Source organism: Nitrosomonas sp. Is37, assembly GCF_033063275.1.
In the GTDB taxonomy this organism is placed as follows: Bacteria; Pseudomonadota; Gammaproteobacteria; order Burkholderiales; family Nitrosomonadaceae; genus Nitrosomonas.
In genome coordinates, this window is sequence record NZ_JAWJYP010000028.1 from 1 (window position 1) to 44,521 (window position 44,521).

Sequence of the window (44,521 nt, forward strand, 5' to 3'; positions counted from 1 at the left end):
CTCTAGCTTCGGCCAGAACTCATCAGTGAGCATCAGTCGGGGCATCGCAAACTCATTTTATTAGTGGTGTGAGAACCTCAATATTACGAGTTTGCTTTCTATTTATGAAATACTTATTTCAAAACGTCAACAGACCCTAAGGATTATGAGATCCCATGCCATAGCCCTGAGAATATGGTGCGAATCGCAATGCTAGGATTGACTATGGATAAATGTGTATGATTTCTCAGGACAACTTCTTATTTTCCTGCAACATTTCCGCAGCATGCTTGCGGGTCGTGGCAGTAATATTCATCCCCCCTAGCATACGCGCTATTTCCTCTACCCGCTCCTGCTCATCCAGTGCGCGGATAGAGCTAAACACTGTTTTGTCAGCAGTTGACTCAGGTGCTTTGAAGACCTGCCAGTGCTGATCTCCCATCGAGGCCACCTGAGCTAAATGGGTAATACAGAGTACCTGACGCGTTTTGCCTAACTGCTTAAGAAGTCTGCCAACAATTTCACCAACCCGCCCTCCAATCCCTGCATCCACTTCATCAAAGACCAGGGTTGGCGCTGTACCTACCTGACTCGTTATCACTTGTAGCGCTAGACTGATACGTGATAATTCACCCCCTGAAGCAACTTTTGCCAGCGGGCGTGGGGGTACCCCCCGATGTGTCGAAACTTGGAATTCAATCTGCTCAAGCCCATGCGCATTGCCTTGGTTATAAGGGGTCAGCATGATATCAAAACAACCTCCTGCCATTGCCAGCGTCTGCATCGCTTCAGTTACCTGATGTGCCAATGCTTCAGCCGCTTTGCGCCGTGCTATGGTGAGTGTCTGAGCAAGCTCATCATAGGCTTTCTTTGCCGATGAAGCAGCTTCAGCAAAGCTGTCACCATCTGCATTAACTCCAAGTTCCTGCAAGCGTTGTGTTGTTCTATACAATAAATCAGGTATCTCCTCTGGAGAAATACGATATTTTCGAGCTAAGGCATGAATGACTGCAATTCTCTCCTCGGTAATATGCAAACTTTGCGGATCAAGATCGAGTCGCTGTCGGTAGTGTTTCAATTCGTATACTGCTTCCTGCAGCTGAACCTGGGCAGTTTCCAATAAATTATAAGGAGACTTAAGATCACTATCATAATCCAGGAAATAACGCAGACGAGTGAGCACAACATGAAGCTGCCCCAATGCAGCGGATTCACTCTCGGATAATATTTCCAAACTGGATTCGGCTGCTTCCAACAAATTTGCCATATGAGACAAGCGATTATGATCAGCCTGTAATGCTTGCCACCCTTCTATTGAAAAATTCAGTGCAGAAAGCTCCTGAAGTTGCCATTCCAGCTGCTCACGCTCCTGTAAAAATAGAGCTGCATTCTGTTCCCATTTAAGACGTTGCTGATGTAATTGCTGCCAATGCTGAAAAGCAGCTGCAACCACCTTGGCTAACTCACTGTTACCAGCATAGCCATCCAGTAAGTCCCGCTGCATATCACTCCGTAACAAAGATTGATGTGCATGCTGCCCATGAATATCAACTAGCTGATCCCCAACAATACGAAGCTGCTGCAAGGTTACAGAACAGCCATTGATATAGCTGCGTGAACGCCCATGAGTGTCGAAGATACGACGAAGTAAACAAGTGCCAGGATCAGCCTGAAGATCATTTTCTTGCAGCCAATCCTGGACACTTGGAACATGGCTAATATCAAACTCGGCAATGATTTCTGCGCGTTCACAACCATGTCGAATCTGACCCACATCGCCACGTTCTCCCAATGCAAGCATCAAGGCATCAATCAGGATTGATTTCCCTGCCCCTGTTTCACCGGTCAAAACTGTAAAGCCTGGTCTAAACGTTAGTTCAGTCAAATCAACAATCACAAAATCACGAATCGTCAAATGAATCAACATACCTGCCCATCATCATTGATCTTTTTGGGGAATTTCACTCCAGCCAAGCTTCTCTCGCAGCATACGATAGTAACTATGATTGACCGCATGTAACAATTTGACTCTCTCAGAGAAACGCCGCACGATAATCCTGTCATGCTCCCCCAAATCAAACCAGGAATGACTATCCGCGTATATTTTAGTTTCAGTAGTATAAAGTACCTTGATTTCGATCATTGCATCCGGTTCGACCACGATAGGACGATTACTCAAAGTATGGGGGCATACCGGGACTAACTCAATCAAATCAAGGCTGGGATGTAAAATAGGTCCCCCTGAAGAAAGCGCATAAGCCGTTGAGCCAGTGGGGGTTGCTACAATCAGGCCATCAGAGCGTAATGAATAGACATATTCACCATTGATGCGTACTTCAAACTCAATCATGCCGCTGCTGATACCTCGATGAACCACCACATCATTAAATGCTAACGCTCTGAATACACTTACCTCATTTCGTAATACTTCTGCAGATAGCAGCATGCGTTCTTCCATAATAAACTGCCCATCCAGCATAGCGCCAAGCGTTTCTATCATGGTATTAACTGTCAAATCGGTCAGGAAACCGAGCCGTCCTTGATTGACCCCAACCAATGGCACATTAAACGGCGCAAGAATCCTCGCAATGTTAAGCATGGTGCCGTCTCCCCCCAATACGACGGCGAGGTCAGCCTGTGCGCCAATCTCTTCCAATGTCAGCACTGGGTAGTCAATTTTGCCAAGATGTGAGGCAGTCAACTGATCAAGTACCACTTCAAAATTACGACTAACCAAATACTCTGCCAGACTCAATAACGGCGCCAGGATTTCTGGATTCTTATGCTTACCGATCAATGCAACTTTGTTGAAAAATACGCTCATGGAAACAAATCTATATTTAAGATATCAAATGTTTTTAGAAAACATTCTAAATATTAACGCAGCGTATCTGAAAGGTAAAAAAATTATTGTTAAAATAACCGTCCACTAAAGAAAGTAGAGCTTTTCTTCCAGAATATACTCTTCACAAAGCTGAATCGTGTAGAATAAACAGATGCTTAACGAACGTACCAAAATCTTACTGAAGACACTGGTCGAACGCTATATTCATGAAGGCGAGCCGGTGGGTTCGCGGTTGCTTTCTAAATTCTCTGGATTAGATCTTAGCCCTGCCACTATTCGCAATGTCATGGTTGATCTTGAAGAAATGGGTTATGTCACCAGCCCTCATACCTCAGCTGGCCGGATACCTACCGCTAAGGGTTACCGCTTTTTTGTCGATAGCTTATTGATCGTCAAATCTTTGGATAGTAAAGAGGTATCTCACTTGGAAAACCAGATGCATCCAGATAATCCGTCAAGGCTCATCAATGTGGCTTCGCAACTGCTCTCCGAATTGACTCAGTTTGCAGGAATAGTTGTTACACCTAAACGGTCAGGTGGCATAGTATTTCGTTATATAGAGTTTATGGCATTATCTGAAAAGCGCATTCTGCTCATTATGGTGACGCCAGAAGGCGATGTGCAGAATCGGATCATTTTTACTGAAACTTCTTACAGTCAATCAGACTTGATCGAAGCAAGTAATTTTCTCAATCAGCACTATGCAGGTTGCACCCTGGAAGAAATCCGCAGCCGTCTACAAGTAGAGTTAAGGCAATTGCGTCATGATATGACAATCCTCATGAGCACAGCAATTGAAATCAGCAGTGATGTCATTCGTGAAAGCAGTGAAGCAGTTGTATTAACAGGCGAACATAAACTGCTCGATGTTAAAGATCTCTCTGACAATTTGACTAATTTAAAAAAACTTTTTGAATTATTTGAGCGTAAAACCAAGTTGTTACGGCTCATGGAATTGAGCCGCCAAGCCCATGGTGTAAAAATTTTCATTGGTGGAGAATCGGATGTTGACGCATTGGATGAAGTAAGTGTGGTGACTGCCCCTTACGAAATAGAAGGAGAAGTAGTGGGAACTGTTGGCGTTATTGGCCCGAGGCGCATGGCTTACGAGCGTGTTATTCCAATCGTGGATATTACTGCCAGACTGCTCACAAGTGGCTTGTCACAAAATTGACAGATATTACCTCTATACCTGTTTAAACAAAGATAAAAATAAATAAACCCATGTTACCTGAACCGGCCTACCAACACGGAACCTTAAATAAAATTGGAGTGTTGCTGATCAATCTAGGAACACCTGACGCACCTACTGCAAAAGCGCTAAAACCTTATTTGAAACAGTTTCTCAGTGATCCAAGGGTTATCGAATTTCCTCGCTGGATCTGGCAGTTCATATTGCATGGCATTATCCTTAATACGCGCCCAAGAAAATCGGCTGAAAAATATGCGCAAATCTGGATGCCGGAAGGCTCTCCGTTAAAAATCCATACTGAGCAGCAAGCCAGACTATTAGCGCATGCTCTGGAAGAGCGCATTAAACCAGCCCCTATCGTTGAATTTGCTATGAATATCGGTAATCCCTCTATCGCGAATGTACTGCAACGAATGAAAGAGCGCGGTTGTGACCGAATCCTGGCACTCCCACTTTTTCCGCAATATGCATCTAGCAGCAGTGGATCGGCAATGGATAATCTTTTTTCGGAACTGAAAAAAATGCGCAATATCCCGGCTATCCGTATAGTTAAGCATTTTCATGATAATCCGAGCTATATTGCTGCACTAGCGCAAAATATTCGCGATTATTGGGCTGAACATGGTAAATCTGAAAAACTCATCTTCAGCTTTCACGGCGTACCGCGAAAAACGCTAGATAAGGGGGATCCTTATCACTGTGAATGCCAGAAAACTGGCAGGCTTCTGGCAGAAGCGCTGGAACTGGATGCAGAACAATATCAAGTATGTTTTCAATCGCGTTTTGGTAATGCGAAATGGTTAACACCATATACTGCTGTGACCCTCAAGGAATTAGGCAAGTTAAAAACGCAGCGAGTGGATGTGGTTTGTCCTGGTTTTGTTTCAGATTGCCTTGAGACACTGGAAGAAATCGCCCTTGAAGGAAAAAAAACTTTCATTGAAGCGGGTGGACAGGAATTTCATTTCATTCCCTGTCTCAATGAGCATCAAGACTGGATTAAAGCATTGAGTGATATAACTTACACTCACTTGCAGGGCTGGCTGGGCTCAGAGCCAACCGAAGATGAAACTGAACAATCACGCAGTCTTGCACTAGAGATGGGCGCGATAGAATAAGCTGCTAAAAAAACCCCTGAATAAGCAACTCGTTCTATCATCTATCAAAGTTCCAAACAGTACAATTACCTCAATAACCGCTCCAAAGTTAGCCGGTAAATCTCTGATAATCGCTCTATATCCTCTATCTCCACGTACTCGTTGAGTTTGTGAATAGTGGCATTACACGGCCCAAATTCAACCACTTGAGAGCAAATGTCCGCGATAAACCGACCATCGGAAGTGCCACCACTGGTGGAAAGCTGGGGCTCAATTGCTGTTACATTTTTAATCGCTGCGCTGAGCGCGTCAGCTAATTCTCCTTTGGGAGTAAGATAAGGTTTACCGGAAAGCTCCCATGTCAAATCGTAATTCAAACCATGTCGATCAAGAATTTCATGCACTCGCTGCTTAAGTGACTCAACCGTGCTTGCGGTTGAAAAGCGAAAATTAAATAACAGATTCACTTCACCTGGAATAACGTTGGTAGCCCCGGTACCACCATGGATATTGGAAATATGCCATGTCGTAGCTGGAAAATACTCGTTACCTTGATCCCATGTAGTTTGGGCCAGTTCAGCGATGGCGGGCGCAGCCAAATGAATAGGATTCTTGGCGAGGTGCGGATAGGCAATATGTCCCTGTACTCCTTTGATAACTAAATTTCCTGATAAGGAGCCACGCCGTCCATTCTTAATAGTATCTCCCAGTTTATCAGTGCAAGTCGGTTCGCCGACAATACAATAATCAAGCAATTCTCTACGTGCTTTCAGCACTTCTACCACTTTAACAGTGCCCTCCACAGCAACACCCTCTTCATCTGATGTGATCAGTAATGTGATTGAACCTTTATGATCTGGATAAGTAGAGACAAAACGTTCTATGGCAGTCACACATGCAGCCAGGGAAGTTTTCATATCAGCTGCCCCACGTCCATAAAGCTTATTGTCTCGAACTGTCGGTGTGAACGGATCGCTTTCCCATTGAGCAAGGGGACCGGTTGGCACCACATCAGTATGACCTGCAAAACAGACTACTGGCTGACCCATACCTCGACGCGCCCATAAATTATCTACTTCACCATAGCGCATGCGCTCAATGTTAAATCCTATATTTTGGAGTCGATTGATTAATATTTCCTGGCAACCATCATCAGTTGGTGTAAGAGAGCGACGGCTAATGAGCATTTGGGCAAGCGTTAATGTGTCAGCTGACATGAGAAATTTCCTTGAATTGATGATTTATAGAGTTTAAAAAATCACACGATCAATCTACCTGGTACCTATTTATTTTGCTGAAATCCTGCTTAAGGGAGAGCCAGCGCATTTCGTAATGCATTTCGACCACGTTCCCCAAGGAAAAAATCTTTGATAAAAGGGTGATCAATTTTGATAATGTCGGCTAGTTTACCTAATGCAACAAGACGCTGATCAGCCAAGACCGCAACACGCGTGGATATCGCCGCCAGCGTATCCAAGTCATGTGTGACCATAACGATCGTCAGGGTGAGCTCCTGGCGTAACGTTTGAATGAGTTTAACAAAACTCTCACTCAATGCTGGATCCAGGCCAGCTGTAGGCTCATCCAAAAACAGTAGTTCAGGATCCAACGCAAGCGCTCGCGCTAACGCAACACGTTTGACCATGCCACCGGAGAGTTCCGCAGGCATTTTATTGGCATGCTCCGCTGCTACCTCAACCATACCAAGCTTTAACATGACCAGGTCGCGAATCATCTCTTCAGGCAAGCAATGTAATTCGCGCAGAGGCAGCGCAATATTGTCATATACATTCAGCGCACTAAAAAGCGCGCCTAGCTGAAACAAAACTCCGGAACGATTGCGCAGGCTTCTCGATAATTCGAGACCGCAGTCATATCTGGAGTGACCAAGAATCTTAACACTCCCTTGCGCAGGTGTCTCCAAGCCTAACATCTGACGCAGCAAGGTTGTTTTACCACTGCCCGAACCTCCAACCAATGCCAGTATTTCTCCCCTATATACACTTAAGCTAATGTTTTCATGGATGACATGACTACCAAAGCGTGTATACAAGCCTTCTATCTCTATAATAGGATCGTTGTTACTCATTAACCTGCTATCTTGAGACCTACATTCGAGAAAATTATGGCGAATATCGCATCAATGAGGATAACCGCCGTGATGGAAGTTACGACAGAATTGGTTGTGCCCTCGCCAAGGCTTTCGGTATTAGGTTTAATGCGCAAGCCAAAATGGCAAGCAATCAGGGCGATGACCATACCACAGACTACCCCCTTGCCCATCCCTATCCATAAATTAGCAACTGGAACAGCATCGGGTAGACTGCTTAATGAATATTGATAATTCAATCCTATTTGTAAATCAGCCGCTAGAATTCCTCCGAGCATGGCAATCGCGCTGGTCCAAAGTACGACAAGTGGCATAGCAATGCCTAATCCGATGATTTTAGGTAAAACCAAACGCAAGCTGTGCGGGATACCCATGACGGTCAGTGCATCCAGCTCCTCAGTAACACGCATCACACCAAGCTGGGCTGTCATCGATGAACCAGAACGGCCGGCAACTAATATTGCAGCTAGCATTGGTCCCAGCTCACGAATGATACTCATCCCTAGAATATTAACAATAAACACATCAGCACCATAGGTATGCAGCTGTTCAGAAGAAAGATAGCTGAGGACGATACCGATAAGAAAACCCACCAGTGCGGTAATACTCAGTGCTTGCGCCCCTGTTCTGAACAAATTTGCAGAAATCTCTCGCAGAGGAATCTGATTAGGATGTTTAATAAGATAAAATACATTCAGTAACACCTGGCCAGATAACGTGATAATGCCAATCAGATGGTCCCAAAATAAAAAATAACGCCTGCCTAGCGTCAGGATGGGCCAAAGAATGTCACGGCGTACGGGTTTAGGTGCTGGGTGTACTTTTTCCAAGTGAGCAAACAATCTTTCCTGCTCGGGTCGTATCGATAAATAAGCTGGACGATGCATTCCCCAGGCTCGCCAGATTAATACGGCACCTGCATGATCCATTTGCTGGATACCAGTCAAATCCCAGTGAAGATCTGATTGCGCCGCAAAACGAGTGAGCTTAGTACTAACTTTCCGTAGCTCTTGATCTAATGCTGCCAGCGTATAACTGCCAGTGAGTTTGATGCAAGGCACATTTTCCTCGACAATCATTTGATACCAAGGTGAAGTATCATCACTACGATTACTGGATAGCATAATTTTCTTTTTTACAATAGTTGTGAAGCATCGCTATGAAGCAAAAGCAAACTATCAAGAAGTGTCAAGATGGAAACAATGAGTCATTATAGACCACCATCAGGAGATAAATCTCATTATGATAATCAGGGTCAATTAAAAAGCAGTGGTAACTTTCCATGGTATTGATAAATTAATTTGTGCAGCATTACCTACTCATTCTATTTCCAAATCAAAAATGACGCGAAGGTGCCCCGCAGACAGTATAAATAATACGGCGGAGAAGCTGACAAAATCAGGTTTGATTTAGAAATAGAATAAAATAATTTTAGTAATGATTCTTTCAGCCTGATATGGATATCAATACGATGTACTGTGCCTGTGGCAGCAATAAGAAATACATCGACTGCTGCGGCCGCTATCTGGACAAAGGCGAATTCGCCCCCAGCGCAGAAGTATTAATGCGTTCACGCTACACTGCCTATACACTTAACCGTGAAGATTATCTTTTGGCGACTTGGTGTGACAGCATCCGCCCGACCTCACTTGGATTGGCAAGTGAACCCAACAGGAAATGGCTAAGTCTTGAAGTGAGGCACCATGAGCAATTCGCAGCAGACCATGCGATAGTTGAATTTATAGCCCGCTATAAAGTGAGCGGTCGTGCTCATCGCCTGCATGAAATCAGTCGCTTTGTACGCAAAGCAGGACAGTGGTTCTATGTTGATGGTGATATCCTTTAATCATGTAGTTAGAGCGTACATTCCCGATAAATGCCAGCAGGGAGTCGACCAGCATTTTCAATAGCATCCATTTCACCATACAAAATTGCACTACCGTGTTGCACTCTACGATTATGACCACGACCTATGATGATACCTTTGTGAACCAGGACAGAACCAATCGGAATCTCTCCTTCGGTAACCCCTTTTCTTGCTTCCTGAATAGCAGCGAACATAAAAGAGTCCATCATCCCTCCCCCCTAAAGGCATAAGGTGATATTGAACATTTTATTCAGTCACTCTAAAAAACCCTCGACGGGATGATTCTGTCGAGGGTTGCTTGATACCCACCGCCAGAACAATCAATCAACTTTTAGCTAATGTGTGAATATATGAATTTCATATTTTCAATGAGTTATTCTTGCTAAGCTCTTGGTGGCATCATTTGCGATAAGCGTAAATGGAGGTATGAATTCGGCATGCAGATCGTCAACGGCTATTATGCCTTTAATTACTTTGTGCGGCATATTGAAATGCGTTAATTGCTCACAAGAGTAACCATTGTACATACTGCCAGCAACTATGGTAGTTTCCGTACCGACTACCGGTACTATCAGTTGGACCCGACCATCTTCCAACAATGCTACGGAATAAGGATCGGTATTTTGCATACAATCAGACTCCTCCATGCTATTAAGATGATTTTCAATGTAAAACTCGCCAGAACAATCCAAGGAGGTAAAGTAAGTTCTACCGTGGGGATCGATTTGATTTGTTGAGATGTTTACTGGAAACTGATAATTGTTTCCATTCACACCTTTTATTGATATAGCAACACTAACTCGATTATCGTTCATCCCTTGGCAGGTTAATACTCTTCCCACTGGCTTCGAACCAGTGGGATCGCTATCGATCAGAACAAGATTATCGCTATCTATACTCGTTCTGTCAGATGCACAAACCCAGCTGACACCATCCCAGTTTACCATTTCGTCAACGCTACAAGCTAAATCATCAACAGTTTGTTTTCTTGGGCTATTGTTTTCCTCCCCAGCAACCGCAGGAATTCCTACCCCAGATACTAAAAATGCTCCAATTACAATGATGTAACCTTTCTTCATTTTTTTCTCCTTCTACTAACTGCAAACAGACTCAAACTGACAGAGATAAATAAATCATGCTACCTCTGATGTTCTAGCTGTTGATCCAGTTTAAAGGCGCATGAGGCCGCAAAATTACCTTTAGCAGGCCTCACATCATTTATCTTGATTCTATAGGACTATTAATGAGCAAATGTACTGATAATACTATTAATTGTTCTATGTTACACAATTGTTGTCTCTTGTACCGTGGTACTAATCAGCTAGTCCTATTCTTCAGCAACCATGAAGCGGCTCCTTTGATGGGATTTGCTTTCTTTTTACATTGAAAAAGAGAATTTTCGCTTACTCTGGTTTAAGCAGTTTTTTTAGCTGATCAGTAACTGCAATTTCTTGCACACTGCTTTCATCTTTTAGCGCCACGCCTGAAAGTTTTCGACGTATAGCTTCTTTTGCCAGCCAGATTAGTTTCTTTGCAGCTGTCTCGTAAGGTAATCCCTCTGAGCAAATATTAGAAATACAGTTTCGGTCTGCATCACTGCAACCGACTCTTGGCGCATAGGTCATATAAATACTCAAGCTGTCAGGCGATCTCAATCCCGGACGTTCACCAATCAGCATGATAACGATATCGGCCCCCAGTAACTCACCAATTTCATCAGCCAAAGCTACGCGAGCCTGTGAGGCAATCACGATGGAACCTAGCTTCCATTGTTCTGGAATATTCTTTTTTATTTCGGTAAGCAATGGCTTTGCATGGCGTTCAACCGCCAATGAGGATAATCCATCGCCAACGACTATGACCAAATTAACCGAATCAAATGCAGTTGCCAGCTTGATAGCTTGTAGCTGCCGCCTACTTTGCTGATCAAGTTGCCGTCCATAATCTGGCCGTAGCAGATAACTGGTACGGTCAGGTGCTTTGCTATGCACCAGCTGGATAGAGAACCCCTGCTCTTCTAAATCCTGAGCAAGGGCTGCCACATTCAAAGCAAGATGGACCGCATCTCTCGCCATGGCATGAGATAAAGTAAAATCCAGCAACTCTTTTGTTGGCAGGCTACTTCCTGCCCTTCCCAAGGCAATACGCGCGCGAGTGAACCCTTTTAGCTGCTGCCACGGATCTATGCTCAGGGTTGGTTTATCAAACTTTTTCAATTGGCGCTTTAAAAGTCAGCAAATGATTGGACATACCTTGTAATAAATGATGAACTGGCTCCACTGGCTGAATTTGCCCTTCATTATTCATTATATTCATGTTCTTCAGCCATTGCTCGTACTCTGGAGCAACACCCAGCCCCATCACTTTGCGTAAGTAAAGCGCATCGTGAAAAGAGGTCGACTGATAATTAAGCATGATGTCATCAGCACCGGGAACACCCATGATAAAAGTGACGCCAGCGGCAGCAAGTAAAGTCATTAAAGTATCAACATCATCCTGATCGATCTCAGCATGATTCGTGTAGCAAACATCACAGCCTAGCGGCACCCCCAACAACTTCCCACAAAAATGATCCTCCAGTCCAGCACGAATGAGCTGCTTTCCATCATACAAATACTCCGGGCCAATAAAACCAACAACAGTATTGGTCAGCAAGGGAGAGAAGTGACGCGCAATCGCGTAAGCTCGTGCTTCACAGGTTTGCTGATCTATCCCAAAATTTGCATCGGCCGACAGTGCTGATCCCTGCCCTGTCTCGAAATACATGACATTGTTGCCGATAGTGCCACGATTAAGCGACAGTGCCGCAGATCTGGCTTCGCGAAGTAACGAGAGATCTATCCCAAAATGCTTATTCGCTTTTTCAGTACCTGCAATTGATTGGAATACCAGATCCACCGGTATATTTTTTTCAATCAACTGAATCTGATTAGTTACATGGGTAAGAATGCAGGACTGCGTCGGGATATCGTATCGATGGATAATCTCATCTACCAAATAGTACAGATTCATCAGGGCTAGCAAACTATCTGAGGCGGGATTAATGCCAATGACTGCATCACCCGAACCGTATAACAAACCATCGAGAATGGAAGCAGCAATGCCACGCGGATCATCAGTGGGGTGGTTAGGCTGCAAGCGCACAGAGAGGCGACCAGGCAAGCCAATAGTATCTCGGAATGCGGTAATCACCTGGCATTTCCTGGCAACTAAAATCAAATCCTGATTACGCATAAGCTTACTCACAGCAGCTGCCATTTCCGGGGTAATGCCTGGTGCAATACGCCTTAAAATGATTGAATCAGTACTGTCTGCAAGCAGCCAGTCGCGAAAATCACCCACAGTCAGGTGACTAATCTCGGTAAATGCTTGCTTATCATGCGTGTCGACAATTAAGCGCGTAACTTCATCATTTTCATAAGGAATCAGTAATTCCTCTAGAAAACGATTTAAGGGGACTTCCGCTAAACACATCCGTGCTGCCACACGCTCAGCATAAGTCTCAGCGGCAATACCCGCCAAACAATCACCAGAACGAGCGGGAGATGCTTTGGCAAGTAAATCTTTTAAGTCATTAAAATAATAGCGAGATGCCCCTACGCTGAAGCGGTATACCATAAGTATCTCTCTTGCTTTAATTGCACTGCCGATACCTGAAATGCCTTAGAAAAGGTTGTCGTACCTCAACGTTATATTCAATCAGATCACCCACCAATAGCTCTTCCACTATGATCCTGGTAATTTACCTCTCAGACCAGCTCGACGACATGCTGATTCAGGATTTATGAGGTTTTTTTCAGTGTAACATGAGCTGATAGCATATCCAACCGCCGACTGCTTCACCTTCTAGTGATTAAATTCTAGCCAAGTCTCATCTGATCACTCAAAATAGCCCCCCCTGAAATTGAGTCAATTTGATCTATGAGAAATATTTTTCTACTAATCCTATTTATACCTGCTTTGGTAATGCTTCATGGCTGTGCCACAGATAAGCAGGCTGGGCGCTATCCTCAAGAAGTTGAAACTCCCCACTATAGCAAACCCTATAACCGGAAAGACTGGCCTCACTGGATAGACACTGATGGTGATTGCCAGAACACACGACAAGAATTATTGATTGCGAGCAGTACAATTCCTGTTAAATTCAAAGATTCTCGTCGCTGCACTGTTATATCCGGGCAGTGGTTTGGCGTCTATACAGGCAAGATATTTACCAAAGCCTCAGATGTGGATATAGATCATATCGTCCCACTCGCGCATGCTCACCGGCATGGCGCCAGTGACTGGACAAAAAGGCAGCGCACAGAATTCGCTAACGACTTTGAAAATCTTTTAGTGGTAAGCGATAAAATTAATCAAGCCAAATCAGATAAAGCGCCACATGAATGGTTGCCGCCTCGAAAAGCCTATTGGTGTGAGTATGGAAAACGGTGGGAGTACATTAAGCATAAATACAAATTAATCTATACTAAACAAGAAGAAGCTGCTTTGAATGGATTAGCCAAAACCTGCCGATAGAAGTCTGATTCATTAATTTCAATCATGATACCAACACCATGAACAATTTTATCCTAAAAACCGTAGTTGGACGGGGTGGAGCGTGTGGTGATCCAGGTGCGAGGCAGGGCGTGATGAGGCTGCAGGGCCGTCCCCTGCAACGAAGAGCAACGCCGCATTCGCGCCTGAAGCGACATGTGATACACCCCGTAGCGGCCTCACCATTCTGGTGAATAAGAAAATTTCTAAAATACCTCTATATGTCATGGGCTTAACTCTCCAATCAAGCGGTCAACTGCGGTTTTTAGGATTATCCTTCGATCGAGTGAGAGTTGAATTTAATACTTCCTCTGCTCAATTTGTTTAAGCAGCGCAAACAGGTCGCTGTCAGTTGAAAGCACAAGGGTGGCATCTGCATTAATAATCTTTCGATAGGTTTCCATACTCTTGATAAATTTATAGAATTCGGCTGCCTCAGGTTTCTGCGCGTAAGCCCTGGCATAGATTTCCGTGGCTTTGGCATCGGCCTCGCCGCGAATCTCCTGAACACGCTTGTAAGCGGTCGATTCGATTTCGTGAATATCACGTTCCTTGTTACCATTGATGCGCGCTGCTTCGCCTTCGCCTTCCGAACGGAAACGCTGCGCAATTTGCAAACGCTCGCTGATCATCCGTTGATAGATGCGTTCCAGTACCTGCTGATTGTAATTAATGCGCTTGAAACGAACATCGAGCAATTCAATGCCAAACTCTGCTAATTTGGGTGCGGCTGCATCGAACACTTCTTTCTCAATAGCGGCACGACCCACTTTGATCGGCCGTAAAAGACCAAGTGTACCTGCACTCGTTAAAGATCCAAGACTTTCATCCTGCAGCGGTTGCCGATCTTTATCGGAGCGCACCACTTCGATGAGCTCGTGCCGTGCGATTGCTGTGCGGGTTTCGCTACCCAGGATATCCTCCAGGCGTGACTGGGCGCTCCGTTCGTCTCTCAATCGCAGGTAGTAACGCATCGGTTCGGTAATCCGCCAGCGGGCAAAAGTATCCACCTGCACATAGGTTTTATCCTTAGTCGACATCTCCACCATCGGTCCATCCCAGGCTAGATAGCGTTTGTCAAAACTGTTCACCCGCTGGATAAAAGGTAGTTTGAAATGCAATCCGGGAGTCGTAATTGGATCACCTACCGGTTTGCCAAACTGGGTAATGATGACCTGCTCGGTTTGATCGACCGTATATGCAGACTGGGCTACCAGAACTACTACAGCCAGGATTGATGCTATGCTTTTTATCGACAGATTCATTGAGGCATCTCCACCGGTTTGGATGGAAAAGGCAGCATTGGCAAGATCTGTTGCACCGTATCATCTACGATAATTTGCTGCCTGGCCTGCGGTAATACCTCACTCAAGGTCTCAAGATAAATACGGGTACGCGTTACCTCCGGTGCTTTGAGATATTGTTCTAACAACAGATTGAAGGCAGCCACATCACCCTTGGCTTCATTAATGCGTTTAAATCGATAGCCATCGGCTGCACGTATTTTCTGATCAGCTTCACCGCGTACACGCGGTACTGCTTTGTTGTATTCGCCGTTTGCCAGGTTAATGGCATTCTCCCGATCCTGTTGTGCACGATTCACTTCATTAAAAGAAGGCTGCACCGGTTCTGGTGGATTGACATTTTTCAACTGCACCTGGTTAATGGTAATACCCAACTGATAGCGCTCCGCCAACTGGCGGGTACGCGCTAATGCGGTTTCCTCAATCTCTTGCCGCCCGATAGTGATGATTTCATCGACAGTCCGGTCGCCTACTACCTCCCGCATGACTGCCTCGGATATATCCCGTAAGGTCATGCCCGGATTGCGCACATCGAAGAGGTATTTTTCGGGATCGGTAATGCGATACTGCACGATCCATTCCACCAGAGCTGAATTCAGGTCGCCGGTCACCATCGATTTTTCCAGCTCGGGCTCATCACCAGCCTGATCGGGGTTAGTAAAACCAGGTGTTGCAAAGCCAAATTCCAGCTTTTGCTGCCGTTGCGTTGGTACCGGGATAACGGTATCGATACCAAACGGCAATTTGACGTGTAAGCCAGACGGAACTTTTTCGATATATTTGCCAAAGCGAAGCACAATACCTTCTGATTCGGCCGGAATGGTATAAAACGAAGAAATCATCGCCACGATAAGTAGCATGATCCCGAGCATCCCCAGCAGCGGGCGAATTGGCAGAGCGCTTAAAGTGCGCCCTAAAATCGACTTGAGATCGTCCATTTACAACCTCCGGTTAAGAAAGAAGAGTAATGGATTTGAACAGCATTGAAGAGTCTAGTTGCATCTACTCCTTTTGGTCAAAAAAGGATTGAACCTAGATTCCTCAGCTGATCGCTCGTTCTGATGTTAACATTATGAATATAATAATTTCTCCTACATATTTCATTTTCACCCTCTGGGTGTTTCCGCTGCAGGACGGATTGCGCAATTTTGCAAGCGCATGGCTGCGTTGCAACTCTTTGGAATGGAACGACCATTCCGCATCGTTGCGCCTTGCCCTGCACTCGCAAAATCACACACTCCATCCTGCCCAACTGAGGAATCTAGGTTGAACGTCCTGCTATTGAATGGGGAAGCTAAAATCGGTAACCGAAACGCCCACCCAAAGTGTCCATACCCTCATTGTTATCAGCGAGAAAGGCATTGGAAACGTGATCAAAGTAGACCGACAACGAGCTTTTGGCACCGATGCGATAACCTATTTCAATCGGAATGTGAAACAGTACCCGTGATCCCAAGGCCTTGCGATCATTCTGCTCAAGATGAAGTTTACCGTTGTGCACTGCTCCGCCTATACCAATGCCGAAAAAAATACCACTTATGTGCTCGTATTGCCAGCGAATATCTGTATATAACTTGGAGGTATCCCCCGCAGTATTCGCCGATCCGCCAAAGGCGGGACGAATGCTTCCACCGAGAATATTGACATGAGGTGAAAAGATGGCTTCAAGATTGAAATCAACGCCACTCTCGCGACTGAAACCACTCCATAAACCGCCGGTGTCATGGTGAAGTATGCCGAACTTGACCTCATGCAGCCAAGTAAGTGGCTTCCGTCCATCCGCATATCCTACGGATGAAATAGCACAAGCCAGGCTGAAAACCAATCCCTCAATAATTTGAGTCCGCATGATCAAATCAATATTCCCCAAATCCCTGTATTGGCATATTTAACAATAGACAAAAGGCTTGGTCTATCCATTTTTGATGAGAAATTTTTTATAGACCTCATTGACTCCTTAACCCACTCTAGATCAATCTGTATTTCTGATCTATTAAAGAAACCGTTAGAGCAGCTTCGCTAGATTTTCAGGTTAAGTGTACAAAAATGATGACAGAAATAGCAGTAGATACTGTACAAGCCGCTAGCCTCATTTTGAAGCGCCCGAAATAATCATTACCCTTCCTCAACATAACGCGGTTACCCACAGCCTTATCCACGAAAATTGTGGATAATAAGTTTTAGCTAGAAAACCTAGATCTGCATTAATACTCTCACCTGCAATTATCTATTCTTTATAAAACCAACTTCCAACGACAAAACAAAAATGCTTCACCCTATCCTGGAACAAAGCTTCTCTTTATAATGACTATCTTGGTCGATGATCAATCATCCTCAGGAATTCTGTTTAAGAACTCGAGCTTAGAATTTCTCAGCCCCCAACCTTAAAAACTCAGGTATCCAGAGAGAATTCATCCCGAAAAAAGCATAAAATTGATGCGGTCAAATAACTCTCATAGGTAAGCCTGATGGAATCAAATCGCTACACACGCGGTCAAGAAGCCCTTGCAAGAATTCATGGACATATCGGTGAAGGCGTCATGGATACACTCAAAGATATCGCTCCTGACTTTGCCCGCTTCATTATCGAATTTCCATATGGTGACATTTATTCGCGCGGAGTTTTGTCACCCAAGGAACGGCAAATAGCAACGATTGCCTCACTCACCACCCTCGGAAATGCTCCTACCGAATTGAAGGCACATATCCAAGGAGGATTAAACGTTGGCTGCACTCGACAAGAAATTGTGGAGGTTATCATCCAAATGGCTGTGTATGCAGGATTTCCAGCCGCGGTGAATGCAATACTGGTAGCAAAAGAAGTTTTTGCAGAGCTTGATAAAAAAAATAAGTAGTCGAATTAAATGGTTATACCAAACTTTTCAGCTTTAAATCAGCACGATGAACGAGTAGTAGGCCACGATAACTGTGCCAGCTTCGAAGGCTTGAAGCTACAGATGCCAGCGGATCGCCATCGATGTCATTCTGTAAAAGTAAGGTTGGCTGTCCAGTATTCTCATCAGAAAATGATATGCTTCTTTCAGGAAAATTTAATTCATATTCTGAAAATGTCATTTTCAAAGATGACTAACTAACAGGGATGTTCTATGTGGGGACTCAAACTCGCCGTATGCATACTTTTTGATTTAATCGATTTCACATTTGGACGCACGCTTTTCGTCATTCCTTTTGGGGGAGAACTTGTCGGCTGTGCCCTTTGCGCAGCCATGTTTGGTCCAAGTGGATTGCTATATGGACTAGAAGCACTTGATGTTACAGAACAAATTGATGGATTCATTCCAACCGCAACGCTCATTGCGCTTATGAATAAACCTAAATCTGATAAGTAACATGTGTGGCAAACAGGGTAAGAATAATCTTTTTATGAGCATGGGAGTTGCGCTGAAATGTCCGGTACAGTTACTTTCTTGCGACCCATCATTATGCCCTGGCTTTGAAACCAAATAGCATAACTACGTGAGCTATATTCCGGTGTTTTCCGGTAGTGTTTATCATCATTCGCAATAAAGTTCAGCTCACCATCGCTGAATTGGTACTCAAATATGTAACTCGAGATGTTTACAAATTTACAAAATGAAATCTCACCATTCAATCAAGTTGTTATACCAATCCCTATATAGTTCTATCAGGCGATTTCTCGCTGCCAAGACAAACTTTTTTGATAGGTCAAAGTCTTTCGTGTTCTCAAGCTTTAAGTCATATGCTTGAATGTCAGCCAATTTTGCATGAAGAAGGCTGGCGGCATCTAGATAATATTTCTTACTAGCTTCTTCTGCTCCGTATGAACGATTAAAAGTGAAATCAACTGCAACCAGGTTGCCGATCGAATTTTGCCATGCCTTGCAAACCTTATGAAAGCTACCTATCTCTGCAGCCCTACCCGTGCCATCTAGACTATTTGAAGGAAGAATATGATCGTAATCCCACGGACGGTTATGACCCTTCCACATTAATTTGTTCGAAGGATCAAAGCTTGCAAAATTATTCTCAAAATAACTTCGCTGAACATAAACAAGCAACTCCCTCTCTGATTTCAAGCGTTCAACAAACTGACCAAATTTTATCGCTCTCGCCTCTTCCTCCCCAGGGGGTCGCTGGATACCATGCGAGTCATACCTAACCACGCCCACCCAAAAGTTACTCCAAGCTTCAAGGCAGATTTCACTCGTTTGCTCATTAAGAAGTAATGCTTCGTCAGAGAGAATATCAACATTTAGAGGAGTAAGGACCAATGAGCTCATATTCTCACCCTTCCAATCGGTTTGGAAATCAAATTTGATATCACCTTGCATAATCAGATGATCAACAGCTCTGGCTTTGTTTATCCCAAACCAATGAATCGTAAGCGCCAATCCCAACAGCCGCCGAATTAGGTTTTCATCAGCAATAGGTTGGTATTCATGTTGTTTGGCCTGAAACATCAACCAAACGAAAACATCCCGTGAAGTCCAGGCTATGCTACTTCGAAGATACGCAGGGATACCATATGTTCTCCGCTCACTATACAAAAAGTGATTATCGATCCATTTCAGCGCTCGTGCAATTTCACTACTGGAATCACCTTTTTGTTTCTGTTGAAAGTAGTCTTCAATATGCGAGCGTAGCTTCTTGTCCGCATCTGACGCATCGGAACGAAATATATTTCTTATCCTATCAGGGCTAAATTCACCATGAAGCTTTGTTGCATTCTTATCAGTAAGTGCGACACGTGTGGCCATGCTGATCAGCCGAGCCTCAGTCGTGTGTTTTGGAATGTTGTTGGAACTGAGGATTGATCCTATTTCCGGCCAATAAGCTTTAATCATTGAATAGGCTAACTCTTCATTATCAAGAGGTGTGCCTTGCCGATTAAGCCTTTGGAATATTTGTTCGAAAGTATCGATCAAATTATCGTCTTCGGGAACCTGTAGCGCAACAAGCTTAGTGTTAGTCGCATTTTGCAAACCTTTTTCAATCACACTCTGTAGCGAAGAAGATGATCTTATTTCATCAATTTTGATTGTAAAGAAGTCAATTAGCTCATTCCACTTCGATCCGTGAGCCATTGCTTTCTCTAGGGAAACCAATAATGCATCCAGATCTAAAGAACCGTTCTTAAAATGCTCAAACAACAATGCCAGTGGCACAGGCAAACCCGCGTCGAAGGGTGCAGAGCCTTCTGGCAACGGACGTTTTTGATCTTTTGTCTTTTCCTTAATTTTCTCCATGAATAACCAGATTTTATCAGCGGACAACCGGCTCGATTGATTGTCATGACGATACCCCCAGGGGTGGGCCATCGTGGTGACACGGAAGAGGTATTTCCTTGAACTATTCTTTAAACGAGCGCCAGGAGCAAGGTCAAGCCATAGAACTACTTCATTCTTGAGGTTATTTGACCAGGGATTGTTGAAGCCAAGTGAAATTGCATAGCATCGCTGCTGGCCATCCAAAATATGATGTGTCAAAACTGACGGCTCTACATGTGATGCGCCATACTGAGTAACTTGATTGTTAATCTTCTTGGCCAATACAATAGATCCAATAGGGAATCCCCGAAAGATGGAATCCCAGAGCATTTCTATTTGCTGGGGTTCCCAGACCAAACCCCGCTGCAAAGCTGGAATTCCAGCACAAATTCCTCCACTTGATGATTTGCCTTCTTGCCAGGCTGCTATTTCAGGAAGTGTCAGAACGTGATAATTGGAATTACGATTGAGTTCTATATTCATCAATATCTTCTTTTGCTGAGTTTTTGCGCAGCTGTTATCGATTTAAATTCAACTTTTGTTGAATGAAATATATTCTGCTGTTTATACTTCTGATTAGATCAAGAACTGGACTGAAAAATGGTGTAAAGCAAAAGTGATCAATTGCTTGAATGATGGCCCCTACTCTTTACTAATCAGTATCAATCAGAATGTTTAATGTTTTGTATTAATGCCATTAGAATACAAGACGAGGGAATAAATTGAAAATCAAAAATAAGAATAAATGGTCATATCAAACTTTTCAGTATTGAGCCAGCACGATGAGCAATTGCTTCGTCTTGGTATGCTTGCTGAAAAGTATTTCGCGGATGATCCCAATACATACCTTCTCAAGCTACGCTACTTAGCAGAATCTCTTACCAAATTGTTAGCTGCCCGTACAAGTCTCTATATTTCTTCTGAAGAAATACAATTTGATGAGGTTCGAAGTATTGGTAATCTTGGTCAACCAGTTGATGATTGGTATACTCCACGAAATTTCACCGACCTAACTAAGCTCAATAACAATTTTTGCAACAGCTCAAAGCAGATCGGCCACGAAGCGGTTAACCTAAATAATGACGCTGATTATGTGGGAATCAGTAGGATTCATCATTTGTCATGACTTTAAACGAAGCCCAGACTCGCCAGCGTTATATCGACAGTCAGCTCGCACAAGCAGGCTGGGGCAATGACGAGCGTACAGTGATCGAAGAGTTTGAGCTAGGTACTAAGCAAGACCGGAAGTCTGACTATATTGAAAAGCACGGTTTCGTTGATTACGTGCTTCTTGGTAAAGATGGTAAGCCTTTGGCGCTTGTTGAAGCCAAACGCACTAGCCGTGATGCGTTGGTCGGCAAGAGACAAGCCGCTGATTATGCAGATCAGATTCTGGGTAAATTTGGCATTGATCCCTTTATCTTTCTCACCAACGGCCAGGAGATTATGCTCTGGGATAGGGATCGTTACCCTCCCCGTCACATCAGTGGCTTCTTCACTCGCGAAGACTTGGAACGACTGTTACACCAAAAACGCTACACCACCCCATTAGCACAAATCGAACTCAAACCAGAAATTGCCGGCCGCCTCTATCAGATCGAAGCTATCAGACGTGTCACTGAAGCAATCGATAAAGCTCGGCGTAAATTTCTACTGGTTATGTCAACAGGCACAGGCAAGACCCGCACGGTCATTGCCCTGATGGATGCACTATTGCGCTCTCGTCGTGTGCAACGCATACTCTTTTTAGCCGACCGCAGGGAGCTCGTTCGACAGGCCATGAGAGCCATCAAGGAACATTTACCCCACGAAAGCTTAGCTCGCATTGAGGGTGGTGACATTCCTACCGGGGCCCGCATTCAAATCGCTACCTACCCAAGCATGGTTCGTAGCTTTGATTCAATTTCCCCTGGCTATTATGACTTGATTATTGCTGACGAAAGTCATCGATCTATCTACAATCGCTACAAAGCAATTTTTGATCATTTCGACGCACTTCAGCTCGGATTAACAGCAACCCCAACGGATTTCATCGATCACAATACCTTTGATCTCTTTGGTTGCGAAGATGGCATACCGACATTCAATTATTCTTATGAACAAGCCATCGCCGAGGACTACCTCGTCCCTTATCGGGTACTTCATGCGCAAACCAGTTTCCAAGTCAGTGGTATTCATGGCGAAATTCTACCTGCCAATCTTCAGCAAAAACTGATCGAACAAGGCATTGATCTGGAAGAATTAGATTTCGAAGGCACGGATATCGAGAAGACAGTCACCAACATCGGCACCAACGACGCCTTGGTCCGCGAATTCATGGACAAATGTCGGAAGGATGTGCTTGGCTTGCCGGTTAAAAGCATCATCTTCGCCACCAGCCATGACCACGCCAAGCGTCTGTATCAAAGCTTCAATAAACTGTTTCCGGATTATCAACGCCGTGGTCTGGCTGAAATTATTGATAGTCACATGGAGCGCGCTGAAGAAACTCTTGACGACTTCAAGTTCAAAAACATGCCACGGGTGGCTATTTCAGTGGACATGCTGGATACCGGCATTGACGTGCCTGCCATCCAGACCTTGATGTTCGCCAAGCCAGTATTTAGCAGAGTGAAGTTCTGGCAGATGATCGGTCGCGGTACGCGCCTTTACAAGGACCCTAAAACTGGCGAGCAAAAAACAAACTTTCTCATTGTCGACTGCTGGAATAACTTTGAATACTTTCAACTCAACCCAGAAGGCGAGGCAGATCACCCCACAGAACCCCTACCAGTACGCCTATTCCGTTTACGCCTTGAGAAACAAGCCCTCCTGCGCTCCCGTGACCCGAATGATGAGCGGGTCACCAAGACATTACAGGCAATGCTGAGCCAACTTCCGCTGGATAACATCAATATACGCCTTCACCGAGAAGAAATTACCAATCTGACCAAATGCTGGCCATTACACACTGCTGAAACAGAGCGACACCTTACCCAGGCCATCGCACCTCTGTTACGCTATACCTGGACTGCATCACTACCCGAACTCCAGTTCCGCATTATCTGCGAGCGCATTGCCGTCGCTTTATTGTCAAGTAACGAAAGTGAGGTGAACAGTCAGGCCACCAAGGTGCGCGAGGCGGTTGCAAACCTGGCGGACAATATCGATGAAGTTAAAGCAGTAATGGAACAACGTGCTTGGGTGCTGAGTGATGGTTTCTGGGTACATCTCGATTTCGACCGTCTTGACATGCTGCAAGAGACCTTTGCACCTCTCATGCGATTTCGCCAACGTGAACGCGATCGGCTAGTCGAGCTGAATTTGCCAGACCAAATCACTAGCCGCCATTGGATAATCTACGGTCCTTCTGGCGAGGGTGCCTTTGCCGAAAGTTACCGGGAGCAGGTCGAAGCTTGGGTACGCACGTTGGTGGACAGCTTGCCTGCCCTAATTAAGCTGAAATATGGAGGACCACTCACCGACAACGACATCGAAGAAATCGCTCAGACACTTAACCAGGCAGATTTGTTTGTTACCGAGGATATTTTGCGCAAAGTCTATCAACAACCTGGCGCGACACTTTCTGATTTTTTGAGTCACATCCTGGGAATCACCAAATTACCCAGCCAAGAGGAAAAGATCAAAGTTGCCTTTGATCACTTTATTGCGGAGCATGGTTACATGAGTGCCAGTCAGATCAATTTCTTGCGTGCTGTGCGCGCTGCTGTACTGCGGCACCACAAGCTCACCCACGATCAGCTGAAACAGCCTCCACTCTCTAGACTCGGTTCGGTAGAAAGTTTATTTCCACCCAAAGACATTGACACAATCATCGACTTCGCTAATAAGCTGGTTGATGAAGTCGCTTAATTCATAGATCAAGACCTATGCTAGCTCCACACATAAAAAAGAATGTCGACAAACTCTGGAATCTGTTCTGGACCGCAGGCATCACCAACCCCTTGGTGGCTGTTGAGCAGATTACCTACCTCTTATTCCTCAAACGCCTCGAAGGCATCGACAACGTAAGAGCCAAGAATGGACACCCTTCCATCTATACCGGCACAATCAAGATTGGAGAGCGTGAAATCGAGGCAGACCAATGCCGCTGGAGCTATATTGAGCAAGATAAAACACCAAAACACCTAATTGACACAGTCTTCCCTTGGCTGCGCGATCTGGAAAAGCACTTTACCGCCAGTCAGGCCTCAACCAACGACATCGAGGCCATAGGTGGTCGCATGAGCGACGCTTATTTCCAGCTTGATCCCAACAAAGCAGCCATCCTCCAACTGGCCATTGATCTCATCAATAAGCTATTTGCTCGCGTAGATGCTCAAAGCGCTGCTACTGATATCATGGGGGACACCTTCGAGTATCTGCTCTCGGAAATCGCCACTGCCGGCAAGAATGGCCAATTCCGCACACCGCGTCACATCATTCGCTGCATGGTAGAAATGCTTGATCCGCAGCCCGGCGAGCACATCATCGACCCAGCCGCGGGCACCGGTGGTTTCTTGTTCTCCAGTCTCAGTCATATCCTTGCTCAACACACTGATCCCGAACTGCTGCGCATTGAGTGGGATGGGACGCCTCACCGTAACTACGGCGATCAGTTCACTCCAGAGGAATTCAGCGCGGTGCACAAAGGCGACTACTATGTGGGCTTCGACAACGATCGCACTATGGTACGTATCGGTTGGATGAACATGATCCTGCATGGCATCGAGAATCCCCAAATCCACCAGCGCGACAGTCTTGGCAAGCGTCGCGACGATGATCCCCCTCATAAGTCTTTTGGCCTCAGAGAGTTACGACGTGGTACTGGCCAATCCACCTTTCACCGGTACGGTGGATGCTGCCGACCTGGACGGGGCGATCTTTCCCAAAGCGGGGCATAAAGGTAAAAAGGCCAGTCAGGTGATCACCAACAAGAGCGAACTACTGTTCGTCTGGCGCATGCTGGATCTATTGCGCGTAGGTGGGCGTTGTGCCGTTATCGTTCCTGAGGGCGTACTGTTCGGCAACACTGAGGGTCATGTGCGTTTGCGCCGCGAGCTGCTCACCGAACATAAGGTTGAGGCCGTCATTTCATTGCCGGCCGGCGTGTTCCAGCCCTACACCGGTGTAAAAACTTCAATCCTCGTGTTCCAGAAGGAAACCCGCAAGGACGACCGCAACCAGTGGAAACCCGTGGATGCGCCACGCACCCAGCAGGTCTGGTTCTATGAGGTAGAGCAGGAAACCTTCACGTTAGATGCCAAGCGCAACGAACGCCGTGGTCAGGACAATGATTTGTGGGACATGCTGGCCAAATATCGCCTGAGCAACGAACCTGATCAGGCCGAGCGCGATTACTTTCAGCCGGGCTACAACACCGAGCGCTGGCGCATGGTAGACGCACACACGCTCAAGGTCTTCTCCGATGAAGCCGAGGTGGTGCGCTGGAAGGACCAGGTGGCCGCCATCAATGAGCTGTTCGCCAATCTACCCGCCAACCCGGAACAGGCCCTCGCCCAAATCGAGGCCACGCAGCAGTCCCAGCTCGTGGCGCTCGCACAGGTCATATTCAATAAATCCATTGCCGACGAGCTGGCCAAGGCCAAGTTACCAAAAGATGGCGAGCAGCGCTCGGCGCTCACCGACAAGCTCTTGAAAAAGGCCGCCTCGGACTTCCGTAGCCTGTGCGAGAAGCACAAAGTGCTGTTCGACCCGGAAGAGAAAGTCGCCTATCCGTTCTATCACAGGGCCTACAAGTCCGCTGCCGATGTCGCCGACGCATCGTTCCGCCCCTGTCTGTTGGCAGGTGAAGCGATCGCTGCCGAGGATTCCGACGAAGACCAAGTCAAGCACCAACTCGCCGCAATCGCCAGGGAATACGCACACCTCGACGGCTACGACGTCATGCTGCGAGAGCTAGAAAGCCTGCGGCGCGAAGGCGTGCTCAAGAATGCCAAGCACTGGGTCGCCCCCGTGCGCACCTATACTGAAGATCCGGATTGGCAAAGTGCCGACGACACACCCAAGGGCAGCCATGACGAAGCCGGCAATCCGCGCCCCCAATATCTGGCTGCCAACCAGCTCTACGACGAGCAAGGCAATCTCAATGAGGCCCTGCTCGATCCGGACTGCATCGAGGCCCGCGGCTGGAACCTCTCTGCCAGCCAGTACAAACCGTTCAGCTTCGAAGCCATGGTTAGCGACAAGAGCGTGGCCGAGATGATCCGCGAACTGAAGCAGAAGGAAGGCGAGATCATGCAGGGGCTGGACCGGTTGCTGGCGCTGGTGGAGGGGACAGAATGAAGCTTCCCCATGATTGGCTAGTAGCCCGTTTAGGCGATCTTATTATTGACATGCAACCGGGGTTCGCGCAAGCGCCCGGCGAAGGCGATTCAGGCACGGGCCAAATACGTACGCACAATGTGACCCCGAACGGTGAACTGAGTCTCACCGACCTGAAGTACGTCTACCCTTCGGAAAAAGAGGCGGAGAAATATCTCCTGCAGAAAGGCGACATCATTTTCAATAATACCAACAGCGAGGAGTGGGTAGGGAAAACGGCTCTTTTCGATATCGACGAGCCACTGCTTTTTTCCAATCACATGACACGCATTCGTGTGAACACGCAACTAATGTCCGCAGAGTTCTTGGCGCGCTATCTCCATTTTCTCTGGAAGATTGGATTTTCGCGAATGCGAGCAAAGCGTTGGGTCAGCCAAGCGGCAGTCGATCAACGCGAGCTTTCAACTTATAAAGTGCCGCTCCCATCGCTTCCAGAACAACAACGCATCGTCGAAATTCTCAAGCAAGCCGACGCCCTGCGCCGCCAACAGCGGGAAATTCTCGACCAAGCAAAAAAACTCCCCGCCGCGCTGTTTTTGGAGATGTTTGGCGATCCCATAACAAACCCTTTTGCGTTTAAGACTCGCCCTCTCGTTAAACTAGGAGATCTTGATCGAGGCGTATCGAAACATCGCCCGAGAGACGCTGGCTTTCTGTATGGAGGAAAGTATCCGTTTATTCAAACTGGTGATGTAGCGAACTCTAATGGATGGATATCTAACTACTCTCAGACTTATTCAGAAGCAGGGCTCGCGCAAAGTCAGCTTTGGTCGATCGGAACTCTCTGCATTACAATCGCGGCAAATATCGCAAGAACTGGAATTTTGGAGTTCGACGCATGTTTTCCAGACAGTGTTGTTGGGTTCCTAGCAGGTGACGAAGTGACTTCTGAGTATATGATGTTTGCGATTAACCTTTGGCAAGGTGTTATTGAAGCGCAGGCACCACAGGCAGCGCAGAAAAACATAAACCTCAAAGTACTTCGCACGTTGCGGATACCTGTACCGCCGATCGACAAACAGAAAGAGTTCAGCGTCTGTATCAGAGAACTAAGGCAAACAGCCATAAAGCTTGAGGAGTTTTTCGACGACTTTGGTTTATTAGAATCTCAATTACGTATCAGGGCATTCGCTGGCGAGTTAACGCAGAACTGGCGTGAAGCGCACCGCGCAGAGTTGCAGAAATGGCTCCGCGAGCACGCTGATCAGTTGCCGAAAAGGATCACGCGCGTTAAATTCACCGAGATTGCTCCGCCGGAACGCGCTGCCCCCGGCCGCCCCGCCCGTCACTGGCTTATGGACCAGCTCAGCACGTTTCAGGCGCAGGTTTACCAAGCGCTAGAAGAGTGGAAAGGCACTCTCATCCCCGCCGAAGATCTCGACCGCTTTCTGGTACAGTGGCCCATTGAGCATCTAGAAGATGCGCATGACCAAACGCTGCGCGCACTTAACCAACTATCTGGGCTGGGCCTGATCGCACGTGTGAGCATTCCCAATCAACATGGCGAGTACGTCACAGCCTACCGCATGTTGCGCGAAGATGAATTAACCAAATTCGACGACTTCGAACGCTTGGGTACCCCTAACTGAGATGCGCCTGCTTTACCTGCATGTTCGCAACTATCCACCATTGGAGGACGTGGAACTAGTGTTTAATTGCAAAAATAAGTTATTTTATTATCTTAGTTAACCAGTTGTTTTTTATAGATATAAACCTCAGAAAACTTATAATGAATTAATGCAATTAAACACTAGTTTTCCGCAAGCCATCACTTCCAGAGCGGGAGTGCGCGATCCGTTTTGTCGTCGGCGCCAATGGCAGCGGCAAGACTCACCTGTTGCAAGCAGTGGCAGAAACATTCCTTGCCATGGCACGAAAGAGACCACCCCATTTCCCTGTGACTTTGATCTACGAATTAGGCGAAGGTATCGACAACAGAATTGTGATATTTGATAGTCCAGGCATAGGGAAGAATACCGGCTGGTGGAAATCGATAAACACCGCAGGTTTTCCTGATGCAAATGATAATACCAAGGATAATTTGCGTGACATTCTGACGCAGGCGAGAAATGGTAATGAAAACTGGGAGCCGCTAATTCGAGACGGCAACTGGCCTGGCGAGAGTGTTGGTCTGCCCATGACAGTGTTAGTCTATACCACTGGCAGTCTCGAACCATGGCAAGCGCTGTTCCACCGTGAACCTAGCGCAGCCAATATTGATATCGTTTCTCAGGCAGATGACTACAACACTACCCTCGAACGCCCCGCTGGTTGGAACCGCCAGCAAGAGCTCGACTACCAAGCCATGCAAGCTACGGAAGAAAGCCGCGCTGAACTGAAACAGTTGCAACAGTTGGCCGAGGAATCCACAGCGAAAGAACACGATCAAACTATCTGTCAACTGCTCGATCCGATGCTGCTCAAGTTTGCACTCACCGCAGTATCGCTGCATCAGGCTATGCAGGATTACCACCATTACGCCACAGACGAGGCTATTCAGGACTTCATTAAGCAGATTCGTGACAATCCTGATAAAGAGCAGGGGCTACGTCGCCTACTTTCCCAAGTCGGCTGGGTCTGGCCGGTAAGCGTAGTGTTACAGGTGGATTTCAATCCAGATAGTTGGGGTGAACGCGAAGCCATGCAGAAAAGTAGTTTGCTTCAGGCACTCTATATGTTGAGCAATGAGGTGGTACGCGAACCTGAACCCAGTACTCAACGACGGCTGTTCTTCGACCTAAAGGCTAAAGCTACCTCAGATACTAAGCAAATATTGCAGGAAAATGCAATGGGAGATTATGCCAGTCGAGTAACCACGTATGAGTATGTGGGTGATGCCTTGATACAATTCCTTGGCGGACCGATATGGTCTTCGTTCAGCATCTTCAAGACCTTACTCGATTTACGCCGCCAAGGCCTTCTCACCGATATCCAGATCGCGATACGCAAGGCGGATGTAGAGGATATCTTGTTGTTTGATGAACTCTCCGATGGCGAACAAGTGTACCTCGGTCGCATGGCCCTCTTCCATCTGCTCGAAGGTGAAAGCGATGCACTCTTGCTCCTGGATGAGCCAGAGGTCCATTTCAACGATAAATGGAAACGTGAAATCGTGGACATCATCGACGGTGTACTGAAAGAACGGGCTAACGACGTTCTCATTGCCACTCACTCTAGCATCGCTCTCACGGATGTTTTCAACGACGAGATCATTCTGTTCCAGAAACGTAGCGGGCACTCAGTGCCGATAGACATCCGCTCCACTACCTTTGGTGCCGATCCTAGTGAAGTCATGATTCGCTTATTTGGTGTACCCGATAGCATGGGTGAGCGTGCCCTTGAATGGCTCGATGCGCAATTAGAGCGACAATGGACAAAGAACGACCTCCCAGAACTTGAAAAATTATTGGAACGCGTCGGCCCTGGTTTTTACCGTTCAGAACTGCGCGGTATTTTAAGAACGCTAAAGGAAAATGCTGCACAAAATTAATCTACCGGCATCAACTCAATATCTTGAGTGGATGGTAAAATTTCAAAGCGATCTGCTGCACGCACTTTGTGATCCCAATTTGACTGGTTCCCATGTAACCATCGAATGGGTAAAATTGCGTCGTCCAGATATTGACACTGACTGGATTGATCGCTTCTGTGCCTGGTATAAGAGCGGCAAGTCCATTCTTGACCGCATGCAGGTGGTTGCAGCTCTACCGAATGCTGACAAGCAAATGCTCGTAGACCACTATGCAACCAATATCTTTTATGCCGATGCATTCGATAACTTCAAAGCACCACCAGCAATAGCACCACTCCCTGGCGGTCTTTCGAGCAATGCTGCTGCGGCCTACCGCGATTTCTTTGAGTTGTTCTACGATCCTATCTTCTATAGTAACAAGGGTTACCCGATCATCGATTCGCCGAACACAAACAATAAGCGTTTCAGCAAAGACAACTATTTGGAAGCTTATCATGCCGCTAATCCAGATGTGAAAGTTTGCCCACTCTGCGATGGCTCAATGGATGGCGCAGAACTCGACCACTGGTTAGCCAAAAAACATCTACCTGAACTCAACTGCTATCCGCAGAATCTTGTGGAGATTTGCGGTACTTGCAACAGTCGCTCAAACAAAGGCGAAAAGTTAGCACTAGATAGCAAAACAACCAAACCCTTTGACAGCTGGTTTCATCCCCATCTGCGTCCCGCAGCAGGGCACTTCGAAATCAAAATTGATCAGGGCGTTCCAATGCTCGTGTCGGATGATCCTCTGATACAAACCAAGCTGAATAAGCTTGATGGGCTCATAAATTTGAGTGAACGCTGGTCAAACGAATATCGTAATCAGTTTAATGGTATTAAGCGATACATCCGTAGCCAATGTCGGCGCGGCACTGTATTCGACGAGAATGGATTGAAGGATAAGCTTGAATCTTTGAAAACCTACGCAGAGGCTGGACAAGGAATCTGTAATCACAATCTACTTGAAACATCCATTTTGTCTTTAGCACTTGTTGACGACTCCAATACTTTTGTTGAATTACTTATCTATGCAAATGAGTGTAATTGATACATGAGCGACATCAAACTCTTCCGTCTTGCCAAAGGCTTGACCACCGAATTGCAAGGAGATGCATCCGATCTCGAAAAGCCCTTACAAACACTAATTGAAAATAATCTGGAGCCTTTGCTCGGTATCCGTTTCCTGGCCACTGAATTTTCCACCGGCAAAACTCATGCAGGCCGTATAGATTCACTGGGGCTGGACGAGAATAATTGTCCTGTTATCTTGGAATATAAACGTTCTACTGGTGAAAATGTGATCAATCAGGGATTGTTCTATCTGGATTGGTTAATGGATCATCGTGGAGATTTTGAACGCTTGGTAACCAAGCAATTGGGTCATACAGTTGCTGATTATATTGACTGGACTGCACCACGTTTGATTTGTATTGCTGCTGACTTTACGAAATATGATGCCCACGCCGTCCAACAAATTAATCGTAATATCGAGCTGATTCGTTATCGCCTATTTGGCGAAGAGTTATTATTGCTGGAGTTAGCAAATGCTACCACTGTAAGTAACAGCAATAGCGCGATAAAAAATAGAAAAGCGGGTAAGGCTGCAACAACGACCAATGAGAAAGTATCCAGCGGTGACAGGAGCTATGCTGAGTGGTTGGAGTTGATCTCCGATCCCTTGCGCGAGTTACTGGCATCTCTTGAGAATTACATTATTTCTCTGGGTGATGATGTACAAAAAAAGGGGCTTAAACTTTATGTTGCTTTCAAGCGTTTGAGAAACTTCGCTACTGTTGTAATTCAGAAAAATCGATTACTACTCTTTCTGCACTTAAACCCTGCCCGTCTGGAATCTCTTCCCACCATCGCTCGCGATGTTAGTCAAAGTGGCCACTGGGGCACTGGCGATCTTGAATTGAGTATTACCAACGCAAATGATCTTGACCTCGCAAAACCATTGATCCGCATGGCTTATGAGGGACATGGAAGTCAAAGAGATAAAATTAATCAATAATAATGTTGGTTATTACATGCAATAGTATGGATTTCATATCATCCGTCCTGCTTACAACCCTCAGTAGTCATTAAATTTATATAGATTATAAGATTTTGAATCACTTACATATTTTTACAGATGGTAGTGTTCATACTCAGTCAAAGGTGGGATATGGCGCTTACCTGGTGGTCGCTGACTTGGCTACGCCGATGGAATCGCTAAAAGATTCAGTGAAAGTGAAACGTTTTGAACAAACCAGCTCGACCAGATTAGAATTGCAAACGTTGTTGTGGGCGCTAAATGAAACGATTTCTTTGACCGATAGCGGCGAGATGACCTTGACGATTTATACCGATTCACAAAATATCATAAGTCTGCCCGGTAGGCGCATCCGCCTTGAACAAAATGATTATTTTACGAGTAAAAACAAACGGCTGAATAATTACGAGCTATACCAGGAATTTTATCGACTGAATGCCAAGCTTAATTGTAGATTTGTTAAGGTTACTGGCCATCAGCCGTCTAGCCAGAAAGATGAGATCGGTAAGCTGTTTAGTTTGGTTGACCGGGCATCCAGGCGTGCATTGCGAGAAAATTTTTAGCGCATGGAACGAGAAGCATATGAAATATTGAGGTTAGAAATACTCGCCAATTTCGCGCTGGTTGTTAGCATTACGCCTTAATAGCGAAGCGCTCCAGGTGTGGCGGTTTAATCCTGAACCACCCTACAGCGCGCGTACTTTTACCGTCTTGCCTTTGACCTTGCCTGCTGACAATCTGCGCACAGCTTCACGAGCGATGTTGCGGGCGACAGCGACATAGGTCGATTGATCTGTCACGGTGATTTTGCCGACTTGCTCGCGCGTATAACCTGCTTCGCCTGTGAGCGCACCCAGCACATCGCCAGGGCGGATCTTGTCCTTACGCCCGCCGAGTATTTGCAGTGTCACCATGGGTGGCGCCAGCGGGGCATGGTCACCAGTTTGCAGCGTAGCCAGATCATGCCATTCTGGTTCGAAGCCCATCATTCTTGCAATCGCCTCTACTCGGGGCATTTCGGACGGGCTGCACAGACTCAGTGCCCAGCCGTTTTCATCGGCGCGGCCCGTACGGCCAATGCGATGGATATGTATTTCCGGGTCGGGCGTAACATCGACATTAATGACCGCTTCAAGCTGCGTGATATCCAGCCCACGTGCTGCCACGTCGGTTGCCACCAATACTGAACAACTGCGATTGGCAAACTGGATCAGCACTTGATCACGTTCACGTTGCTCCAGATCGCCATTCAAGGTCAGCGCATGAATGCCTTGCGCCTGCAATACTGCCAGCAAATCATGGCATTGCTGCCTGGTGTTGCAAAACGCTAGCGTACTGACTGGTCGATAGTGGTTGAGCAACTGACCGACGGCCTGCAAACGCGCCTCATGGCTTATCTCGTAGAAACGCTGGCGTATCTTGTTTTCCTCATGCTGTTCCAGCAGTTTCACTTCCTGTGGATTACGCAAGAATTGTCGTGCTAATCCCGCGATACCTGCGGGATAGGTGGCCGAGAACAGCAGGGTTTGGCGCTTTGGCGGGCAGCGCTTGACTACAAAAGCCATGTCATCGTAAAAACCCATATCCAGCATGCGATCGGCTTCATCGAGCACCAGGGTATTGAGTTGCGCCAGATTCAAGCTGCCGCGCTCCAGATGATCCATGATGCGGCCGGGAGTACCGACGACGATGTGTGCACCATGCTCCAGGCTGGCCATCTGTGGGCGCATGGTGCTCCCGCCACATAGTGTAAGGATTTTGATATTGTCTGCAGATCGTGCCAACCGGCGAAGCTCCTGCGTGACCTGATCGGCCAGCTCACGCGTTGGGCACAGCACCATGGCTTGCACCGCAAAGCAGCGTGGGTTTAGATTAGTAAGGAGTGCCAGCGCAAACGCTGCTGTCTTGCCACTCCCCGTCTTTGCCTGTGCGATCAAGTCGTGCCCGGCGAGCGTAATCGGCAAGCTGGCCGCCTGAATCGGTGTCATCGTCAGGTATTCAAGCTGCTGTAATGTTGCCAGTAGGCCAGGCGACAGCGGCAATTCATTAAAAAGGCGCCCGATAGTGTTGGCTGCGGCCGAAGAGGTTGTCTGTAAAGTATTATTCATCCACAATTATCCCAGATATCAGCAGAACAAGCATAGAATTGTATTTTTTTAACAAAAGAATTAAAGAAGTGCACGATCTAATAAGGTGGTGCAAGATACGTTACCTTAACTAAGCGTCATCTTTTGGGAACATATGATCCCGCAGCATGTCTCATCCGCTTGATGCTTTGCAATATCTGCTTTGACAGTTAATGTCCGACTAAATAAATACAATTGAGCTACATGAAACTAAATAAACAATATACGAACGACCGTGTTGGCTGGCAGTTTGATAACAGCTATGCTCGTTTGCCTGAATCTTTTTATGCCCAGCTTCATCCTGTGCCAGTGCGTGCGCCGCAGGTGGCAATGCTGAACCATGCTCTGGCAGAATCGCTGGGGCTGGATATCCGCGCACTATCTGGTGAAGAAGCGGCCTTGCTGTTTGCAGGTAATGTGCTGCCTGATGGGGCTCAGCCTATCGCGCAAGCCTATGCCGGCCATCAATACGGCCATTTCACGATGCTGGGCGATGGAAGAGCGATATTGCTGGGCGAGCATCTCACCCCGACAGAGGACAGATTTGATATTCAATTAAAAGGTTCTGGTCAAACCCGGTTTTCACGGCGTGGTGATGGTCGCGCAGCGCTAGCGCCCATGCTGCGAGAGTACATTATCAGCGAGTCGATGCATGCGTTAAATATCCCCACTACGCGCAGCCTTGCCGTGGTCACCACTGGCGAGTCAGTAATACGTGAAACCCTGCTGCCCGGTGCGATACTCACGCGGGTGGCAGCAAGTCACATTCGTGTGGGTACGTTTGAATATGTTGCGAGAATGGAGGGTGTAGAAGGAATCAAAATCCTGGCCGATTATGCTATCCACCGCCATTACTCGGATCTTGTCGAAGCTGAGAATGCCTATCTTGCGCTGTTACACAACGTAATAAAACGTCAGGCCTCACTGGTCGCAAAATGGATGCTGGTTGGCTTCGTTCACGGTGTAATGAATACCGATAATATGACCATCAGTGGTGAAACGATTGATTATGGTCCTTGTGCGTTTATGGATGCATACGACCCGAATATCGTGTTCAGCTCGATTGATCATCATGGCCGCTACCGGTATAGCAACCAGCCACTTATAGCACAGTGGAACCTTGCACGTTTTGCTGAAACATTATTACCGCTATTACACTCGGATCAGGAGAAAGCAGTCGCTTTGGCGGAAGAAGCGATCCACCACTTCTCCACTGTCTTCCAACACCACTGGCTGGCGGGGATGCGTAAAAAGCTAGGGCTATTCATTGAGGAAGCAGAGGATATGGAGCTCATCGAGACCCTGCTGACATGGATGCAACAACATCAGGCCGATTACACCAATACCTTCCGTGCGCTGACTGCGGAAATCTTGCCTGATGATGCTCTGTTTCGTGATGAGGAGATTATAACGTGGCATACACGCTGGCAGACGAGACTATTGCGCCAAGCTGAGTCCAAACAGTCATCATTGGGCTTGATGCGAGCGCATAACCCTGCGGTCCACCCGCGTAATCACCGCGTTGAAGAAGCGCTGACAGCCGCCTCTGAGCGGAGTGATTATGCTCTATTACAACGACTGCTTGCGGCAGTGACGAACCCTTACACCGATGCGCCAGAATATCATGATTACCGCACTCCGCCATTACCTTCAGGGCACGTGTATCAAACATTCTGCGGTACGTAGTCTTCTATTATTGCCACCTAGTAACCTCATAGCCCTTTTCTTGCGAACAATGGGTCACGAAATTGGCATAAGCCTGATCAGGCTGCGAGGGTTTTGCATAAAAGAGCCCTCGCATTAACCCCCACACGGCGCCACTGACTGCTCCCACCATAGAACCCGTGCCAGCTGCACCGGTAACGGCTCCTCCAGCAACACCGCTCGCTGCCCCCTGCTGCTGCTCCGATAGCTGTACTCGAGCCTGATTATAAAGGCGTGATCAAACCCTGCTTGATTAAGCATCAGCTTTTGCAAAATGAGCGAGATCTATATATGTGGACTTTCTTAACATAAACTTCATAAAGTTTATGCTAATAATAACGCGACAAAGTAAATCTTTGTCGCGTTATTATTAACTGGGAGGTTACCTGATCATGAAAATAATTGGTGTCGTAGCCCTTATAATTGCCATGTTAGATAACATTGTGGCAATGGATACACAGCACAATTTTTTATTAGTTTTTATTGTTGCCTGTGCCGGCGTCATGTTATTAAAACTTGGTACTAAAAATACTTCAGCAGCAACGTATCAGGGCAACCTTATATTAATCAGCAGAAACCAACTTACCCGCATAAGTTCTTTTGGGTTAAAGCAAATTAAAATCAAGGTTGCTGAAGCACTGCAAAAGATTAGTTCAAATACGGACGAAAGAATTGATGCTAATATTTCGGTTGAGAACGCTCTATCTATTTGCAAGAAAATAGTTGAAGAAAATGATTGGCGTATTTTAGATCAGAGCCAGAATCATATTCAATGCAAAGAATTTTTCCAAATTTTCTCCTTTTATTGGCCAGTTAAGGTTGAAATTATTGTATCTAGTAATGACTTATCTCATACAACAATTTTTCTTCATGGCTCTGTTATTGGAGGGGGTTTGATACAAAATCGACGCCTCCAGGAACAGATAAGTAAACTTAAGAGCAGAATAGAAATAATGGCTATGCGCGAAACACCTGTCTCCTTTTTTGTTGTTCCTTCAGCTGATAATCAGAATACAGTAAAAAAAGAGCTGGAAAAGCTGTTATCGCTTCACCCGGAAGGTACTCTTACTGATAAAGAGTTTAGAGAAGCAGTGAATGATAAATTAATCAAAGGAGATTAAGGAAGACTAAATATCTTCAACAAAACAGGAGTCTTGATAAAGCTAAGTGCCAAAACTATGGCTTTACGTTACTATGCTTTCAGTTGAATTACCTCTAGAAAGCTCGAAGGTAATTCAACTTATTATAAGCATAAAACTATTTACTTACAGGATATTATGCACTTCTTAAATGGCTACTACTTGTATTGAAAATTGAAATATCCTTTTTGGGACGAACCAGTAATATCCTGGATCCAACTTTAGAGACCAGCTGTTCGGCAACTGTGCCAACATAAAAATGCTCCAGTCCTCTACAATTAGCTGTTCCTACTACCAGCACGTCTGCACCCCACTCTGAGGTGGTAGCAGCAATCGCATTGATAATACCATTCACACCTTCTTCCTTTTTAACATCCAGGAGACGTGTTTCAACATTCAATTCATTAAGATAAGTTTTGACTTTTTCCAATATTGCAGCGTCAGTCTTTTTAATGACTTCAATATCACCACCATCCTCGGAATGGACGATGCCTAATGCTGCATTATGATTACTGGCTATATTCACTGCATCTACCACTGCATCTACTAATCCGAATATCATATTAATTGTATTCTTATTATTAAATTTTAATTCTTATACTTTCTATGCTTTCTGTGGGCGAACCAATAGCACTGAAGCATCAACTTTGGAGATCAGTTGTTCGGCGACTGATCCGATGTATAAACGCTCCAATCCTCGACGGTTACTAGTTCCTACTGCCAGTAAGTCTGCTCCCCATTCAGAGGCAGCAGCAGCAATCGAATTGGCGATACCAGTTAAGCCATACGCAACCTCAGCTTGCAGAAGACTGGTTTCTATGCTTACTGCGTCAAGATATGATTGGGCTTGTTCCAGGATCTGAGAACCCGCTTTTTTAGCGGCTTCGGTATCACCACTCACGCAATGGACAATACGCAATGCTGCATTGTAAGTATTGGCAATATTTACTGCTTCCTTTAATGCCTGCTGAGCAGTATCACTACCATCAATAGCGATCATTATTTTCTTGTACATAAGACTAACCCTCTTATGAGCATTTATTCTGTTTGAGGACGAAGTCATGATATCTTCGCCCTCAAATCACTGAACAGTTTACTTATTCAATATGTCTAGAATATGTAAACATGATTACTGTAAATTACTGCTACTGTCTCTTTTTAAATTACTAAAGTATCGTTTAACAACTTCTTTTCCTGGCATATTATCGTGCTTGGTGTAGACCATAAAATGAATGATTCCGTGTACCACCATCGCAATCAACATGCCCTCAAAAATACCTACCTTGTAGACCAAGCCGCCAGTAAAAAGCGCTAACATCATGGCATATGGGCCATAATGTGTAACATGCACCAACCCGGCAATCATCTTATAGCCGGTAAACATCATGATCGCCGCCAATGCAAATTTTGGTAAGTAATCTAAAACCTGCGGATTGAGCATAAAAAAGCACACTACTGAACCAACGATCAAAACGGAAAATTTGGTCATTGCACCTGCTAATTTATTGGTTGTACTCTTAGCCAGGCCGTCCAGGTTGGTCATGCCGCCAAAGAAACTTGAACCAAAATTAGCAATCCAGATAGCAAACAAACTATTATTGCTATTTGTTTTACGTTTAAGCGGATCTATTTTTTCAATGGCAGCGTTACTCATGACCTGCTCAATGACATCAACAATAGCCAGCATGGCACAGAAAAAGAACATATAAACCAGCATCAACATTGTTGTACCCTCAGTTGGCAGCGGTATTCTCAGTTCAAGAGGAACATCTGCCACAGTTATCATGGGTACAGAAACAAACTGCGCTAAAATCACGCCACCAATGATCAGTGCGAAATAAGGAATAGCAGGTTGGGTATCTTTGAATTTGGAAAACAAGAACACAAACACCCCAAGACCAGCCGCAGAAATAGCAGCCATCTGAATACGGGAAGCATTCCAGAAAGTTTCAGTAACGAGTTCTGCTGGTATTTCGTAGGTAAATTCTGAGAATTTCAAGAATATCTTTAGTCCTATGCCTGCTAACAAGCCTTCCACTAGATAAACCGGAACGGCAACAAGCAAATATCTTTGCCAATTGAACTTCCAGATGATCGCCTGCATCACCGCGGTCATTAAAATACAAAAGGCCATATTTTCCATGCCAAAAGTAGACACCCCCAGAGCCAACACTGGAGCCAATCCAGCCGCAATTCCAGGTGTACCAATATAATTACCCGGTTTGAACCAGGCATTGATCCAACCAACTAAACAGGCAAAAACCACAGTTGCCAAACCCACCTTGATCGGATAATCAGACATCATCGCAATACCAATCGATAGTGGAATGGCCATGGCACCAGTTATCACACCTGCAGCGGTATCACGCAAAAAATACTGTGATTGAAAAGCAGCAGAACCTGATGGAGCAGTGCCCCCCACGTCCTGCTGTCCGTCTTCCAACGGTTTATTTTCCTTTTCCATTTGTGTAGCCATAAATTACTTTTCTCCTAAAAATCTGTAAGTAATAGACTATAAAAAATCCTTTTGCCCATAGATCATGGAGGTTGCCGTTAGCTTTGTCCTTTGCGACTTTGCGAGCAAGTAGTTAGTCCGAATATTGTATATGGGTTATCTTTTCTCTTTTTTAGCGATCTTTAATGAAGATTCTTATTGCTTACTTACGCTTATTTCTATAAGCGATGGACAATCCTATCTCAATTAAAACCGTGATGTATATTAGGGAAACCATTGTTTTCTTATAATGGTTACCCCCTGCCATCTATAAGTAAAACCCTTATAATTGAGAGTGAATCTATTACCGACTAATAATGGATTCCATTAGTTAATTTAGACCCAGAAGATTTAGTTAAGATAGGTATAAACAAATCATCCACTGCTAGGTTCTATTGGCATTTCGTAACAATCAACGAAAACTGGTCCATTTTGTATGGGAATGAATCTCAGAACGGAACTGACCGATGAACAACGGAACTGACCGATGAACAATGGTGAATTTATACCAACTGCTGTTAGCCAGAAATTACAGAGCGTTTAGCTGGTTTGTCGCGGCATTGATTTAACTTCGCTACGCTAAAATGTCAACAGAACATAGCGTGATGCGGAATGAGGTAGTGTGCTTTACACTTGAGACCAACTTAATGGTGAGAAGAATAATTCTAGATTAAGGTGCGAGGCAAGGCGCGATGAGGCCGCAGGGTCGTTCCCTGCAACGAAGAGCAACGCCGCATTCGTGCCTAGAGCGACATATGATGCTCCTCGTAGCGGCCTCACCATTCTGGTGAATGAGAAAATTCCGGAAATGCCTCTATATGTCATGGACTTAACTCTCCAATCAAGCGGTCAACTGCGGTTGTTTTTAGGTTAAAAGATATCCTCGTTAAATATGCTGCTTAAAGCTATTTATGAGCCTGATCAATAGGCTCCTCTGAAAACCAGCGAGTGGCATAGCGTATTAAATCGGCGCCATTTTTTAAATTCAATTTGGTACGAATATTAAAGCGATGTGTTTCAATTGTTTTAATGCTACGGTTAAGTAGCGTGGCAATTTCTTTACTGCTATGTCCAGATCCAATCAAATGTAACACCTCAAACTCGCTAGGCGTTAGGCTATTAATTAACTGCTCATGCTCTGGATGTCCTGCAACCATGCGATTCAGCAATTTTGCATTCATTTCCTTGCTCAGATAAACATTACCTTTCAAGACTTCACGGATAGCCGTAAGCAAAACTTCACCTGGTTCCTGCTTCATTACATAGCCTGAAGCGCCTGTCCGTAATGCACGTTCGGCATAAACCGTCTCGTCATGCATCGACACAAACAGCACTGGCAATGCAGGTTGCAACGCATGCATATATTTTATTACTTCAAAGCCAGAACTTGTTTTGAGCGTTACATCCAATAAAACGATATCAACCTTATCAGCTCTCTTGAGTATCGCCAGCGCTTCGTTACCATCGCCAGTCTCAGCGCAAACCTCCAAATCTGGCTCCATATTTATGAGCATCGCCATACCGTGCCGCAACATGGCATGGTCATCCACTAACATTACCTGTGCTTTCAAAGTCATCATATTAAATCAGTTGCATTTCCAAACGCACTTCCGTGCCTCCTTCCGGACGCATTAATAATTCCAGCTTGGCGCCTAGCTGTTTTGCACGATATTGCATAATTTTGATACCCATTCCCTGTGTTACCTCATGCTTTGTACCCACATCGACAATACCACTTCCATCGTCGCATATCGAAAGGCAAAGCATCCCCTCTTCAAAACTCAAAAATATTCTCAAATATCGTGCACCGCCATGACGTATTGCATTATTAGCCGCTTCTTGTGTAATTCGATAAAGATTTAGTGCAAGATTATTATCGTTAATAATAGTTTCATTTTCACATACAAATTCACAATTGATCTTATAAGTCGAGGCTATTCTCGATGCGAGTGCTTGTAATGCCGCTATCAAACCATTTGCTTCCAGCTCAAATGGTAGCAGCCCCTGAGCTAACTGTTTGATTTGTACTACCGAAGCCTGGGCTTGCGCTGCAATGGAAGCAGCCACTCCTGCCAAGCTCTCTTTCCCCAAAGCAGATATTTTTTTCTCCAACGCTCTGGCCTGATAACCAATTGCAGCAATCCGCTGCCCTAGATTGTCATGCAATTCCTGTCCGATGGTATGCGCCTGCTCTTCCGCAACAAAAACCAATGCTTGTTCTAATCGCTTGCGCTCAAGCCAACCCGCAAGATCGCTTGCGATGGCATTGATAAGCTTTTGCTCCTCAATTACTGGAAATGGTTGGTCTTCAGAATAAAACAACCGTAATTGACCACAGACCTCATCGTTGACGATAATTTCAGACAAATAGGTACAAAAAGAGTTTTGATCCTTATGCCAGTGATAGCCAACAATCTTATCGGTGATTTTAGTCTTTGATCGCAAAGGGCGTATAAGACCTTGATTATACTGACCGGAAATGTATCGCCAGTCATAAAGTTCAATTACGGCAGTAGCTATTTTCGGGAATTGCATTGCTGGTATCAAATGCTCAAAAATATTCTGGCAAACATTATCCACTGATACATCTAGTCCCATCCCACGACGAATTTCATAAAGACAGGTTATTTCCTTTAGACGTTTACGTAACTCTAATTCCTTATGACTCAATTCTATGGAAAATAGCTCGGCTTTTTCTTTAGCCTCTTGCGCTTCCCGTCTGGAGTTAATCAGTTTAAGTACAAACCAGTTTAATAGCAGTATTTCTGCAGCTATCAATCCGGCAAGATATAGAATAATAAATTTTAACTGTTCAGCTACCGGTTTGAGCAATTCTTCCTCATCCAACTTCAATACCATGCCTAAACCAATCTTATCTAGCGGAGCATATGCCGCAATTACCTGCATATGACGGTAGTCTTTTACAGCCATAACACCACTTTTTCCTCCTAATGCATTATTTATTGGCAACAGCTCTTCTTTTGTTGCATGGTACAAGTACTTGAATTTCACACCATCAATCTGACTCATAAGACAAGCCATTTCCTGCGCACTATCTCCCGGAGCTTGAGGTGCGCATAATATGAATTCTCCAGTTTCACCAATCGATCTTATTTCGCTAAATCTCCGAGTCAAATGCGGCAAAAAACTCTCTGTCGTAAAACTGCCGATGCGATTTCCATCTTCATCTAACACATCTTCACTTGTGCGTAAAATGAATTGATCATCCCACAATAGATAGGTGTTATTTTGTATAGTCAGCGGTAACGATTGAGTTTGTTTATCAGAAAAATGACCCACCTGTGACAATACATTCCCGTGCACATCATAAACGATGGCTGCCGAGAAGCCGATCTGTGTCAATGAATTAACATTCCGATCAAGGTCGTGCAGTGCATTGACGTTATCCGGTTGAATATTAAGTTGCTGGATTGGCTGAATCATGAAAGGCCGCATGGCTAACGCACGCGTATCAGCAAGACCCTTTTCAATTTGAATTTCAAATAAATACGTTTTACCTTCTAATGCTACATCGAGTCCTCTACCGAGTGCAGATTCAATCTGCTGATGCATCACATCATAAACTGCAATGCCTGTCGTCAGAGTCAATCCTAGTAACAATAGACCCCCAATAATACTGATTTTCCGGTGTTCGTAAGTTATAGCCAAGTCACTCGCCTCGTTTTTTATGTTTATTTTAGTTTATATCTCATGTGCTTATATGGAAGATCAACAAATATAGAGTGTTATGGCTATCATGATTAGAATTACAGGTCAATTACCATACAATTCCAGAAAGGAAAGTCAGTTTTAATATTACAAAAAAATTAAAAATTAATGCCAAAAGATTTTTCTTTAAAGTATTTGTTCCCGTAAAAATTTGGGTAATTGAATTAATACGCATGAGTCGCAAAAACTAATTAACAACGAAAGAACCACGAGATATCTTTTGAAAAATATTTTTTTTTGTCAAAATAAAAAATTATTTTGTGGATAAGATAAATTTATCTCTTTGAATCTCTTTTTTTGTGGATATTGCTGCAGACATAATGTTTATTGCCTGAGTTATTCCATTTTTAAATCAAACCTAACTTGGTCGGCTTCACCTTGCCGTATTGTTTATACTGTCTGCGGCTCGCTCTTGCGTCATGTTTGATTTAGAAATGGAATTAGATTAAAAAGTACACATAGTCTGTGAGGAAAAACAATCAACATGAAAAAAGCTGCACTCGTTATTTTAATGACTGTCCTTGTATTATCTGGCTGCAGCACAATTTATTACCTTGAAGACGCAGAATACGAAGGCAAGAAAAAGTATATCGCAGCGAGAGCTGCAATGCATACTCGCTGTATCGAGAGTACTGAACCGCTCCCCACGCCGCTTATAGAGCGGAAATTGATCGCTTTGATTCCTTCCCAGGAATTCATCTATACAGCTATTCAGAAGAACTTTAAAGATATATCCCCGGATTTTCCTATGTCTAGGGAAGATCTACGTATTGAACCATTATATTCAGGCGCCAATGAAAATTTCAGAATGGTGGTTGAGCTGATAAAAAAGAAAAACCTGTATAGAACAGTTGAAATGATTGAGTATGAAAGTTTATCAATCCCTGAAGCCAGCGCAGATACAGATATATTTCATGTTGTGTTAGCTACCGCAACTAACCGGAATGATAAGTATTACTTGACCAGAGAGAAAAGAGGAAAGCTAAGAATCGATTATGGTGCGATGAATCCAGATTGTGCCAATGTTCGCATTAGCTTCATGTCCTCGATTCAATGTGAAACATTCCGTGATAATTTGTTATCTTCTCTACAGACACTTGCATTGCAGTAACGCGTTAATATAAATATAAAGCCGAGTTTGATTGCTTGCAGGGTAAACAGTTTTAAAGGTACCGTTGGCGTGAGGCGAATGGAGATTCCCTTAGAAGCTGTTTGGAAACTCCTGCTCTAGGTTAATCGCCTCAACATAATACGGGTCATAGCGATGTAAATCCAAG

Annotated in this window: 40 protein-coding genes and 1 pseudogene; 18 read left to right on the plus strand and 23 right to left on the minus strand. The window is 45.2% G+C overall.

All coding sequences use genetic code 11. From position 1 onward, the window contains the following. Window positions 1–226: 226 nt before the first annotated feature. Window positions 227–1,906, minus strand: coding sequence for a DNA repair protein RecN (gene recN / locus R2Q26_RS12075; protein WP_317536507.1), 1,680 nt, complete (start codon window positions 1,904–1,906; stop codon window positions 227–229). 12 nt (window positions 1,907–1,918) lie between these two features. Then, a complete protein-coding gene (locus R2Q26_RS12080; protein ID WP_317536508.1) occupies window positions 1,919–2,803 on the minus strand; it encodes an NAD kinase in 885 nt (294 codons plus the stop codon). 172 nt (window positions 2,804–2,975) lie between these two features. On the opposite strand from R2Q26_RS12080, the gene hrcA reads away from it, so the two are divergent. Both hrcA and hemH read left to right on the plus strand, forming a co-directional pair. Further along, a complete protein-coding gene (hrcA, locus tag R2Q26_RS12085) occupies window positions 2,976–3,998 on the plus strand; it encodes a heat-inducible transcriptional repressor HrcA (RefSeq protein WP_317536509.1) in 1,023 nt (340 codons plus the stop codon). A gap of 50 nt (window positions 3,999–4,048) precedes the next feature. Then, on the plus strand, window positions 4,049–5,134 hold the full coding sequence (hemH, locus tag R2Q26_RS12090) for a ferrochelatase (RefSeq protein ID WP_317536510.1): 1,086 nt from the start codon (window positions 4,049–4,051) through the stop codon (window positions 5,132–5,134). A gap of 65 nt (window positions 5,135–5,199) precedes the next feature. Here the strand turns inward: hemH and dapE are convergent, their stop codons facing one another. The 3 genes from dapE to R2Q26_RS12105 form a co-directional block, all read right to left on the minus strand. Then, window positions 5,200–6,330 carry a succinyl-diaminopimelate desuccinylase gene (gene dapE, locus R2Q26_RS12095; RefSeq protein ID WP_317536511.1) on the minus strand — a complete coding sequence of 377 codons (1,131 nt, stop codon included), beginning with the start codon at window positions 6,328–6,330 and terminating at the stop codon, window positions 5,200–5,202. A gap of 89 nt (window positions 6,331–6,419) precedes the next feature. Further along, complete coding sequence (locus R2Q26_RS12100) at window positions 6,420–7,202, minus strand: ABC transporter ATP-binding protein (RefSeq protein WP_317536512.1); 783 nt, start codon at window positions 7,200–7,202, stop codon at window positions 6,420–6,422. Further along, window positions 7,202–8,347 (minus strand): ABC transporter permease, encoded by a 1,146-nt coding sequence (locus R2Q26_RS12105; protein WP_317536513.1) that lies wholly within the window; start codon window positions 8,345–8,347, stop codon window positions 7,202–7,204. The genes R2Q26_RS12100 and R2Q26_RS12105 overlap by 1 nt, the downstream gene beginning before the upstream one ends. 347 nt (window positions 8,348–8,694) lie before the next feature. Here R2Q26_RS12105 and R2Q26_RS12110 point away from each other — a divergent pair, with 347 nt between their 5' ends. Next, the gene (locus R2Q26_RS12110) at window positions 8,695–9,069 is read left to right on the plus strand and encodes a YchJ family protein (RefSeq protein WP_317536514.1); all 375 of its coding nucleotides are present in this window, start codon (window positions 8,695–8,697) and stop codon (window positions 9,067–9,069) included. Between the two features lie 8 nt (window positions 9,070–9,077). Here R2Q26_RS12110 and R2Q26_RS12115 read toward each other — a convergent pair whose 3' ends face one another. From R2Q26_RS12115 to R2Q26_RS12130, 4 genes are all read right to left on the minus strand, one after another. Then, a complete protein-coding gene (locus R2Q26_RS12115; RefSeq protein ID WP_317536515.1) occupies window positions 9,078–9,299 on the minus strand; it encodes a nucleoside deaminase in 222 nt (73 codons plus the stop codon). A gap of 156 nt (window positions 9,300–9,455) precedes the next feature. Beyond that, window positions 9,456–10,169, minus strand: a complete 714-nt coding sequence (locus R2Q26_RS12120) for a hypothetical protein (RefSeq protein WP_317536516.1) — start codon at window positions 10,167–10,169, stop codon at window positions 9,456–9,458. A 324-nt stretch (window positions 10,170–10,493) separates the two neighbouring features. After that, the gene (gene eutC, locus R2Q26_RS12125) at window positions 10,494–11,306 is read right to left on the minus strand and encodes an ethanolamine ammonia-lyase subunit EutC (protein ID WP_317536517.1); all 813 of its coding nucleotides are present in this window, start codon (window positions 11,304–11,306) and stop codon (window positions 10,494–10,496) included. Continuing rightward, a complete protein-coding gene (locus tag R2Q26_RS12130) occupies window positions 11,293–12,708 on the minus strand; it encodes an ethanolamine ammonia-lyase subunit EutB (protein ID WP_317536518.1) in 1,416 nt (471 codons plus the stop codon). Before R2Q26_RS12130 ends, eutC begins: the two co-directional genes overlap by 14 nt. A gap of 303 nt (window positions 12,709–13,011) precedes the next feature. Here R2Q26_RS12130 and R2Q26_RS12135 point away from each other — a divergent pair, with 303 nt between their 5' ends. After that, window positions 13,012–13,608 (plus strand): HNH endonuclease family protein, encoded by a 597-nt coding sequence (locus R2Q26_RS12135; protein WP_317536519.1) that lies wholly within the window; start codon window positions 13,012–13,014, stop codon window positions 13,606–13,608. Between the two features lie 48 nt (window positions 13,609–13,656). Here R2Q26_RS12135 and R2Q26_RS12140 read toward each other — a convergent pair whose 3' ends face one another. From R2Q26_RS12140 to R2Q26_RS12155, 4 genes are all read right to left on the minus strand, one after another. Beyond that, window positions 13,657–13,854: a hypothetical protein gene (locus R2Q26_RS12140; RefSeq protein WP_317536520.1), complete on the minus strand. Its 198-nt coding sequence runs from the start codon at window positions 13,852–13,854 to the stop codon at window positions 13,657–13,659. Between the two features lie 71 nt (window positions 13,855–13,925). Then, window positions 13,926–14,891 carry a protease modulator HflC gene (gene hflC / locus R2Q26_RS12145; protein ID WP_317536521.1) on the minus strand — a complete coding sequence of 322 codons (966 nt, stop codon included), beginning with the start codon at window positions 14,889–14,891 and terminating at the stop codon, window positions 13,926–13,928. Beyond that, complete coding sequence (gene hflK / locus R2Q26_RS12150; protein WP_317536522.1) at window positions 14,888–15,868, minus strand: FtsH protease activity modulator HflK; 981 nt, start codon at window positions 15,866–15,868, stop codon at window positions 14,888–14,890. The genes hflC and hflK overlap by 4 nt, the downstream gene beginning before the upstream one ends. A gap of 356 nt (window positions 15,869–16,224) precedes the next feature. Further along, complete coding sequence (locus R2Q26_RS12155) at window positions 16,225–16,779, minus strand: acyloxyacyl hydrolase (RefSeq protein ID WP_317536523.1); 555 nt, start codon at window positions 16,777–16,779, stop codon at window positions 16,225–16,227. Window positions 16,780–17,398: 619 nt separating this feature from the next. On the opposite strand from R2Q26_RS12155, the gene R2Q26_RS12160 reads away from it, so the two are divergent. Together R2Q26_RS12160 and R2Q26_RS12165 are read left to right on the plus strand one after the other, a co-directional pair. Continuing rightward, a complete protein-coding gene (locus tag R2Q26_RS12160) occupies window positions 17,399–17,785 on the plus strand; it encodes a carboxymuconolactone decarboxylase family protein (protein ID WP_317536524.1) in 387 nt (128 codons plus the stop codon). Window positions 17,786–18,037: 252 nt separating this feature from the next. Then, window positions 18,038–18,280 carry a hypothetical protein gene (locus R2Q26_RS12165; protein ID WP_317536525.1) on the plus strand — a complete coding sequence of 81 codons (243 nt, stop codon included), beginning with the start codon at window positions 18,038–18,040 and terminating at the stop codon, window positions 18,278–18,280. A gap of 252 nt (window positions 18,281–18,532) precedes the next feature. Here R2Q26_RS12165 and R2Q26_RS12170 read toward each other — a convergent pair whose 3' ends face one another. Next, window positions 18,533–20,662: a DUF262 domain-containing protein gene (locus R2Q26_RS12170; protein WP_317536526.1), complete on the minus strand. Its 2,130-nt coding sequence runs from the start codon at window positions 20,660–20,662 to the stop codon at window positions 18,533–18,535. A gap of 262 nt (window positions 20,663–20,924) precedes the next feature. Here R2Q26_RS12170 and R2Q26_RS12175 point away from each other — a divergent pair, with 262 nt between their 5' ends. The 9 genes from R2Q26_RS12175 to R2Q26_RS12215 all read left to right on the plus strand — a co-directional run bounded on the left by R2Q26_RS12175 (window position 20,925) and on the right by R2Q26_RS12215 (window position 32,615). Then, window positions 20,925–21,305, plus strand: a complete 381-nt coding sequence (locus R2Q26_RS12175; protein WP_317536527.1) for a hypothetical protein — start codon at window positions 20,925–20,927, stop codon at window positions 21,303–21,305. Next, window positions 21,302–24,031, plus strand: coding sequence for a DEAD/DEAH box helicase family protein (locus R2Q26_RS12180; RefSeq protein ID WP_317536528.1), 2,730 nt, complete (start codon window positions 21,302–21,304; stop codon window positions 24,029–24,031). Before R2Q26_RS12175 ends, R2Q26_RS12180 begins: the two co-directional genes overlap by 4 nt. Window positions 24,032–24,048: 17 nt before the next feature. Then, complete coding sequence (locus R2Q26_RS12185; RefSeq protein ID WP_317536529.1) at window positions 24,049–25,062, plus strand: N-6 DNA methylase; 1,014 nt, start codon at window positions 24,049–24,051, stop codon at window positions 25,060–25,062. Beyond that, window positions 24,980–26,464, plus strand: coding sequence for a class I SAM-dependent DNA methyltransferase (locus R2Q26_RS12190; protein ID WP_317536530.1), 1,485 nt, complete (start codon window positions 24,980–24,982; stop codon window positions 26,462–26,464). The genes R2Q26_RS12185 and R2Q26_RS12190 overlap by 83 nt, the downstream gene beginning before the upstream one ends. Next, a complete protein-coding gene (locus tag R2Q26_RS12195) occupies window positions 26,461–28,092 on the plus strand; it encodes a restriction endonuclease subunit S (RefSeq protein ID WP_317536531.1) in 1,632 nt (543 codons plus the stop codon). Before R2Q26_RS12190 ends, R2Q26_RS12195 begins: the two co-directional genes overlap by 4 nt. 278 nt (window positions 28,093–28,370) lie before the next feature. Further along, window positions 28,371–29,993: an AAA family ATPase gene (locus R2Q26_RS12200; protein WP_317536532.1), complete on the plus strand. Its 1,623-nt coding sequence runs from the start codon at window positions 28,371–28,373 to the stop codon at window positions 29,991–29,993. Further along, complete coding sequence (locus R2Q26_RS12205; RefSeq protein ID WP_317536533.1) at window positions 29,977–31,065, plus strand: hypothetical protein; 1,089 nt, start codon at window positions 29,977–29,979, stop codon at window positions 31,063–31,065. The genes R2Q26_RS12200 and R2Q26_RS12205 overlap by 17 nt, the downstream gene beginning before the upstream one ends. Before the next feature lie 3 nt (window positions 31,066–31,068). Then, window positions 31,069–32,031, plus strand: coding sequence for a DUF5655 domain-containing protein (locus R2Q26_RS12210; RefSeq protein ID WP_317536534.1), 963 nt, complete (start codon window positions 31,069–31,071; stop codon window positions 32,029–32,031). A gap of 95 nt (window positions 32,032–32,126) precedes the next feature. Then, window positions 32,127–32,615 (plus strand): ribonuclease HI, encoded by a 489-nt coding sequence (locus tag R2Q26_RS12215; RefSeq protein WP_317536535.1) that lies wholly within the window; start codon window positions 32,127–32,129, stop codon window positions 32,613–32,615. 123 nt (window positions 32,616–32,738) lie between these two features. On the opposite strand, the gene dbpA is transcribed toward R2Q26_RS12215, so the two are convergent. Then, the gene (dbpA, locus tag R2Q26_RS12220) at window positions 32,739–34,160 is read right to left on the minus strand and encodes an ATP-dependent RNA helicase DbpA (protein WP_317536536.1); all 1,422 of its coding nucleotides are present in this window, start codon (window positions 34,158–34,160) and stop codon (window positions 32,739–32,741) included. A 222-nt stretch (window positions 34,161–34,382) separates the two neighbouring features. On the opposite strand from dbpA, the gene R2Q26_RS12225 reads away from it, so the two are divergent. Next, on the plus strand, window positions 34,383–35,864 hold the full coding sequence (locus tag R2Q26_RS12225; protein WP_317536537.1) for a protein adenylyltransferase SelO: 1,482 nt from the start codon (window positions 34,383–34,385) through the stop codon (window positions 35,862–35,864). 7 nt (window positions 35,865–35,871) lie between these two features. Here R2Q26_RS12225 and R2Q26_RS15560 read toward each other — a convergent pair. Next, a pseudogene (locus R2Q26_RS15560) lies at window positions 35,872–36,024 on the minus strand (hypothetical protein); the annotation flags it as partial. Next, window positions 35,979–36,143: a hypothetical protein gene (locus tag R2Q26_RS12230; protein ID WP_317536538.1), complete on the minus strand. Its 165-nt coding sequence runs from the start codon at window positions 36,141–36,143 to the stop codon at window positions 35,979–35,981. The pseudogene R2Q26_RS15560 and the gene R2Q26_RS12230, both read right to left, overlap by 46 nt. A gap of 131 nt (window positions 36,144–36,274) precedes the next feature. Between R2Q26_RS12230 and R2Q26_RS12235 the strand changes: the two genes are divergently transcribed. After that, a complete protein-coding gene (locus R2Q26_RS12235; protein ID WP_317536539.1) occupies window positions 36,275–37,003 on the plus strand; it encodes a hypothetical protein in 729 nt (242 codons plus the stop codon). 154 nt (window positions 37,004–37,157) lie between these two features. Here the strand turns inward: R2Q26_RS12235 and R2Q26_RS12240 are convergent, their stop codons facing one another. The 6 genes from R2Q26_RS12240 to R2Q26_RS12265 all read right to left on the minus strand — a co-directional run bounded on the left by R2Q26_RS12240 (window position 37,158) and on the right by R2Q26_RS12265 (window position 43,184). Further along, a complete protein-coding gene (locus tag R2Q26_RS12240) occupies window positions 37,158–37,583 on the minus strand; it encodes a universal stress protein (protein WP_317536540.1) in 426 nt (141 codons plus the stop codon). Between the two features lie 42 nt (window positions 37,584–37,625). Further along, on the minus strand, window positions 37,626–38,036 hold the full coding sequence (locus tag R2Q26_RS12245) for a universal stress protein (RefSeq protein WP_317536541.1): 411 nt from the start codon (window positions 38,034–38,036) through the stop codon (window positions 37,626–37,628). Window positions 38,037–38,150: 114 nt separating this feature from the next. Next, on the minus strand, window positions 38,151–39,485 hold the full coding sequence (locus R2Q26_RS12250; RefSeq protein ID WP_317536542.1) for a SulP family inorganic anion transporter: 1,335 nt from the start codon (window positions 39,483–39,485) through the stop codon (window positions 38,151–38,153). Between the two features lie 657 nt (window positions 39,486–40,142). Continuing rightward, a complete protein-coding gene (locus tag R2Q26_RS12255; protein WP_317536543.1) occupies window positions 40,143–40,340 on the minus strand; it encodes a hypothetical protein in 198 nt (65 codons plus the stop codon). A gap of 80 nt (window positions 40,341–40,420) precedes the next feature. Then, on the minus strand, window positions 40,421–41,095 hold the full coding sequence (locus tag R2Q26_RS12260) for a response regulator transcription factor (RefSeq protein ID WP_317536544.1): 675 nt from the start codon (window positions 41,093–41,095) through the stop codon (window positions 40,421–40,423). A gap of 1 nt (window position 41,096) precedes the next feature. Then, complete coding sequence (locus R2Q26_RS12265) at window positions 41,097–43,184, minus strand: sensor histidine kinase (protein ID WP_317536545.1); 2,088 nt, start codon at window positions 43,182–43,184, stop codon at window positions 41,097–41,099. A gap of 544 nt (window positions 43,185–43,728) precedes the next feature. On the opposite strand from R2Q26_RS12265, the gene R2Q26_RS12270 reads away from it, so the two are divergent. After that, complete coding sequence (locus tag R2Q26_RS12270) at window positions 43,729–44,355, plus strand: hypothetical protein (protein WP_090567649.1); 627 nt, start codon at window positions 43,729–43,731, stop codon at window positions 44,353–44,355. The last annotated feature ends 166 nt before the right edge of the window (window positions 44,356–44,521 follow it).

Coding starts and splice junctions, on each gene's coding strand:
- recN (WP_317536507.1), bottom strand. CDS start 1,906: ATGTTGATTCATTTGACGATTCGTGATTTTGTGATTGTTGATTTGACT.
- R2Q26_RS12080 (WP_317536508.1), bottom strand. CDS start 2,803: ATGAGCGTATTTTTCAACAAAGTTGCATTGATCGGTAAGCATAAGAAT.
- hrcA (WP_317536509.1), top strand. CDS start 2,976: ATGCTTAACGAACGTACCAAAATCTTACTGAAGACACTGGTCGAACGC.
- hemH (WP_317536510.1), top strand. CDS start 4,049: ATGTTACCTGAACCGGCCTACCAACACGGAACCTTAAATAAAATTGGA.
- dapE (WP_317536511.1), bottom strand. CDS start 6,330: ATGTCAGCTGACACATTAACGCTTGCCCAAATGCTCATTAGCCGTCGC.
- R2Q26_RS12100 (WP_317536512.1), bottom strand. CDS start 7,202: ATGAGTAACAACGATCCTATTATAGAGATAGAAGGCTTGTATACACGC.
- R2Q26_RS12105 (WP_317536513.1), bottom strand. CDS start 8,347: ATGCTATCCAGTAATCGTAGTGATGATACTTCACCTTGGTATCAAATG.
- R2Q26_RS12110 (WP_317536514.1), top strand. CDS start 8,695: ATGTACTGTGCCTGTGGCAGCAATAAGAAATACATCGACTGCTGCGGC.
- R2Q26_RS12115 (WP_317536515.1), bottom strand. CDS start 9,299: ATGATGGACTCTTTTATGTTCGCTGCTATTCAGGAAGCAAGAAAAGGG.
- R2Q26_RS12120 (WP_317536516.1), bottom strand. CDS start 10,169: ATGAAGAAAGGTTACATCATTGTAATTGGAGCATTTTTAGTATCTGGG.
- R2Q26_RS12130 (WP_317536518.1), bottom strand. CDS start 12,708: ATGGTATACCGCTTCAGCGTAGGGGCATCTCGCTATTATTTTAATGAC.
- R2Q26_RS12135 (WP_317536519.1), top strand. CDS start 13,012: ATGAGAAATATTTTTCTACTAATCCTATTTATACCTGCTTTGGTAATG.
- R2Q26_RS12140 (WP_317536520.1), bottom strand. CDS start 13,854: ATGACATATAGAGGTATTTTAGAAATTTTCTTATTCACCAGAATGGTG.
- hflC (WP_317536521.1), bottom strand. CDS start 14,891: ATGAATCTGTCGATAAAAAGCATAGCATCAATCCTGGCTGTAGTAGTT.
- hflK (WP_317536522.1), bottom strand. CDS start 15,868: ATGGACGATCTCAAGTCGATTTTAGGGCGCACTTTAAGCGCTCTGCCA.
- R2Q26_RS12155 (WP_317536523.1), bottom strand. CDS start 16,779: ATGCGGACTCAAATTATTGAGGGATTGGTTTTCAGCCTGGCTTGTGCT.
- R2Q26_RS12160 (WP_317536524.1), top strand. CDS start 17,399: ATGGAATCAAATCGCTACACACGCGGTCAAGAAGCCCTTGCAAGAATT.
- R2Q26_RS12165 (WP_317536525.1), top strand. CDS start 18,038: ATGTGGGGACTCAAACTCGCCGTATGCATACTTTTTGATTTAATCGAT.
- R2Q26_RS12170 (WP_317536526.1), bottom strand. CDS start 20,662: ATGAATATAGAACTCAATCGTAATTCCAATTATCACGTTCTGACACTT.
- R2Q26_RS12175 (WP_317536527.1), top strand. CDS start 20,925: ATGGTCATATCAAACTTTTCAGTATTGAGCCAGCACGATGAGCAATTG.
- R2Q26_RS12180 (WP_317536528.1), top strand. CDS start 21,302: ATGACTTTAAACGAAGCCCAGACTCGCCAGCGTTATATCGACAGTCAG.
- R2Q26_RS12185 (WP_317536529.1), top strand. CDS start 24,049: ATGCTAGCTCCACACATAAAAAAGAATGTCGACAAACTCTGGAATCTG.
- R2Q26_RS12195 (WP_317536531.1), top strand. CDS start 26,461: ATGAAGCTTCCCCATGATTGGCTAGTAGCCCGTTTAGGCGATCTTATT.
- R2Q26_RS12200 (WP_317536532.1), top strand. CDS start 28,371: ATGGCACGAAAGAGACCACCCCATTTCCCTGTGACTTTGATCTACGAA.
- R2Q26_RS12205 (WP_317536533.1), top strand. CDS start 29,977: ATGCTGCACAAAATTAATCTACCGGCATCAACTCAATATCTTGAGTGG.
- R2Q26_RS12210 (WP_317536534.1), top strand. CDS start 31,069: ATGAGCGACATCAAACTCTTCCGTCTTGCCAAAGGCTTGACCACCGAA.
- dbpA (WP_317536536.1), bottom strand. CDS start 34,160: ATGAATAATACTTTACAGACAACCTCTTCGGCCGCAGCCAACACTATC.
- R2Q26_RS12225 (WP_317536537.1), top strand. CDS start 34,383: ATGAAACTAAATAAACAATATACGAACGACCGTGTTGGCTGGCAGTTT.
- R2Q26_RS12230 (WP_317536538.1), bottom strand. CDS start 36,143: ATGCTTAATCAAGCAGGGTTTGATCACGCCTTTATAATCAGGCTCGAG.
- R2Q26_RS12235 (WP_317536539.1), top strand. CDS start 36,275: ATGAAAATAATTGGTGTCGTAGCCCTTATAATTGCCATGTTAGATAAC.
- R2Q26_RS12240 (WP_317536540.1), bottom strand. CDS start 37,583: ATGATATTCGGATTAGTAGATGCAGTGGTAGATGCAGTGAATATAGCC.
- R2Q26_RS12245 (WP_317536541.1), bottom strand. CDS start 38,036: ATGTACAAGAAAATAATGATCGCTATTGATGGTAGTGATACTGCTCAG.
- R2Q26_RS12250 (WP_317536542.1), bottom strand. CDS start 39,485: ATGGAAAAGGAAAATAAACCGTTGGAAGACGGACAGCAGGACGTGGGG.
- R2Q26_RS12255 (WP_317536543.1), bottom strand. CDS start 40,340: ATGACATATAGAGGCATTTCCGGAATTTTCTCATTCACCAGAATGGTG.
- R2Q26_RS12260 (WP_317536544.1), bottom strand. CDS start 41,095: ATGATGACTTTGAAAGCACAGGTAATGTTAGTGGATGACCATGCCATG.
- R2Q26_RS12270 (WP_090567649.1), top strand. CDS start 43,729: ATGAAAAAAGCTGCACTCGTTATTTTAATGACTGTCCTTGTATTATCT.